Annotated in this window: 50 protein-coding genes, 1 tRNA gene and 5 pseudogenes (2 of these 56 running past the window's edge); 28 read left to right on the top strand and 28 right to left on the bottom strand. The window is 73.2% G+C overall.

Annotated elements, in window-relative coordinates:
• From cbiQ to ACGFZL_RS14160, 3 genes are all read left to right on the top strand, one after another.
• Window positions 1-707, top strand: partial view of a cobalt ECF transporter T component CbiQ gene (gene cbiQ, locus ACGFZL_RS14150; protein WP_355174163.1) — the 3' portion only. The gene continues 55 nt to the left of window position 1, outside the view; 707 of the gene's 762 nt are visible here — the last part of the coding sequence; its start codon lies beyond the left edge, outside the window; it ends in the stop codon at window positions 705-707.
• Window positions 695-1462 (top strand): energy-coupling factor ABC transporter ATP-binding protein, encoded by a 768-nt coding sequence (locus ACGFZL_RS14155; RefSeq protein ID WP_393691486.1) that lies wholly within the window; start codon window positions 695-697, stop codon window positions 1460-1462. Before cbiQ ends, ACGFZL_RS14155 begins: the two co-directional genes overlap by 13 nt.
• A gap of 73 nt (window positions 1463-1535) precedes the next feature.
• The gene (locus tag ACGFZL_RS14160) at window positions 1536-2684 is read left to right on the top strand and encodes a serine hydrolase domain-containing protein (RefSeq protein WP_393691881.1); all 1149 of its coding nucleotides are present in this window, start codon (window positions 1536-1538) and stop codon (window positions 2682-2684) included.
• 12 nt (window positions 2685-2696) lie between these two features.
• Here ACGFZL_RS14160 and ACGFZL_RS14165 read toward each other — a convergent pair whose 3' ends face one another.
• A complete protein-coding gene (locus tag ACGFZL_RS14165; RefSeq protein ID WP_393691488.1) occupies window positions 2697-2972 on the bottom strand; it encodes a DUF1876 domain-containing protein in 276 nt (91 codons plus the stop codon).
• A gap of 118 nt (window positions 2973-3090) precedes the next feature.
• Between ACGFZL_RS14165 and ACGFZL_RS14170 the strand changes: the two genes are divergently transcribed.
• The 3 genes from ACGFZL_RS14170 to ACGFZL_RS14180 are packed head-to-tail and all read left to right on the top strand — an operon-like array spanning window position 3091 to window position 5686.
• The gene (locus ACGFZL_RS14170) at window positions 3091-4371 is read left to right on the top strand and encodes a hypothetical protein (RefSeq protein WP_393691490.1); all 1281 of its coding nucleotides are present in this window, start codon (window positions 3091-3093) and stop codon (window positions 4369-4371) included.
• Entirely contained in the window at window positions 4368-4946 is a 579-nt protein-coding gene (locus tag ACGFZL_RS14175) for a hypothetical protein (protein ID WP_393691492.1), read from the top strand. Before ACGFZL_RS14170 ends, ACGFZL_RS14175 begins: the two co-directional genes overlap by 4 nt.
• A complete protein-coding gene (locus ACGFZL_RS14180) occupies window positions 4943-5686 on the top strand; it encodes an ATP-binding cassette domain-containing protein (protein WP_393691494.1) in 744 nt (247 codons plus the stop codon). The genes ACGFZL_RS14175 and ACGFZL_RS14180 overlap by 4 nt, the downstream gene beginning before the upstream one ends.
• A gap of 16 nt (window positions 5687-5702) precedes the next feature.
• On the opposite strand, the gene ACGFZL_RS14185 is transcribed toward ACGFZL_RS14180, so the two are convergent.
• Both ACGFZL_RS14185 and ACGFZL_RS14190 read right to left on the bottom strand, forming a co-directional pair.
• Window positions 5703-5888 (bottom strand): DUF397 domain-containing protein, encoded by a 186-nt coding sequence (locus tag ACGFZL_RS14185; RefSeq protein WP_393691496.1) that lies wholly within the window; start codon window positions 5886-5888, stop codon window positions 5703-5705.
• Window positions 5885-6535 (bottom strand): annotated as a pseudogene (locus tag ACGFZL_RS14190) (DUF5753 domain-containing protein); the annotation flags it as partial. The pseudogene ACGFZL_RS14190 and the gene ACGFZL_RS14185, both read right to left, overlap by 4 nt.
• Here ACGFZL_RS14190 and ACGFZL_RS14195 point away from each other — a divergent pair.
• Window positions 6474-6638, top strand: a pseudogene (locus tag ACGFZL_RS14195) (transposase); the annotation flags it as partial. The pseudogenes ACGFZL_RS14190 and ACGFZL_RS14195 sit on opposite strands and share 62 nt — an antisense overlap.
• A 150-nt stretch (window positions 6639-6788) precedes the next feature.
• Here ACGFZL_RS14195 and ACGFZL_RS14200 read toward each other — a convergent pair.
• Complete coding sequence (locus ACGFZL_RS14200) at window positions 6789-7208, bottom strand: hypothetical protein (RefSeq protein ID WP_393691914.1); 420 nt, start codon at window positions 7206-7208, stop codon at window positions 6789-6791.
• A 264-nt stretch (window positions 7209-7472) separates the two neighbouring features.
• On the opposite strand from ACGFZL_RS14200, the gene uppS reads away from it, so the two are divergent.
• Together uppS and ACGFZL_RS14210 are read left to right on the top strand one after the other, a co-directional pair.
• Window positions 7473-8267, top strand: coding sequence for a polyprenyl diphosphate synthase (uppS, locus tag ACGFZL_RS14205; RefSeq protein ID WP_393691498.1), 795 nt, complete (start codon window positions 7473-7475; stop codon window positions 8265-8267).
• A 62-nt stretch (window positions 8268-8329) separates the two neighbouring features.
• On the top strand, window positions 8330-9814 hold the full coding sequence (locus ACGFZL_RS14210) for an oxygenase MpaB family protein (RefSeq protein ID WP_393691883.1): 1485 nt from the start codon (window positions 8330-8332) through the stop codon (window positions 9812-9814).
• Between the two features lie 372 nt (window positions 9815-10186).
• On the opposite strand, the pseudogene ACGFZL_RS14215 reads toward ACGFZL_RS14210, so the two are convergent.
• Window positions 10187-11062 (bottom strand): annotated as a pseudogene (locus ACGFZL_RS14215) (IS5 family transposase); the annotation flags it as partial.
• A 51-nt stretch (window positions 11063-11113) separates the two neighbouring features.
• Window positions 11114-11458: pseudogene (locus tag ACGFZL_RS14220) on the bottom strand (transposase); the annotation flags it as partial.
• A 2-nt stretch (window positions 11459-11460) separates the two neighbouring features.
• On the opposite strand from ACGFZL_RS14220, the pseudogene ACGFZL_RS14225 reads away from it, so the two are divergent.
• Window positions 11461-12699 (top strand): annotated as a pseudogene (locus tag ACGFZL_RS14225) (hypothetical protein); the annotation flags it as partial.
• Window positions 12700-12802: 103 nt separating this feature from the next.
• Here ACGFZL_RS14225 and ACGFZL_RS14230 read toward each other — a convergent pair.
• Together ACGFZL_RS14230 and ACGFZL_RS14235 are read right to left on the bottom strand one after the other, a co-directional pair.
• On the bottom strand, window positions 12803-13648 hold the full coding sequence (locus ACGFZL_RS14230) for an EamA family transporter (protein WP_393691500.1): 846 nt from the start codon (window positions 13646-13648) through the stop codon (window positions 12803-12805).
• On the bottom strand, window positions 13645-14151 hold the full coding sequence (locus tag ACGFZL_RS14235) for a YbaK/EbsC family protein (RefSeq protein WP_393691502.1): 507 nt from the start codon (window positions 14149-14151) through the stop codon (window positions 13645-13647). The genes ACGFZL_RS14230 and ACGFZL_RS14235 overlap by 4 nt, the downstream gene beginning before the upstream one ends.
• Window positions 14152-14300: 149 nt before the next feature.
• On the opposite strand from ACGFZL_RS14235, the gene ACGFZL_RS14240 reads away from it, so the two are divergent.
• Together ACGFZL_RS14240 and ACGFZL_RS14245 are read left to right on the top strand one after the other, a co-directional pair.
• A complete protein-coding gene (locus ACGFZL_RS14240; protein ID WP_393691504.1) occupies window positions 14301-14618 on the top strand; it encodes a trypco2 family protein in 318 nt (105 codons plus the stop codon).
• Window positions 14619-14631: 13 nt separating this feature from the next.
• Complete coding sequence (locus tag ACGFZL_RS14245; protein ID WP_393691506.1) at window positions 14632-17748, top strand: tetratricopeptide repeat protein; 3117 nt, start codon at window positions 14632-14634, stop codon at window positions 17746-17748.
• Between the two features lie 67 nt (window positions 17749-17815).
• Here the strand turns inward: ACGFZL_RS14245 and ACGFZL_RS14250 are convergent, their stop codons facing one another.
• Together ACGFZL_RS14250 and ACGFZL_RS14255 are read right to left on the bottom strand one after the other, a co-directional pair.
• Window positions 17816-20029, bottom strand: a complete 2214-nt coding sequence (locus ACGFZL_RS14250; RefSeq protein ID WP_393691508.1) for an MMPL family transporter — start codon at window positions 20027-20029, stop codon at window positions 17816-17818.
• Between the two features lie 113 nt (window positions 20030-20142).
• Complete coding sequence (locus ACGFZL_RS14255; protein ID WP_355174130.1) at window positions 20143-20745, bottom strand: TetR/AcrR family transcriptional regulator; 603 nt, start codon at window positions 20743-20745, stop codon at window positions 20143-20145.
• 216 nt (window positions 20746-20961) lie between these two features.
• Here ACGFZL_RS14255 and ACGFZL_RS14260 point away from each other — a divergent pair, with 216 nt between their 5' ends.
• Window positions 20962-24405 carry a S41 family peptidase gene (locus ACGFZL_RS14260; protein ID WP_393691885.1) on the top strand — a complete coding sequence of 1148 codons (3444 nt, stop codon included), beginning with the start codon at window positions 20962-20964 and terminating at the stop codon, window positions 24403-24405.
• Window positions 24406-24471: 66 nt separating this feature from the next.
• Here the strand turns inward: ACGFZL_RS14260 and ACGFZL_RS14265 are convergent, their stop codons facing one another.
• The 4 genes from ACGFZL_RS14265 to ACGFZL_RS14280 form a co-directional block, all read right to left on the bottom strand.
• Window positions 24472-24675, bottom strand: a complete 204-nt coding sequence (locus ACGFZL_RS14265; protein WP_355174128.1) for a hypothetical protein — start codon at window positions 24673-24675, stop codon at window positions 24472-24474.
• A gap of 87 nt (window positions 24676-24762) precedes the next feature.
• The gene (locus ACGFZL_RS14270; RefSeq protein ID WP_355174126.1) at window positions 24763-25659 is read right to left on the bottom strand and encodes an SDR family oxidoreductase; all 897 of its coding nucleotides are present in this window, start codon (window positions 25657-25659) and stop codon (window positions 24763-24765) included.
• The gene (locus ACGFZL_RS14275) at window positions 25656-26597 is read right to left on the bottom strand and encodes an alpha/beta fold hydrolase (RefSeq protein ID WP_393691511.1); all 942 of its coding nucleotides are present in this window, start codon (window positions 26595-26597) and stop codon (window positions 25656-25658) included. The genes ACGFZL_RS14270 and ACGFZL_RS14275 overlap by 4 nt, the downstream gene beginning before the upstream one ends.
• Entirely contained in the window at window positions 26594-28153 is a 1560-nt protein-coding gene (locus tag ACGFZL_RS14280; RefSeq protein WP_393691513.1) for a flavin-containing monooxygenase, read from the bottom strand. Before ACGFZL_RS14280 ends, ACGFZL_RS14275 begins: the two co-directional genes overlap by 4 nt.
• Window positions 28154-28342: 189 nt before the next feature.
• Here ACGFZL_RS14280 and ACGFZL_RS14285 point away from each other — a divergent pair, with 189 nt between their 5' ends.
• Window positions 28343-28981: a MerR family transcriptional regulator gene (locus ACGFZL_RS14285; RefSeq protein ID WP_393691887.1), complete on the top strand. Its 639-nt coding sequence runs from the start codon at window positions 28343-28345 to the stop codon at window positions 28979-28981.
• On the opposite strand, the gene ACGFZL_RS14290 is transcribed toward ACGFZL_RS14285, so the two are convergent.
• A complete protein-coding gene (locus ACGFZL_RS14290) occupies window positions 28969-29772 on the bottom strand; it encodes an exodeoxyribonuclease III (RefSeq protein ID WP_393691515.1) in 804 nt (267 codons plus the stop codon). The two genes, ACGFZL_RS14285 and ACGFZL_RS14290, sit on opposite strands and share 13 nt — an antisense overlap.
• 70 nt (window positions 29773-29842) lie before the next feature.
• Here ACGFZL_RS14290 and ACGFZL_RS14295 point away from each other — a divergent pair, with 70 nt between their 5' ends.
• Both ACGFZL_RS14295 and ACGFZL_RS14300 read left to right on the top strand, forming a co-directional pair.
• On the top strand, window positions 29843-30334 hold the full coding sequence (locus tag ACGFZL_RS14295; protein WP_393691517.1) for a GNAT family N-acetyltransferase: 492 nt from the start codon (window positions 29843-29845) through the stop codon (window positions 30332-30334).
• A gap of 60 nt (window positions 30335-30394) precedes the next feature.
• Entirely contained in the window at window positions 30395-30952 is a 558-nt protein-coding gene (locus tag ACGFZL_RS14300; RefSeq protein ID WP_393691519.1) for a hypothetical protein, read from the top strand.
• Between the two features lie 115 nt (window positions 30953-31067).
• Here the strand turns inward: ACGFZL_RS14300 and ACGFZL_RS14305 are convergent.
• The 7 genes from ACGFZL_RS14305 to galU all read right to left on the bottom strand — a co-directional run bounded on the left by ACGFZL_RS14305 (window position 31068) and on the right by galU (window position 36462).
• Window positions 31068-31141: transfer RNA gene (locus ACGFZL_RS14305), tRNA-Ala, on the bottom strand.
• 62 nt (window positions 31142-31203) lie between these two features.
• Window positions 31204-32325: a gephyrin-like molybdotransferase receptor GlpR gene (glpR, locus tag ACGFZL_RS14310; protein WP_355174114.1), complete on the bottom strand. Its 1122-nt coding sequence runs from the start codon at window positions 32323-32325 to the stop codon at window positions 31204-31206.
• Window positions 32326-32460: 135 nt separating this feature from the next.
• Window positions 32461-33069: a GNAT family N-acetyltransferase gene (locus tag ACGFZL_RS14315; RefSeq protein WP_393691521.1), complete on the bottom strand. Its 609-nt coding sequence runs from the start codon at window positions 33067-33069 to the stop codon at window positions 32461-32463.
• 17 nt (window positions 33070-33086) lie between these two features.
• Window positions 33087-33605, bottom strand: coding sequence for a molybdenum cofactor biosynthesis protein B (locus tag ACGFZL_RS14320; RefSeq protein WP_393691523.1), 519 nt, complete (start codon window positions 33603-33605; stop codon window positions 33087-33089).
• Window positions 33602-34114 carry a cyclic pyranopterin monophosphate synthase MoaC gene (moaC, locus tag ACGFZL_RS14325; protein WP_393691525.1) on the bottom strand — a complete coding sequence of 171 codons (513 nt, stop codon included), beginning with the start codon at window positions 34112-34114 and terminating at the stop codon, window positions 33602-33604. The genes ACGFZL_RS14320 and moaC overlap by 4 nt, the downstream gene beginning before the upstream one ends.
• 87 nt (window positions 34115-34201) lie before the next feature.
• Window positions 34202-35554 (bottom strand): gephyrin-like molybdotransferase Glp, encoded by a 1353-nt coding sequence (glp, locus tag ACGFZL_RS14330; RefSeq protein ID WP_393691527.1) that lies wholly within the window; start codon window positions 35552-35554, stop codon window positions 34202-34204.
• Window positions 35551-36462 carry a UTP--glucose-1-phosphate uridylyltransferase GalU gene (galU, locus tag ACGFZL_RS14335; RefSeq protein ID WP_393691529.1) on the bottom strand — a complete coding sequence of 304 codons (912 nt, stop codon included), beginning with the start codon at window positions 36460-36462 and terminating at the stop codon, window positions 35551-35553. Before galU ends, glp begins: the two co-directional genes overlap by 4 nt.
• A gap of 124 nt (window positions 36463-36586) precedes the next feature.
• Here galU and ACGFZL_RS14340 point away from each other — a divergent pair, with 124 nt between their 5' ends.
• A complete protein-coding gene (locus tag ACGFZL_RS14340) occupies window positions 36587-37201 on the top strand; it encodes a 5-formyltetrahydrofolate cyclo-ligase (protein WP_393691531.1) in 615 nt (204 codons plus the stop codon).
• On the opposite strand, the gene ACGFZL_RS14345 is transcribed toward ACGFZL_RS14340, so the two are convergent.
• Window positions 37188-39989 carry a penicillin acylase family protein gene (locus tag ACGFZL_RS14345; RefSeq protein WP_393691533.1) on the bottom strand — a complete coding sequence of 934 codons (2802 nt, stop codon included), beginning with the start codon at window positions 39987-39989 and terminating at the stop codon, window positions 37188-37190. The genes ACGFZL_RS14340 and ACGFZL_RS14345 overlap by 14 nt on opposite strands.
• A 235-nt stretch (window positions 39990-40224) precedes the next feature.
• Between ACGFZL_RS14345 and ACGFZL_RS14350 the strand changes: the two genes are divergently transcribed.
• The 6 genes from ACGFZL_RS14350 to mscL all read left to right on the top strand — a co-directional run bounded on the left by ACGFZL_RS14350 (window position 40225) and on the right by mscL (window position 45987).
• Window positions 40225-41724 (top strand): potassium/proton antiporter, encoded by a 1500-nt coding sequence (locus ACGFZL_RS14350; RefSeq protein ID WP_393691889.1) that lies wholly within the window; start codon window positions 40225-40227, stop codon window positions 41722-41724.
• A 263-nt stretch (window positions 41725-41987) separates the two neighbouring features.
• A complete protein-coding gene (locus ACGFZL_RS14355; RefSeq protein ID WP_393691535.1) occupies window positions 41988-43274 on the top strand; it encodes an MFS transporter in 1287 nt (428 codons plus the stop codon).
• Between the two features lie 67 nt (window positions 43275-43341).
• The gene (locus ACGFZL_RS14360; protein WP_355174096.1) at window positions 43342-43665 is read left to right on the top strand and encodes an FmdB family zinc ribbon protein; all 324 of its coding nucleotides are present in this window, start codon (window positions 43342-43344) and stop codon (window positions 43663-43665) included.
• A gap of 98 nt (window positions 43666-43763) precedes the next feature.
• Entirely contained in the window at window positions 43764-44606 is an 843-nt protein-coding gene (locus tag ACGFZL_RS14365) for an S-methyl-5'-thioadenosine phosphorylase (RefSeq protein WP_393691538.1), read from the top strand.
• A 154-nt stretch (window positions 44607-44760) separates the two neighbouring features.
• Window positions 44761-45369, top strand: coding sequence for a hypothetical protein (locus ACGFZL_RS14370; protein ID WP_393691540.1), 609 nt, complete (start codon window positions 44761-44763; stop codon window positions 45367-45369).
• Between the two features lie 126 nt (window positions 45370-45495).
• Window positions 45496-45987 (top strand): large conductance mechanosensitive channel protein MscL, encoded by a 492-nt coding sequence (gene mscL, locus ACGFZL_RS14375; RefSeq protein WP_393691542.1) that lies wholly within the window; start codon window positions 45496-45498, stop codon window positions 45985-45987.
• A 19-nt stretch (window positions 45988-46006) separates the two neighbouring features.
• Here mscL and ACGFZL_RS14380 read toward each other — a convergent pair whose 3' ends face one another.
• Window positions 46007-46189, bottom strand: a complete 183-nt coding sequence (locus ACGFZL_RS14380; RefSeq protein WP_355174089.1) for a hypothetical protein — start codon at window positions 46187-46189, stop codon at window positions 46007-46009.
• A 73-nt stretch (window positions 46190-46262) separates the two neighbouring features.
• Between ACGFZL_RS14380 and ACGFZL_RS14385 the strand changes: the two genes are divergently transcribed.
• The 3 genes from ACGFZL_RS14385 (at window position 46263) to ACGFZL_RS14395 (ending at window position 49608) form a co-directional block, all read left to right on the top strand.
• Window positions 46263-47540: a low temperature requirement protein A gene (locus ACGFZL_RS14385; RefSeq protein WP_393691545.1), complete on the top strand. Its 1278-nt coding sequence runs from the start codon at window positions 46263-46265 to the stop codon at window positions 47538-47540.
• A 92-nt stretch (window positions 47541-47632) separates the two neighbouring features.
• On the top strand, window positions 47633-48658 hold the full coding sequence (locus ACGFZL_RS14390; protein ID WP_393691547.1) for a P1 family peptidase: 1026 nt from the start codon (window positions 47633-47635) through the stop codon (window positions 48656-48658).
• A gap of 197 nt (window positions 48659-48855) precedes the next feature.
• Window positions 48856-49608: a DUF6227 family protein gene (locus ACGFZL_RS14395; RefSeq protein WP_393691549.1), complete on the top strand. Its 753-nt coding sequence runs from the start codon at window positions 48856-48858 to the stop codon at window positions 49606-49608.
• Between the two features lie 33 nt (window positions 49609-49641).
• On the opposite strand, the gene ACGFZL_RS14400 is transcribed toward ACGFZL_RS14395, so the two are convergent.
• Complete coding sequence (locus tag ACGFZL_RS14400; RefSeq protein WP_393691551.1) at window positions 49642-51192, bottom strand: MFS transporter; 1551 nt, start codon at window positions 51190-51192, stop codon at window positions 49642-49644.
• Between the two features lie 63 nt (window positions 51193-51255).
• Here ACGFZL_RS14400 and ACGFZL_RS14405 point away from each other — a divergent pair, with 63 nt between their 5' ends.
• Window positions 51256-52230, top strand: coding sequence for a helix-turn-helix transcriptional regulator (locus ACGFZL_RS14405; RefSeq protein ID WP_393691553.1), 975 nt, complete (start codon window positions 51256-51258; stop codon window positions 52228-52230).
• A gap of 41 nt (window positions 52231-52271) precedes the next feature.
• On the opposite strand, the gene ACGFZL_RS14410 is transcribed toward ACGFZL_RS14405, so the two are convergent.
• From ACGFZL_RS14410 to ACGFZL_RS14420, 3 genes are all read right to left on the bottom strand, one after another.
• On the bottom strand, window positions 52272-53006 hold the full coding sequence (locus tag ACGFZL_RS14410) for a TetR/AcrR family transcriptional regulator (protein WP_393691555.1): 735 nt from the start codon (window positions 53004-53006) through the stop codon (window positions 52272-52274).
• Between the two features lie 241 nt (window positions 53007-53247).
• On the bottom strand, window positions 53248-54246 hold the full coding sequence (locus ACGFZL_RS14415) for a sigma-70 family RNA polymerase sigma factor (protein ID WP_355174075.1): 999 nt from the start codon (window positions 54244-54246) through the stop codon (window positions 53248-53250).
• Between the two features lie 373 nt (window positions 54247-54619).
• The gene (locus tag ACGFZL_RS14420; protein ID WP_393691891.1) at window positions 54620-55381 is read right to left on the bottom strand and encodes a dioxygenase; all 762 of its coding nucleotides are present in this window, start codon (window positions 55379-55381) and stop codon (window positions 54620-54622) included.
• A 137-nt stretch (window positions 55382-55518) separates the two neighbouring features.
• Between ACGFZL_RS14420 and ACGFZL_RS14425 the strand changes: the two genes are divergently transcribed.
• A protein-coding gene (locus ACGFZL_RS14425) for a MarR family winged helix-turn-helix transcriptional regulator (RefSeq protein ID WP_393691557.1) crosses the window boundary here: on the top strand, window positions 55519-55978 show its 5' portion. Its footprint extends 56 nt past the window's final position; 460 of the gene's 516 nt are visible here — the first part of the coding sequence; it begins with the start codon at window positions 55519-55521; its stop codon lies beyond the right edge, outside the window.

A 55978-nucleotide genomic window follows, 5' to 3' on the forward strand; every position in this document is an offset into this window, starting at 1 on the left:
CACTGCCGCCGCACACCAAGCTCGCCGCCGCCTTCGCCTTCGTGGTCGTCGTGGTGTCCACCCCGCGCGAGGCGATGTGGGCCTTCGGGCTCTACGCGCTGCTGCTCGCGGCGGTGGCGTACGCGGCCCGCGTCCCGGCCGGCTTCCTGCTGAAGCGGCTGCTGATCGAGGTGCCGTTCGTGGCGTTCGCCGTGCTGATGCCCTTCGTGGCGGAGGGCGAGCGGGTGGACGTCCTGGGGATGTCGCTGAGCGTCAACGGCCTGTGGGGCGCCTGGAACGTGCTGGCCAAGGGCACGCTGGGCGTCGCCGCCTCGGTGCTGCTGGCCTCCACCACGGAGCTGCGCGAGCTGCTCCTCGGGCTCCAGCGGCTCAAGCTGCCGCCGCTCCTCGTCCAGATCGCCTCCTTCATGATCCGCTACGGCGACGTCATCGGCGACGAGATGCGGCGGATGCGGATCGCCCGGGAGTCGCGCGGCTTCGAGGCGAAGGGCGTGCGGCACTGGGGGGTGCTCGCCAAGTCGGCCGGCGCGCTCTTCATCCGCTCCTACGAGCGCGGCGAGCGCGTCCACCTGGCCATGGTCAGCCGGGGCTACGCCGGGTCGATGCCGGTGATCGACGAGGTCACCGCGGACCGGGCGCAGTGGGCGCACGCGCTGGCCCTCCCCGTCGCCGCGCTCGCGGTGTGTCTGCTGGGATGGACCCTGTGACCCCTGTGCCTGCATCTCTCGACGTCTCCGGCCTCGCCTTCGCCTACCCCGACGGGCACCAGGCCCTCTTCGGCGTCGACTTCTCCGTGGCGCGCGGCGAGCGGGTCGCGCTGCTCGGGCCGAACGGCGCCGGGAAGACGACCCTCGTCCTGCACCTGAACGGCATCCTGGGCGGCGGCACCGGCACGGTCACCGTGGCCGGGCTGCCGGTGGACAAGCGGAACATGGCGGAGATCAGGCGCCGGGTCGGCATCGTCTTCCAGGACCCCGACGACCAGCTCTTCATGCCGACGGTCCGCGAGGACGTGGCCTTCGGCCCGGCGGCGGCTGGGGTGAAGGGCGCGGAGCTGGAGGCCCGGGTGGACCGGGCACTGTCCCTGGTCGGCATGGCGGAGTTCAAGGACCGCCCCCCGCACCACCTCTCCTTCGGCCAGCGGCGCCGGGTGGCCGTCGCCACCGTCCTCGCCATGGAGCCCGAGATCCTCGTCCTGGACGAGCCGTCCTCCAACCTCGACCCGGCCTCCCGCCGCGAGCTGGCCGACATCCTGCGCTCGCTGGACGTGACGGTGCTGATGGTCACCCACGACCTGCCCTACGCCCTGGAGCTGTGCTCCCGCGCCCTCATCCTCAGCGACGGCGTGATCGCGGCGGACGGCCCGACCGGCGCCCTGCTCTCCGACGACGCGCTGATGCGCGCGCACCGCCTGGAACTGCCCTTCGGCTTCGACCCGCGCTCGGTGGCGACGGGCGGCTGAGGAATCGCAGGCGGGGGATGGCTGTTGCACCCACTGTCGTAGGCGGAGGCGAAGGGTGGACGGCGTGGACGGCGTGGACGTGCGGGGCACGGTGGCGGGGGGCTTCGAGCCGGTCAGGGACGCGTTCGTCCGCAACTTCGGCGCGCTGGGCGACCGGGGCGCGGCGGTCGCCGTCTACCGGGACGGCCGCAAGGTCGTGGACCTGTGGGCCGGCACGAAGGACGTCGACGGCACCGAGCCCTGGCAGCGGGGCACCGCGCAGGTCGTCCGCTCGGCGACGAAGGGCGTGGCGGCGGCCGTACCGCTGCTGCTGCACCAGCGCGGGGAGCTGGACCTGGACGCGCCGGTCGGCGAGTACTGGCCGGAGTTCAAGGCGCAGATCTCGGTACGGCACATCCTGAACCACCGGGCCGGCCTCCCGGCCCTGGACCTCCCCCTCACCCCGGCCGAGGCGCTGGACCCTCTGCGCGGCCCGGAGGCGGTCGCCGCGCAGGCCCCCGCCTGGGAGCCGGGCACGGACCACGGCTACCACGCGCTGACGTACGGCTGGCTGGTGGACGGCCTGGTCCGCAGGGTGACGGGGCGCGGCACGGGTGAGTGGCTGGCGGACGAGGTCGCGGACCCCCTGGGCCTGGACCTGTGGCTGGGCCTGCCGCCGTCGGCCGCCGACCGGGCGGGCCGCGTCGGCCCCCTCCCGGAACCGGAGCCCTCCGCGTCCTCCGGCCCGCGACTGCGCCCCAAGCGCGCGGTGACGGCGGCCTACGAGGACCCCGCCTCCCTCACCCGCCGCGCCTTCGCCGCGATCACGCCGTTCCCGGACCAGAACGACCCGGCGTACCGGGCCCTCGCCATGCCGGCCACCAACGGCGTCACCACGGCGGAGGGCCTGGCCCGCTTCTACGCGTCCCTGATCGACCACGTGGACGGCGTACGCCTCTTCACCCCTCGGACGGTGGCCCGCGCCCGCGCCGAGGAGTCCGCGGGGCCCGACCGCGTCTTGGTCGTCGGCACCCGCTTCGGCCTCGGCTACATGCTGCACGGCAGCGCGTCCCCGCTGCTCTCCCCCGCCTCCTTCGGCCACCCGGGCCGGGGCGGCGCGCTGGGCTTCGCCGACCCGGAGGAGGGCGTCGCCTTCGGCTACGTCACGAACGGCTTCCGCAAGACGGTGACGGCGGACCCGAGGGCGCAGGCGCTGATACGGACGGTACGGGCCGCGCTCTGAGCGGGCGCCGGGTCACACGTGGATGGGGTGCGAGGCGCGCCCCGAGTCGGCGTCGATCTCGTCGTGCGCCTTGCTGAGCAACCGCATCGCCAGCTCGTTCAGCGCCCGCGCCCCCGCGACCTCCTCGCCCACCCGGGGCTGCGCGGAGTCGACGTCGTGCCGGCTGGCGTGGCCCTGCGCGCGGATCTCGGTGCCGTCGGGGAGCCGGACCATGGCGGCGGCGCGGGTGTGCCGGTCGTCCTCCATGAATTCCATCTCGACGTGCCATCCCACAGCGGTGTGCATCATGCCGATCACCTCCGGAATACCTTCTTCCAGGGTAGGGCTGCCGATCTCCGGGTGTTATCTTCACACCGCCACCGGAGGTCCCCTGTGAGGTCCCAGGCAGAGCCTCATGGGAGTCGCGATGCGTTTCACCACCGCCCTGCGGAGCAGCAGTGTGCGCTGGGCAGGCCCCCTGGTCCTGCTCATGGCGGCCCTTTACTACGTCACGGGGGAAACCGCCGAGCCCGGCACGTATCACCACTGGGCCCCGTCAATAGTCTCGGCTCCGCTGATGGTCCTCTACGCCCTCGCCTACGCCGCCGCCGCCGCGCTCGGCGTCTGGGAGAGCGGGCGGCTGCGAAAAGCGCGCGTCTGGGAGATCCCGCCTTCCCGCAGCCGCTACCTGGTCGCGGCGAACCTGCTGCTGCCCGTGGTCCTGCTGTGCTGGCTCGTGCTGCTGGTGCCGCCGGCCGTCTCCCTGGCGCGCAGCGGTACGGCGCCCACGCTCGACTCCCTGCGGCTGCCGGCGGCCGGGATGCTGATCGTGGTCGCGCACGCGATCGCCGGGTTCGCCCTCGGCTCGTTCCTGCCCCGGCTGATCGCCACCCCGGTGGTGGCGGTCGCCGACTGGGTCGCGGTCGCCTTCACCCGGACCGTCCAGCCCTACTGGCCGCGCCACGTGTCCGGGCAGTTCTCCGACGTCGGCTACGGCGAGGTGCCGCGGCTGGTGACCGTCGCCGCGCCGGTCCTGCTGGCGGGTGGCGTCGCGGCCGGACTGGCGCTGCTCTGGGCGCCGTTCGGCCCCCGGCTGCTGCGCGCCCCGGTCGCGCTCGCGGTCGCGGCGGCCGGTGTCCTCGGCGCCCAGCACCTCGCGCGGGACTGGTCGCACACGCCGCCCACGGCCACCGGCCGGGCGCCCGTGGACTGCACCGGTGAGCACCCGCGGGTGTGCCTGCCGCGCGTGGCGTCGGGGCGGCTGGACCGGGTCCAGCGCGAGGCCGCCGAGGCGCTGAGCACCCTGCGGGCCGCCGGCGCGCCCGGCGCCGCCCCCGAGAGCATCGTCGACGTGCTGGCCGGGCCCGCCGAGGCGGGCGGCGGCGACGGCCGGGTGTGGCGGCTGAGCCTGATGTCGGCGGACCGGCCGCACGAGGCCGGCTACCAAGTCATGGTGAGGGCTCTGGAGTTCCGCTGCGCGCACGTCCCGACGGCGCGGGCGCACTCCGTCTGGCTGTGGGGCGCCACCCGCACCGGCCAGCTCGACATGTACCGGGAGGGCCGCGAGCGCGAGGGCGCCACCGCCGAGAGCACGCGGCTGGAGAGCCGGGTGAGGGCCGAGATCCGCGACGTCCTCGCCAAGTCGCCCGCTGCTCAGCGGAACTGGCTCCGCAGCACTCTCAACTCCTGTGCCGGGAGCCCGGCGTGAGGTGGTGGCTCGGCGCTCGTCGCACGCGGCTCATGCTGCCCCTGGCGCTGGCCGCCTTCCTGCTCCCGCTGCTCGCGGTGCAGCACACCCGGGTGGTGCTGCCCTCGCTCATCGGCTCGCCGCGGGTCGCGCTGACCCTCTTCGTCCCCGTGCCGTTCGTCGCCTGCCTCATGCACGCCCTGGAGTCCAGGGTCCCCGCGCCGGAGGACTCCGGGGTGCGGCCGGTGGGCCGGTACGACGCCGCCCTGGTCACCGCGGCGGCCACTGCGGCCCTGTGCTGCGCCCTGCTGACCGCCGCCCTGGGCGGCACGCAGGAGGCCGCTGCGGCGGGCCGCAACGTGCTCTTCCTGACCGGCCTGATGCTCCTCGGGCACGCCGCCTTCGGCGCCTCCGCGGTCCTGGTCCCGGTGGCCTGGCTGGTCCTGGTGGTCGGCGTCGGCTTCCGCGGCCCGGTGCCGCGGCCGTGGACGGTCGTACCGCACTCCGCCCACGACCTCCCGGCGGCCCTCGCCGCCCTGCTGGTGTACGCCGCAGGACTCGTCGCCCTGGTCCGCTCCCCCCGGAAGGCCCCGTGACCCTCGTACTCGACCGCTGCACCTACCGCTACCGGCGCGGCCGGACCCCCGTCCTGCGGGACTTCCACTACGCGCTCCCCGACGGGCTCACCGTCCTGTTGGGCCCCAACGGCGCCGGGAAGTCCACCCTGTTGAGGCTCGCGGCCTCGGTGACCCGCCCGCAGCGCGGCAGCGTCCACCTGGACGACGAGCCCGCGGGCAGCCGGGCGTACCGGCAGGACGTGGCGTGGATGCCGCAGGACATCACCCCGATGCCCGGGCTCACGGCCCGCGAGTACGTCGCCTACATCGGCTGGCTGAAGGGCATGACCCGGCCCGACGCCTGGAAGCGGGCCCGCCAGGCGCTCGCCAAGGTCGACCTCGCGGACCGGATGAACGAGCGCAGCGACCGCCTCTCCGGGGGCCAGCTGCGCCGCGTCGGGGTGGCCGGGGCGCTGGTCCACGGCGCCCGCGTACTCCTGCTGGACGAGCCGACCGCGGGCCTCGACCCGTACCAGCGCCGCGTCTTCCGCGACCTGCTCGCGGGGCTCACCGGCGACATCCGGGTACTGCTCTCCACGCACGACGTCGCGGACCTCGCCGAGGAGGCCGACCACGTGTCCGTCCTCTACGACGGCCGCATCCTCCACCACGGCGACACCCGCTCCTTCCTGTCCTTCACCCCGCCCGGCACGCTCGAGGGCCGCGCGGCGGAGGGCGCGTACACGGCACTGCTGCGGGAGAGCGGCGCCCGGGCCTGAAGCGGGCCGGTGCGGATCACGCCGTGACGTGGGTGAGGAAGTCGGCCCAGGTGGCGCGGGTAACCGTGAGGTGCGGAGGCTGGGGGGACTTGGAGTCGCGGATGTGGATGGTGGCAGGGGTGGTGGCGACCTCGACGCAGTCGCCGGGCTCGCTGCTGTCGCTGAAGCTGCTCTTGAACCAGTGGAGTTCGGCGGTGCTCATAGTCTCCCCAGCGCTTGCTCGATGAAGGCTCGCGACTCCCTCGGTGCGAGAGCCCGCGCTCGGATCATCCCATAGCGCAACTCGAGGATGCGGAGATCTTTGGGGTCCGAGACCGGGCGCGCGTTGAAGACGCTGCTGGAACGGGCGATCGCGGTGCCGTCGCCGAATTTGAGCACCTGGATGAGGCCGGAAGCTCCGGCGTTCTCCTGCCGCTCGGTGGGCATGACCTGGAGAGTCACGTGCCTCAGCTCTGAGACTTCCAGCAGGTGTTCGAGCTGCCGACGCAGCACCGCCGTGCTGCCGTAAGGCCGTTCCAGCGTCACCTGCTCCTGCATGAAGCTGAGCGTCGGCGCGGGGTCACGCTCGAAGACCGCCTTCCGCGCCACCCGGGCAGCGGCCTCGCGTTCGACGACGTCCTCACTCAGCGCCGGCTGCCTCATCTCGAACAGAGTTCGCGCGTACTCCGGAGTCTGCAGAAGACCGTGGAGGTTGTGGCTTCCATACAGCAGCATCTCCACCGCCCGCCCCTCCATGTCCGCCAGATCGCGCACCTTCTTCGGATACCGGGCCCTCCGCATGTCCTCCATGAACGCTCGCAGATGCTCATTCGCCCCCGTGACCGCGTCCGCCCTGTCCAGGATCAACGGGATCCTGTTCCGGGTCCGCACGGGCGTCCCGTGGCGGGACCTGCCGGAGCGGTTCGGCAGCTGGAAAACCGTGTACGAGCGCCACCGTCGGTGGTCGGAGGAACGGCTATCCACTGCTCGGCGACGACTCGGGATCCGCGCAGACCGGTCGGACGACCCTCGGTCCGGTCGGCCGCAGCTCCTCCCGCCGCGGTGCGGGAGGCTGTGCCTGGGGCGGAGTACGTGGCGGCTCATGCTGTGGTCGTGGGGCGGCTCAGTTCTGCGCGGCCGAAGAACAGCAGGGCCCCAGCCTTCGGGGAACCGGGAGGCGGGTCGGGCCATGAAGTGGCCGACGACGCTCTGGACTGCGCCGGCTCCCACCCGGCCGTCGCGAAGGTGGTGGCGCCCCGGCGACGTACGTGCGCGTGACCTGCTCCAGCCACCGCATCCTGCTCTCGCGCTGCGCGTCCGTCTTCCCGGTGAGCACGAACGCGAGGGGGACGTAGCCCTCCCAGCCGCCGGTCGGCGGGTAGATCCGCGACCACGGCCGGAAGTCGTGCACCGCCGCTCCCTGCGCCGCCCGCTCCTTGTTCGCGTCGGCCTCCGGCGCCAAGAGCTCGAACCAGTCTTGATAGGGGTGCAGGTCGTCGGCGGGCTCGGTGACGCGGTCGACCTCCAGGAGCATGGCAGGCACACCGGCGTCCGGGGCGCGCATCGTCAGGTCGGCGATTGGGTGTGTCCGTACGGCAGGCGATGGGCGATCTCGGTCCGCCAGGACAGCGGGGTGCCGTACCCGGGTCGGAGCACTCGACGCACGGGATCGAGCCGCCGATCGCGGAAACCGGTGACTTTCGAACTGACGATCCGAGGGTGAACCCATCTGCCGACAGCGGCTCAAGTGGCGAGCCGCTGAAATGCTGTTCGGACTGATCGGAACTGGGCTTCGCAAGGAGAGGGCATGGACATGCAGCAGGTGAGCGGTGGAGGTTCCCCGGCCGCCTCGGCAATTCCGCGCCAGGGGACGGGCGGGGCCCGGCGGGTGCCCGGGCACGTCGCCTGTGTGATGGACGGCAACGGGCGGTGGGCACACTCGCGGGCACAGCCTCGCACCTTCGGCCACAGCGCCGCCGAGGCGGCCGTGATCGATGTCATCGAGGCCGCGCGCTTTGCCGGCGTCGGATGGTTGAGTCTGTACGCGTTCTCCACGGAGAACTGGAGCCGCCCGTCCGAGGAAGTCGACTTCCTGATGAAGTTGGTGAGGCGCGTGGTGCGCAAGCACTCCCTCTTCTTGCACGCGCGTGGCATCCGTTGCCGCTTCCTCGGCGTGTCCGATCCGCGAATCCCGCCCGCGCTCGCGCGGGACTTCGACGATCTGATGACGTTGACCGAAGACAACAAGGGGATGACCCTGACCGTGGCCTTCGACCACGGAGGGCGCAGGGACATCGTCGAGGCTGCGCGCTCGCTGTTGCGTAGCGGCGCCTGCGCCGAGGCCGTCACCGAGGAGACCTTTGCCGACCATCTGCCCTACCCGGACACGCCCGACGTGGACTTGGTGATCCGCACCTCAGGTGAGCAGCGCATCTCCAACTTCATGCTCTGGCAGGTCGCATACGCGGAGTGGGCGTTCCCACCTGTGCTGTGGCCCGACTTCCGCGCCTCTCACTTCGCTGAATGCCTTCACGCCTACCGGCAGCGCGACCGCCGTTTCGGCGGCGTGCTGCCCAACGAGATCGGAGCCCTTCGACCGTGACCCTTCAGGACACACCCCGCCCCGACGGCCACGCGGCCCATCATTCCGGCCGACCGGACGACATCCCTGAACAGGATCCTGGACCGCACGCCGGCGCCCGTGGCGGCCCGTTATCGGATTCGGACTCCCGGTTCGGCTCGTTCTTCGACGACCCCCTGTGGGCGCTGGCCATGGTCCGGGCGACGCTGCTGGAGGCCGCGCATCCGGCGATCGGCGCGGCCCTGGTGGAGAACTCCACCTTTCTCGCCCATCCGTGGCGGCGCCTGCGCAACACCTTCCTCAGTACCAAGCGCATGGTCGGAGCCGACGCCGCGACGCGCGAGCGGGAGGCGGCGAGGCTGAACCGCCTGCACGCCCGGATGAACGGCACGGATCACAAGAACCGCCCGTACGACGCGATGGACCCCGGTGCTCGCGCATGGGTGGTGGCGACCCTCTTCGAGAGTTCCGTCTCCATGTTCCGGTTGAGCGGCCAGCCACTGGAGCAGCAGTTCATGGAGGACCTGTATGCCGAGTTCCACGGCATGCTCGCCACCATGGGTGACACACCCGGTGAACTGCCGCCCACCCTGGCTCAATTCTGGCCGTACTTCGACCGGATGGTCGCCGAGGAACTGGAAAACACGGAGGCGATGCGGGTCATTCTGTACCAGCTCTTCGCCCACCTTCCCGCTCCTCCGCTGCTGAGCAGCGTGCCCGCCCTGTGGGCGACCGGGCGGGCCCTCGTCGCGCCGGTGGTCGGGGTGGTCGCCGTGGCCTCCCTCCCTGAACCCTTCCGCCGCCGGGCCGGCCTTCCCGAGTTTCCCGGGGCGCACACGCTGATGCAGGGCGCTTATCTGGCCATCGGACTGACCCGGTTCCTGCCTGCCGGCTGGGTCGACCCGGAGAACGCCATGAACCTGCTGTCCATGGTCCCGGATGCCGAGAGCGACGACCCGCGGGCCAGGACCGCCGCGGCCCTGAACGCCAAGATGAAGCAGGCCGCGGCCATGATCAGGCTGCTGTCCCCGCTGTCGGACCGGACGGATCCGGGCACGCGGGCTGCCCCACAAGGCGCGTCCGCCCACCGGCAAGAGGCAGACGAGTTCTTCCGGCAGGTGCTCGACCAGACCGGCAACGGCTCACTGGACTGGCCGGATCTTGCCGCCATGGCCCGGGAGCTCGCGAGCCGCCTCGACCTGGACGAACCCGAGGAGACGAGGCTGTACGCGGCCTTCGCCGACTGGTGGCGGGAGCTCCAGGCAGCCCTCGACACCGACGGCGACGGCAGCATCAGCGCCCAGGAGTACGCCGCTGGAACGCCCTCCCTCGCCGGGCCCGCACTCATCAGGGTCGCCGAGGTCCTCTTCGACGTCACCGACAAGGATGGCAGCGGACACATCGACGCCGCCGAGTACCGGGTCCTGTTCCGTACGGCGTTCCACCGCGACACCTCGGGGACCGCTGGAACCACCTACACCCGGAGTGCCTTCGTGAAGGAGTTCCTGGCCTTCATGTCCGGCCGGCAGCGCACCACCCCGTTCGACCCACTGCTTGCCGAGGCCTGACCTGGGCAGCGCAACCGACTGCGGCAGCAGGGTCTCCCGAAGCTCCGATGGGCTCGACACCCAGGAGCTTTCCGGGAGGCCCTGCTTTCATGCCCGCACCAGTGGAAGGTCATCCGGCCGCGTGGCCGCCCTCATACTCACGTCCCCCCAAGATCGATGGAGTACGACCGCTCAGTCGCATGTGACGAGGAGGATGGAGATGACGTTGCAGGTCGCGCTGTCGGAGTCGGTCCGGGAGCACCAGCATGCATTCGTGGCGGGCCGGACCATGGCCGGGACACGAGAGCGACCCCGCTGGCACACGCCCGGGGCCCTTGGGTGGAGCGCGTCCGTCCTGGATCTGCTGTAAGCCTGCCTTGTGCGGCGGGTCAGTCTGAGCCAGAGTCGGATCGATGCGACGGTGACGGTGCTGTGGAAGACGTAGGCGCGCTTGTCGTAGCGCGTCGCGACGGCCCTGGAGTGCTTGAGTCGGTTGATCGTGCGCTCGACCTCGTTCCGGCGCTTGTACATCTCCTTGTCGAAGCTGGCAGGTCGGCCTCCGCGGCTGCCGCGGCGCCGACGGTTGGCCCGTTGGTCCTTCGGCTCCGGGATGGTGTGTTTTATCTGACGTCTACGCAGGTAGCGGCGATTGCGGCGGGAGCTGTACGCCTTGTCGCCGCCGAGATGGTCGGGGCGGGTGCGCGGACGGCCGCCTCCGGGGCGCTTGCCCCTGATGCGTTCCAGGACCGGGATCAGCTGCGGGCTGTCGCCCCACTGGCCGGGCGTGATCAGCATGGCCAGTGGACGGCGGCCGCCTTCCCCGGCAAGGTGGATCTTGGAGGTCAGGCCGCCGCGGGACCGGCCGAGTCCTTCGTCGGGGCGGTGCTGCCGGGGCGTTGATCTCCGCTTCGGGATACGGGGTGGTCTGCGCGGTGCACCGGCAGCGTGCTGGTGGGCCCGGCACGAGGTGGAGTCCACGCTCACCATGCTCCAGTCGATGCGCCCCGGAGAGTCGGCCTCGGCCCGGACGCCCTGGAGGATTCTCTCCCAGGTGCCGTCCTCCGACCACCGACGGTGGCGCTCGTACACGGTTTTCCAGCTGCCGAACCGCTCCGGCAGGTCCCGCCACGGGACGCCCGTGCGGACCCGGAACAGGATCCCGTTGATCACCGTCCGGTGATCAGTCCATCGTCCGCCTCGGCGGCCGGTCTTCGGCAGATGTGGTGCAAGTTGCACCCACTCGTCGTTCGTCAGATCGCCCCGCCCCACGACCAACACAATGGGCCACGCGAGACGATGACATGATCCGCCGGACAGAACCTAGTGACCTGAGTCAGAGATTCGCTGGCAGTAGCTGGCGACTTTGTCGAGGATCTCATCGGCGGTTTTGGTCCAGATGAAGGGGCGTGGGTGGTCGTTCCAGTCTGCGACCCAGGCCCGGATGTCGCGTTCGAGTGCTTGGACGGAACGGTGGATGCCGCGCTTGAGCTTCTTTTGCGTGAGCTCGGCGAACCATCGCTCCACCAGGTTCAGCCAGGACGAGCTGGTGGGTGTGAAGTGCAGGTGGAATCGAGGGTGGGCCAGCAGCCACTTCTTGACCGCCGGTGTCTTGTGGGTCGCGTAGTTGTCGAGGATCAGGTGCACCTCGAGACCGGCCGGTACTTCCTTACAACAAGGGCGCCGCGAGCGTCGACGTGTCCGGCTGGGTGCTCAAGGACGACGACGACGGGCACGCGTACAAGATCCCGTCCGGCACCGCCATCGCCCCGCACGCCGCCCGCGCCTTCGACGTCGCCGGCTCCTACGGCCTCGGGTCCGCCGACAAGGCCCGGCTGTACCTGGCCGACGGCAAGACGCTGGTCGACAGCTTCTCCTGGTCGCAGCACTCGGCGCCGTCCTGGTCGCGCTGCGCCGACGGCACGGGGACCTTCACGCAGGCCGCGCTCACACTCGGCGCCGTCAACGCCTGTGGCGGCGGTGGGGGCGGTACGACGGCCTGGCCCGGTGGCGGCGCCGTCGCCGACGCCGACGCCGCCAACGTCTTCGGCTCCGACCTCAGCGGCCTCCAGCAGGAGGGCGGCGTCCTGTGGGGCGCCCAGAACAGCGGCAAGCTGTGGCGCCTGGTCCGCGACGGCAACGGCGGCTGGAAGCCGGACACCGCGAACGGCTGGTCGAAGGGCAAGACCCTGCGCTACCCGGGCGGCTCCGGCAGCCCCGACGCCGAGGGCGTCACCGTCACCGGCTCCGGCTCGGCCGCGGGCGTCTTCGCCGCCACCGAGCGCGACGGCGACAAGGACGGCACCAGCCGCCTGTCGGTGCTGAAGTACACCGTGAGCGGCACCGGCAGCACCCTCACCGCCGCCAAGGAGTGGAACCTGACCGGCGACCTGCCCGCGACCGGGGCCAATGCCGGTCTGGAGGCTGTCACTTGGGTGCCGGACACCTCCCTCACCACCGCCGGTTTCAAGGACTCCGCCACCGGCGCCGCCTACGACCCCGCCCGCTACGGTGCCCACAGCGGCGGCGTGTTCTTCGTCGGGGTGGAGGGGACGGGCGCCGTCCACGGGTACGTCCTCCAGGACTCCGGCGCCTTCACCCGCGTCGCCTCCTTCGCCAGCGGCATGACCGGTGTGATGGAGTTGCAGTGGGAGCCGCAGGCCGGCCGCCTGTGGGCCGTCTGCGACGACACCTGCCACGGCCGGCACCGCACCCTGAAGGTCGACGCGTCCGGCGCCTTCGCGACGGCCGCCGTCTACGACCGCCCCACCGGCATGCCCGACTACAACAACGAGGGTTTCACCCTCTCCGGCGACGACGAGTGCGTGTCCGGCAGCAAGCCGGTCTACTGGTCCGACGACGCCAACGACGGCGGCCACGCCCTGCGCCGGGGCACCGTCTCCTGCTAGTCCGGCAGGGCGGCGCCGGGCACGTGCGCCAGGTCGGCCCGGCCGGCCGCGGCCGGGGTGGCAACTGGTCGAGCTGGAGGGCACCGCCGTGGCCTGACGGACGTCACGACGCGTGCAGCATCAGCCCGATGCCCACCACCAGCAGCCCCGCCGCCGCGATGCGCGGGGCGCCGAAGCGCTCCTTGAAGAGGATCGCCCCCATCGCCGCACCGACCAGGATCGAGGACTCGCGCAGCGCGGCGACGGGGGCGAGCGGGGCGCGGGTCTGGGCCCACAGGACGAGGGCGTAGGCGAGGACGGAGAGGGCGGCGCCGAGCAGTCCGAGCCCGGCCGGCGGGCGGACCAGCGCCCAGGACGCGGACCGGTGCCGGTGGAGGAACCAGAGCGGGACGACCGCGCCCTGGAGCGCCATCAGCCAGGCGATGTACCCGACCGGCGACCCGGAGGCCCGCACGCCCAGGCCGTCGACCACCGTGTACGCCGCGATGGTCGCGCCGGTGGCGAGGGCCGCGCCGACGGCCGCCCAGTCGGGCCGGCGTCCGCGCAGCCCCCACAGGGCGACGCCGGTCAGGCCGGTGCAGGAGGCCAGGACGCCGAGGGCGGCCCAGCCGTCGGGGACCTCGTGGGCGAGGAGGGCGGCGAGGACGGTGACGAGGAGCGGGGCGCTGCCGCGGGCGATGGGGTAGGCCTGGCCGAAGTCGCCGAGCCGGAAGGAGCGCATCAGCAGGGCGTAGTAGGCGATGTGGATCGCGGCGGAGAGGAGGAGGTACGGCCACGCGCCGGCCGCCGGGAGGGCGGCGAACGGCGTGAGCGCGAGCCCGATGAGGAGACCGCCCCCGGAGATGAGGGCGAACCCGGTGAGCTTGTCGGGGATGCGGTGCGCGATGGCGTTCCAGCAGGCGTGCGTCACCGCCGCGAGCAGCACGGCGGCGACGACCAGCGGTGTCACGCGCCGCCGGTCTCGCGCACGTCCACCAGCTCCGCCCCCGCGACGGCCACCAGCTCGGCCGGTGCCATGGGGAAGACGGTGTGCGGGGTGCCGGCGGCGGCCCACACGGTGTCGTGCGCGAGCAGGGACCGGTCGGCGAGCACCCGGGTCCGCTCGCGGTGCCCGAAGGGCGGCACGGCCCCGATGGCGTACCCGGTGGTCTCCCGCACGACGTCCGCCTTGGCCCGGGTCACCTTCCCGGCGCCCAGCTCCGCGCGGACCTTCTCCACGTCGACCCGCGACGCCCCGTCCATGAGGACCAGCACGGGCACCCCGTCCGCCGCGAAGATCAGCGACTTGCAGATCTGGCTCAGCTCGCACCCGACGGCCGCGGCGGCCTCCACCGCCGTCCTGGCCCCCTCCGGAAACCGCCGCACCCGCCCGGCCACCTCCCCGAGCCCCCGTTCGAGGAGGGCGGCGGCGAAGCGGGGGTGGACGGGGGAGGTGTCGTCGACGGTGTTCATGAGGGGCACGGTAGCGGTGCGTGTATGGCACACGCGACCGGGTTGTCCCGTCGGCACGGGCTTCCCCCGGCCGGCACCCCCGGGTGAGCCGCTAGCCTGCCTCCTGACATTGCTTCAGGAGATTTCAGGAGACCAGGGGGTCGGGGCCGATGCCGCAGGAACCGTGGGCGGGGCTGTCCGAGGCCATCAGCGCGATCCGGGCCGAGCTGGAGGCGGCCGTGGCCGACGGGGCCGGTCACGCGATCCAGTTCCGCACGGGCGCGGTGGAGATGGAGTTCGCCGTCGACGTGCGGAAGGACGGCCAGGCGGGGGCCAAGGTGTCCATCCTGCCGTGGAGCGCGAGCGCCGAGGCCAAGGCCGGGTACGCGGCGGGCACGACCTCCCGCCTGAAGATCACCCTGCAGCCGGTCGACCAGCAGGGCGCCGACCAGAAGATCGGCTCCGAGAGCCGTGAGCGCCCCCGGTAGGGGCTGAGCGCACGTGGACGTACGACGCGTGGTGGAGGTCTGGGACCCGGGGGCCGGGATCGCCGGAACCGGCTACCTCGTCACCGACCGGCTGGTCCTGACCGCCTTCCACAACGTGCGGGGGCCCGCGCGGGCGGTCGAGGTGCGCCGGCTCGCCCCGCACGGGCAGCGGCAGGACGGGTGGGCGGCGGCCGAGGTGCTGTGGCCCGAGCGCGCGCCCGACCTCGCGGCGGACCCGCACACGGACGCGGCCCTGCTCCTCGTCACCGACACCGCCTGGCAGCCCCCCGACCCGCCGCTCCCGGCCGTGCGCTGGGGTCGCCTGCCGCCGCCCGCCGACGGCATGGTGGACACCCGGGTGCCGTGCGTCGCGGTGGGCTTCCCGGAGGCCGAGCAGCGGGACGGGCGCCGGGACACGAAGCAGATCAGCGGCCACATCGAGACGCTGAGCGGCCTGAAGTCGGGCTTGCTGACGGCCCACGTCGACCGGGTCGCGACGCCCGGCGCGGGCACCGGATCGTCGCCCTGGTCCGGCGCGTCGGGGGCGGCGCTGTTCTGCGGGGAACTGCTGACCGGGGTCCTGACGACCGACCGGGCGGGAGCGTACTCCGGCGACCAGCTCGTCGCCGTCCCCCTGGCCACGCTCGCCGCGCGACCCGGCTTCACGACGACGCTCAAGGCCGCGGGCAACGCGGTGGCGCTGGAGGTCATCTCCCCGCGCGCCGAAAGAACCGGCCCGTACGACGTCGACGTACCGGCGGGGCTCCACAACCTTCCGAGCCTCCCCACCCAGGTCTTCGTCGGCCGCGACGAGGCCCTGACCACGCTCGCCACCGCGCTGGAGCAGGGCTCCCAGGCCGTCACGCAGACCGTGCAGGGCCTGGGCGGGGTCGGCAAGACGACGCTGGCGCTGCACTACGCGCACGCGTACCGGGACGCGTACCACCTGGTGTGGTGGGTCGGCGCCGAGACGCCGGAGCAGCTCACCACGGACCTCGCCGCCCTGACGACCCGCGTCAACGGGGGCCCCACCGGCCGCACCACCACCGAGGACGCGGCCTGGGCCGTCGGCTGGCTCCAGACCCACCCGGGCTGGCTCCTGGTCTTGGACAACGCCGAACGCCCCGACACCGTCGCCCACCTGACGGGCCAACTCCACCACGCCGGACGCCACCTGATCACCACCCGCTTCGCCCACGGCTGGCCCACCACGCCCCTGGCCCTCCCCCTCCTGACCGCCGACGCCTCCCTGGACCTGCTCACCCGCCTCACCGGCCTGACCGACGCCGACGACCAACACCACGCCCGCCTCCTGGCCGACGAACTCGGCCACCTGCCCCTGGCCCTGGAACAGGCCGGCGCGTTCATCGCCGAGAGCCACCTCGCGGTCGGCGCCTACCTCGACCTGCTGCACCGGCACCCCGCCGAGACGACGAACACGGGCCCCGCCGGCACGGACCCCCAGCGCACGATGGCCCGCATCTGGCGCATCACCCTCGACGCCCTCCACCGCGACACCCCCCTCGCCGTGGACATCCTCCGCACGGTCGCCTGGTTCGCCCCGGACGCCATCCCCCGGGACCTGCTGCTCCCGATGGCCGACACCCCGGTCGAGTACGCCCGGGCGCTGGGCCGGCTCGCGTCGTACGGCATGATCAGCCTCGACTCCGGCACCTTCAGCGTGCACCGGCTCGTCCAGAGGGTCGCCCGCACACCCGACGTCGGCACGGCGGAGGACACCGACCCCCACCGCGCCGCGCACGTCATCGCCACCGCCCGTCACCGGGCCACGGTGCTCCTCGCCTCCGCGCTGCCGGACGATCCGCACGCGAACGTGGCCGGCTGGCCCACCTGGCGTGCCCTGCTCCCCCACACCCAGGCCCTCCTCGCGGGCACCGCTCCCGAAGACGACAGTGAGGCCACTCACAGCCTGCTGAGCATCACGGTGGTCTATCTGGACGGCCAAGGACAGATCACCGAGGCCATCGGCTACAGTCGGCGCTCATTGACCGCTTCCAGCCGCCTCCATGGCCCGGACGATCCCAGGACGCTCACGGCCCGCAACAACCTGGCCTGCGTCTACCAGGCAGGGGCCAACCTGAACGACGCCATCGCCCTGCACGAGCAGAACCTCGCCGACCGCACGCGCGTCCTGGGCGAGGACCACCCGCACACCCTCACCTCCCGCGACAACCTGGCCCGCGCCTACGCGGAAGCAGGCGATCTGCCCCGGGCGGTCACCCTGTCCGAGCGGAGTCGCGCGGACTTCGAGCGCCTTCTGGGCGGGGACCATCCCGATACCCTCACCTCCCGCAACAACCTCGCCCACGTCTACCAGGCGGCGGGCGACCCCGACCGGGCCATCGCCCTGTATGAATGGAGCCTCGCCGACCGCACACGCGTCCTCGGCACAGACCACCCGAGCACCCTGATCACCCGCAACAACCTGGCGTGCGCCTACCTGGCGGCAGGCGATCCGCTCCGCGCCATCGCCGCGCACGAGCAGAACCTCGCCGACCGCACGCGCATCATGGGCGAGGACCACCCGGACACCCTGATCTCCCGCAACAACCTGGGCTTCTCCTGCCAGGCGGCGGGCGATCTGGACCGGGCCATCAGCCTGTACGAACAGAGCCTCACCGGTCGGACGCGCGTCCTGGGCGAGAGCCACCCCGACACCCTCGTCTCCCGCCGCGACCTCGCAAGCGCCCACCGGGCGGCCGGCCACCTCGACCGTGCCACCACCCTGTACGCACAGGCCCTCACCGGCGCGGAGCGGTTCCTCCAAGCCGACCACTCGTTCACCCTCGACCTCCGCAACGACCTCGCCGACGCCCACCGGGCTGCGGGCAACCCGAGCGACGCCATCGCCCTGCACGAGCAGAACCTCAGCGCTCGCACGCGCGTCCTGGGCGAGGACCACCCCGACACCCTCACCTCCCGCAACAACCTCGCCTACGCCTACCAGTCGGCCGGCGACCTCGACCGTGCCACCGCCCTGTACGAGCTGAACCTGGCCGTCGCCGAGCGGGCCCTCCGGGCAGACCACCCGCACACCCGCGTCTTCCGCGCCAACCTCGCTCACGCACGACAGGCCGGTGAGCCCCCGCCGAACGCGAACGGCCGGTGAGACCCCCCGCTCTGATCGCGGAGACCTCACCGGCCGGTGGCGCGCGCCCCTCAGGGCACCGCGGACGTCAGACCCGGACCAACTCCCGGTCCTCGTCCCGCCCGTCGTCCATGCGGCGCAGCCCCTCGCCCTCGACGTCGACGTTCGGCAGGACGCGGTCCAGCCACCTCGGCAGCCACCACGCCCGCTTGCCCAGCAGGGCGAGCACCGCCGGGACGATCGCCATGCGGACGATGAACGCGTCGAAGAAGACCGCGATCGCCAGGCCGAAGCCGATCATTTTGACCATGGACTCGCTGGAGCCGATGAAGCCGGAGAAGACGGCCATCATGATGACCGCGGCGGCGGTCACGACGCGGGCGCCGTGCTTGAAGCCGGTCACCACGGCCTGGGCCGGCTTCTCGCCGTGGACGTACGCCTCGCGCATGCGGGTGACGAGGAAGACCTCGTAGTCCATCGCCAGGCCGAAGACCACGCCGACCATGAAGATCGGCATCATCGACATGACCGGGCCGGTCTCCTCGACGCCCATCAGGCCGGCCAGCCAGCCCCACTGGAAGACCGCGACGACCGCGCCCAGCGCCGCCATGACGGAGAGCAGGAAGCCGAGGGCCGCCTTCAGCGGGACCAGGATCGAGCGGAAGACCACGATCAGGAGGAGGAAGGCCAGGCCGACCACCAGGACCAGGTACGGGATCAGCGCGTCGTTGAGCTTCTGGCTGACGTCGATGTTCATCGCCGTGGAGCCGGTGACCAGGGTCTCCGCGCCGGTGTCCGCCTTGATGCCGGCGCCCGCGTCGCGGATCGCGTGGACCAGGTTCTCGGTCTCGACGGAGGACGGCTTGTAGTCCGGGATGACGGAGATCGTGGCCGTGTCGCCGGCCTTGTTGGGCGCGGGCGGGGTGACCGCCTTGACGCCGTCCAGGCCCTTGATCTCGTCGGAGACCTTCGTGAAGGCCGACTTGTCGGACCCCTTCGCGTCGACCACGACAAGGAGGGGGCCGTTGAAGCCGGGGCCGAAGCCGTCGGAGAGGAGGTCGTAGGCGCGGCGCTGCGTCGTGGAGGTCGGCTGGGAGCCGTCGTCGGGCAGGCCCAGCTCCAGGGAGGCGGCCGGGATCGCCGCCGCGCCCAGGCCGATCACGCCGAGCAGCAGCACCGCCAGCGGGCGGCGGACGACGAAGCTCGCCCAGCGGGTGCCCATGTTGGCCTTGGCGGGCCTGCCCTCGGTGGACGCCTTGGCCCGGCCCCCGCCGAGGAGGCGGCTCTTCTGGCCGGCCGGGCGGACCTTGCGGCCCGCGTAGCCGAGCAGTGCGGGGATCATGGTCAGGGCGATCAGGACCGCGATGGCCACCGTGCCGGCCGCCGCGACGCCCATCTTCGTCAGCATCGGGATGTTGACGACCGCCAGGCCCACCAGCGCGATGACCACGGTGAGGCCCGCGAAGACCACGGCGGAGCCGGCCGTGCCGACCGCCCGCCCGGCCGCGTCCTCGCGCTCGCGGCCCTCGGCCAGTTCGGCGCGGTAGCGGGAGACGATGAACAGGGCGTAGTCGATGCCGACCGCGAGGCCGATCATCATCGCCAGCGTGGACGTGGTCGAGCCGAGGTCCATCACGCTGGCCAGCGCGGTGATCGAGGAGACCCCGATGCCGACGCCGATCAGCGCGGTCAGCAGCGGCAGCCCGGCCGCGATCAGCGAGCCGAAGGTGATGACGAGGACGACGGCCGCGATGGCGATGCCGATGACCTCGGTGGCGCCCGTCTCCGGTATCGCCTGGAGCGCGTCACCGCCGATCTCGACGGTCAGCCCGGAGTCGCGCGCCTGCTGGGCGGCGTCCTTCAGGGCGTCCTTGCTGGACTCCTCCAGCTCCATGCCGGAGACGTCGTAGCGGACGGAGGCGTACGCGATCGTGCCGTCCTTGCTGACGGCGTTCCCCTTGTACGGGTCGGCGACCGAGGCGACCTCGGAGCCGTCGGACAGCTCGCGCACGGTCTTCTGGACGGCCGCCTTGTTGCCGCCGTCCGTCATCTTCTCGCCGGACGGCGCCTTGAAGACGACGCGCGCGGTCGCCCCGTCGGCGCTCTGCCCGGGGAAGCGCTGTTCCAGCAGGTCGAAGGCCTTCTGGGCCTCCGTACCGGGGATCGAGAAGGAGGTGGAGCCGGCGGGCGGCGCGCTGGCCGCGCCGACGCCGGCCAGGGTCAGCAGCGCCACCCAGAGCAGGGCGACGAAGTGGCGCCGCCGGAAGGCGAGCCGGCCGAGTTTGTAGAGGAACGTGGCCACGAGGGCGTACTCCCGGTCAGGTCGTGTGGTCTTCAGGGCAGGGATGATCAGCCCGACGACGTGAGCGGTGGCGTCAGGTGGTGGGCTTGCCGGGGACGGGGATCAGCCGGTGATCAGGGTCGGACTGGGACGCCGAGGGCGGGGAGGACCACGGCGTCGAGATACGAGACGAGGAACGCCTGGGTGGGCGGCTGGTCGTCGAGCAGCGCCTTCGTGGCGAAGCCGCCGACCATCATGTGCAGCATGAAGGCGAGCGCCGGGCAGTCGGGGCGGATCTCGCCCCGGTCGACCGCGCGCCGGACCACCTGGTCCCAGCCGGACATCTCCGGCTCCACCAGCTGGCCGCGGAACGCCTCCCGCAGATCGGGGTTGTTGTGCATCGCCATCGCGATGCCCCGCATCAGCGCGGAGTTGGCCTCGATCGTGCAGTCGTCCTCCTGCATCACCAGCGCGTGCAGGTCGCCCCGCAGCGAGCCGGTGTCGATGCCGTCGAACTTGTCCGGCTTGCCGTGCCGCAGCGCCCGGACGACCAGTTCGGCCTTGCCGCCCCACTGGCGGTAGAGCGTGGCCTTGCTGGATCTGGTGCGGGTGGCGACGGCGTCCATCGTCAGGGCGTCGTAGCCGACCTCACGGAGCAGGTCGAGCACGGCCGCGTACAGCTCCGCCTCGCGCTCGGGAGTGATCCGGCTGCGGCGCGCCGTGGCGACCTCGGTCATCTCGCTCCCCCTCCTTCGTGCTGTCGGTACGGCACCGTTCCGTACCCCGCCAGCGTACGCCGGGGAACGAGCGAAACGAAACGGTTTCGTTCGTGTTCTGGGTCACGGTCGTCGGCTCCGTGTAAAGGAGCCTGCCGAAGTGAAGGAGCCTGCCGAGGAACCGCGGACCACGAGTTGCCGGTACCCCGCCCCCGGCAAAGCATGGGACGGGTGAGCATGAGCTACCTGCGCTTCCCCCACCTCCGCGGCGACCGGCTGTGCTTCGTGGCAGAGGACGACCTCTGGCTCGCGCCCCTCGACGGCTCCGGCCACGCCCGGCGCCTGACCGTCGACCGCGCCAAGGCCGACGGCCCCCGCTTCTCCCCCGACGGCCGCCACATCGCCTACACCAGCTGGCGCACCCTCGCGCCCGAGGTGCACCTGGTGCCGGTGGAGGGCGGGCCCGCGCGCCGGCTCACCCACTGGGGCAGCTCCGACACCCGCGTCCGCGGCTGGACGCCCGCCGGACCCGACGGCAGCGCGTGCGTCCTCGCCGTCACCTCGCACGGCGAGCCCTTCTCGTATCTGACCTGGGGCTACAAGATCGCCCTGGACGGCGAACCGGGCCGCAAGCTGCCGTGGGGCCCGGTCACCGACCTCCAGGCCGCCGACCTCGACGGGGAGCGCCGGACCCTGCTCCTGACCGGTACGCCGCCGCACGAGCCGGCGTCCTGGAAGCGCTACCGGGGCGGTGCGACCGGCCGCCTCTGGCTGCACGGCGCCCGCCTCCTTCCCGACCTGGACGGGCACCTCCAGTCCCCCGTGTTCGTCGGCGGCCGGATCGCCTTCCTCTCCGACCACGAGGGCGTCGGCAACCTCTACTCCTGCGCGCACGACGGCACCGGCCTGCGCCGCCACACCGACCACGACGCCTTCTACGCCCGCAACGCGGCGAGCGACGGCGAGCGGGTGGTCTACCAGTGCGCGGGCGAGCTGTGGCTGGTGGAGGACCTCGCGCCGGGCGCCCGGCCGCGCCGCCTCGACGTCCGCCTCAGCGGGCCCCGGGCGGGGCGGCGCACGTACCAGGTGCCGGCCGCGCAGCACGTGGACGGCGTCTCCGTGGACGAGACGGGCCGCGCCAGCGCCGTGGTGGTGCGCGGGAGCCTGTACTGGCTCACCCACCGCGACGGCCCGGCGCGCACCCTCGCCGACACCCCCGGTGTCCGGGCCCGCCTGCCGGAGATGCTCGGCTCGGGCGGCCGGGTCGCCTACGTCACCGACGCGGAGGACGAGGACGCGGTCGAGGTCGCCTACCTCCCCCGCGCCACCGGAGGCCGCCCACCCCACCGCCTCGCCACGGGCCTCCTGGGCCGCGTCCTGGAACTGGTCGCCGACCCGTCGGGCGACCGCCTGGCCGTCGCCACCCACGACGGCCGCCTGCTCCTGCTGGACGTACCGGAGGCCGGGGCGGTGGGGGCGGACGACGCGGGTGTCTCGACAGCCGGAGACACCGACGCGGCCGGTACGGACGGCGCCGGCGGGGTCTCGGAGGCCGAAGGGGGCACGGAAGGCAGGGTCTCGGAGGCCGAAGCGGATGCGGAAGGCGGGGCCGGCGGCACCCCCGCGGCCACCGGCCCAGCCAGCGCTGCGAACCCCGCCGACCCCGTAGGACCCGGCGTCACCGAGCTGATCCAGTCCGTCAACGGCCCCGTCCAGGACCTCGCCTTCTCCCCGGACGGGGCCTGGCTCACCTGGTCCCACCCCGGCATCGGCCGCTCCCTGCGCCAGATCAAGCTCGCCCGGATCAGCGACCGGCTCGTCGTGGACGTCACCGACGGGCGGTTCGAGGACGAGAACCCGGTGTTCACCCGCGACGGCCGCTACCTCGCCTTCCTCTCCTGGCGCGGCTTCGACCCGGTCTACGACGTGCACACCGGCGACCTGTCCTTCCCCCTCGGCTGCCGCCCCTACCTCGTACCGCTCTCCTCCGCGACCCCCTCCCCCTTCGCCCTGAACCCCGAGGGCCGCCCCGCCGCCGGCGGCCTGGACCCGCTGGAGGACGAGCCCGGGGAGGGCGGCGCGGTGACCGTCGAGGTGGAGGGTCTGGCGAACCGGGTGACGCCCTTCCCGGTCGCCGCCTCCAAGTACTCCGCCCTGCACCCGGTCGCCGGCGGCGGCCTGGTCTGGCTGCGCTGGCCGATCTCGGGGGCGCTCGGCGAGACCTTCGCCAACCCGGACGACCCCTCCGAGCGCCCCACCCTGGAGCACTTCGGCCTCGCCAAGGCCAAGCGCTCCGAACTCGCCCGGCACCTCGACACGTTCCGGGTCAGCGGGGACGGCACCCGGCTCGTCCTGCTCGACGAGGGCGACCTGCGCGCGGTGCCCGCCACCGAGCCGGGCGACGCCGACTCCACCACCTGGATCGACCTGCGCCGCATCCTGCACCAGGTCGACCCGCCCACCGAGTGGCGCCAGGCGTACGCCGAGGCGGGCCGGCTGATCCGGGCGTACTTCTGGGACCCGGGCATGTGCGGCATCGACTGGGACGCGGTCCTCGACCAGTACCGCCCGCTGCTCGAACGGGTCGCCTCCCCCGACGAGTTCGCCGACCTGCTCCGGGAAGTGCTGGGCGAGCTGGGCACGTCCCACGCCTACGTCACCCCCGCCCGCCGCAACGAGGGCCCCCCGCACTACCAGCGCCGCCAGGGCCTGCTGGGCGCCAACTTCGCCTGCCGCGAAGGCCGCTGGACGCTCAAGCGGATCCTGCCCGGCGACTCCTCCGACTCCCGCGCCCGCTCCCCGCTGGCCGGCACCGGCATCCGCGAGGGCGCCGTCCTCACCCACGTCGACGGCCGCCCGGTCGACCCGGTGACCGGCCCGTACCCGCTGCTCGCCGGCGCCGGCGGCACCACCGTCGAGCTGACCTTCGCCCCGGCCGAGGGCGCGGGCCCGGCCCGCCGGGTCGCCGTCGTCCCGCTGGTGGACGAGCGCCCGCTGCGCTACCAGGACTGGGTCACCAAACGCCGCGAGGTGGTACGGGAGTTGAGCGCCGGCCGCTGCGGCTACCTGCACATCCCCGACATGGGCGGCTCCGGCTGGGCCCAGTTCAACCGCGACCTGCGCCGCGAGGTGTCCCGGCCCGCCCTGATCGTGGACGTGCGCGGCAACGCGGGCGGCCACATCAGCGAGCTGGTGATCGAGAAGCTGACCCGCACCATCATGGGCTGGGACCTCACCCGCGACGCCCAGCCCGTCTCGTACGCCTCCGACGCGCCGCGCGGCCCGGTGGTGGCCGTCGCCGACGAGGCGACCTCCTCCGACGGCGACATGATCACGGCCGCGTTCCGGCTGCTGCGGCTCGGCCCGGTGGTCGGGCAGCGCACCTGGGGCGGCGTGGTCGGCATGACCGGGCGGCACCGCCTGGGCGACGGCACGGTGATCACGGTGCCGATGAACGCGGCCTGGTTCGACGTCTACGGCTGGTCCGTGGAGAACCACGGCGTCGCCCCGGACGTCGAAGCGCTGCGCACGCCCCTGGACTGGGCCGAGGGCCGCTACCCGGTCCTTGACGAGGCGGTGCGCATCGCCCTGGAGCTGCTGGAGACCGAGCCGCCGGCCGCGCCGCCCGGCTACGACGACGTACCCGACCGGTCCCGGCCGCCGCTGCCGCCCCGGCGGTAGCCGCAGAAGGGCGCCCCCGCCTCGGCGGGAACGCCCTTCTCACGTCACGTCAGCGGCTGCGACGCGTCAGGCGTCGAAGCTCTCCTCGAGGCGGTCCTCACGACCACCCTCGTGGCGCTCCTCGCCGTGGCGACGGGCCGGCTGGTCCATCTCGTCCTCGTCGCGGCGGCGGTCACGGTTCTGGAACTGCTCGCGACCCTGCTCCGCGCGCTGCTTGCCCTGCTCCTGCATGCGCTCGGCCTTGTCCTGGAACTGGTCCTTGATACCCATGTGGGTTCAACTCCTGTGGTCTACCGGTCCGGCCGGTTCGGCCGGGCTCGATCAGATTCACACGGGCCGTGACCCTGCGCATGTCGATCACTCACGGACGGTAGCCGACGCGCTCCGGTGCTGTTCGTCGGCGGCCCCGCCGGCCCCCACCAGGCCGATCCGCATGCCTTCCAGGCGCCCCGCGAAGCGCCGCATCTCGCGCTGCCCGACGGTGCCGATGACGGCCGGCAGATAGCCGCGCATGCCCTGCATGCCCCGCAGCCACCACTGCCCGTAGACGTGCGCGGAGCGGCGCTCGATGCCCTCCACGAACCGGTCGACGGCCGGGCCCAGCGGGTAGGTCTTGTTGGACGGCCAGGGCAGCCGCTGGCGCAGCTCGCGCATCACGTCGTCCTGGTCGGCGCCGCGCACCATGTCGGTGTCGGTCCAGGACAGGTAGCCCACGCCCACCTTCACGCCCCGGTGCCCGACCTCCGCGCGCAGGCAGTGCGCGTACGCCTCCACACCGGACTTGGAGGCGCAGTAGGCCGTCATCATCGGCGCGGGCGTGATGGCGGCGAGGGACGCGACCTGGAGCAGGTAGCCGCGGCTCTCCACCAGGAGCGGCAGGAAGGCGCGGGCGGTCACCGCGGAGCCGATCAGGTTGACCTCGATCACCCGCCGCCACGCCTCGGGGTCGGAGTCGGTGAACGGACCGCCGCTGGCCACACCGGCGTTGGCGACCACGATGTCCACCTTGCCGAACCGCTCCCGCACCTCCGCCGCGACCCGGGTCATCTGCTCCTGGTCGGTGACGTCGGCGTGCCAGTGCTCGCTCTCGCTGTGCAGCCGCGCCGAGACCTGCTTGAGCGCGTCCGGCTCCAGGCCGACGAGCGCCACCTTCACCCCCCGCGCGCTCAACTTGCGGGCCAGCAGCTCCCCGACGCCCCGCGCGGCCCCCGTGACGACGGCGACGCGCCCCTCCAGGCTCACCCTGCTGCTCATGCGCTCTCCTCCACGTGTGCGGCGGTGTCGGTGATGAGGTACGTGGCGGCGAGGTCGCGGATCTTGCCGGTCACGACCTCCGGCGCCTCGATCGGCGTCATGTGGCCCACCCCCGGCAGCTCGGTCAGACCGACGCAGTGGGGCAGCGTCGCGGCCAGGGCGCGGGCGTGCACGGGCGGGGTGAGCCGGTCGGCGGTGCCGGCGACCACCTCGACCGGCATCCGCAACTCCCGTACGCCGTGGTCGAGGTCGAGCAGGTCGAGCACCTCCGACCAGGCGTGCCGCACCCCGCGCGGGCAGGCGTGCACGATGTGGGCGCACGCCTCGACCATGCCGGACGCCGAACCGGGGCCCATCGTGCCGTACTTGAGGATCCGGCGGGCCAGCGGCGTGACCGGCCCGAGCGGGGCGCGGGAGCCGAGGACGCGCCGGGTCAGCCAGGTGCGGACCCGGCCCTCCCGCAGCGGCACCACGGTGGAGGACGCCACCAGCCGCGAACTGCCCGTGCTGCACAGCAGGACGGCGGCGACGTGCTCGCGCACCTTCGGCCGGGCGGCGGCGGCCATCACCGTCATGCCGCCCATGGAGTGCCCGGCGACGACGGCCCGTTCGCCCGGCGCCAGCACGGCCTCCAGTACGGCTTCGAGGTCGTCGGCGAGGGCCTCGGTGCCGCACGCCGGGTTGGCCGGGCTGCGTCCGTGGCCGCGCTGGTCGTAGGCGACGACCCGGTGGTCGGCGGAGAGGGCGCGGATCTGCGCCGCCCAGAAGGCGGTGGAGCAGGTCCAGCCGTGGGAGAGGACGACGATGGGCGCGGCCGGGTCGTCGGGGCCGTGCACCTCGACGTGGACGCGGGCGCCGTCGGCGGAGGTGGCGGTGAGCACCCGGGTGGGCGCGGGCGGGGCGTACGGCCCCGAGGCCAGGTGCGCCAGGCGGCTCACGCGGTCACCTCCGCGGCGTCCTCGGTGACGGCCTCCGTGCGGCGGGCCGCCGGGGCCCGCAGCACCTCGTACTCCGCGAGGTCGACCCGGCGCGTGGCGCGGCGGAACTCGGCGGTGGTGCCGGGCCAGACGGTGGTGTTGCGGCCACTGGCGTCCAGGTACCAGCTGGTGCAGCCGCCGGTGTTCCACACGGTGCGCTTCATGCGCTCCTGCACCCGGTGGTTCCAGCCCCGCACGGCGGCGGGCCGGGCGTCGAGGGCGGCCCGGCCGCCGAGGACGTCCAACTGCCGCAGGTAGTCGGCCATGTAGTTCAGCTGCGACTCGATCATCAGGATCATGGAGGAGTTCCCGAGCCCGGTGTTGGGCCCGATGATCGTCATCCAGTTGGGGAAGCCGGCCGCCGAGGCGCCGCGCAGCGCCTCCATGCCGCCCTTCCAGGTCTCGGCGAGCGTCCGCCCGTCCGCGCCCACCACGCGCTCGGCGATGGGCATGTCGGTGACGTGGAAGCCGGTGCCGAAGACGATCGCGTCGACCTCGGCCTCGGTGCCGTCGGCGGCGACGAGGGTGGAGCCGCGGATCTCGGCGAGGCCGCTGGCGACGACGTCCACATTGGGGCGGGCGAGCGCCGGGTAGTACTCGCTGGAGAGCAGGATCCGCTTGCAGCCGATGCGGTAGTCCGGGGTGAGCTTGGCGCGCAGCGCCGGGTCCTTGATGGCGGCGCCCATGTTGCGCTTGGCGATCCGCTCGACGAAGCCCAGTTCTTCGGGCCGCTTGGTGAACGCCTGCACCTGGAGCTCCCGGATGCCCCAGAGCAGTCCGCGGCGCAGCCGGGCGGTGGCGGGCAGCGCCCTGTGCAGGGCGCGCTCGGCGCCGCTGATCGCCCGGTCCATGCGGGGCATCACCCAGGCCGGGGTCCGCTGGAAGAGGGTGAGGCGGCCGACCTTCGGCTGGATCGCCGGCACGATCTGGATCGCGGAGGCGCCGGTGCCGATCATGGCGACGCGCTTGCCGGTGAGGTCGTAGCCGTGGTCCCAGCGGGCGGAGTGGAAGACCTCACCGGGAAAGGAGTCGAGCCCCTTGATGTCCGGCACCTTAGGGTCGGACAGCGGCCCGGTGGCGGAGACGACGACGTCCGCGGTGAGCGTCCCCCGGGCCGTCTCGATCTCCCACCGCAGCTCGTGCGGGTCCCAGACCGTGCGCACGACCTCCGCGCCGAAGCGCAGGTGGGGGCGGAGGCCGAAGGTGTCGGCGACGTGCTCCAGGTAGGCGCGGATGTGCCGCTGCCCGGAGAAAGTGCGGGGCCAGTCGGGGTTGGGCGCGAAGGAGAACGAGTAGAGATGCGACGGCACGTCGCACGCGCAGCCGGGATAGCTGTTGTCCCGCCAGGTGCCCCCGACGCTGTCGGAGCGCTCCAGGACGACGAAGTCGGTGATCCCCTCCCGCCGCAGCCGCACGGCGGCCCCGATCCCGCCGAAGCCGGACCCGATCACGGCGACGCGCACATGCCCGCCGACCGGCTCGTAGCCCTGCTTGTCCCCTTGCTCGTGCTCGGCCATCCCGAAGCCTCCACGCGTCGCCGCCGGCGTCTCCGCCAGAACCCTGCCAGTGAACACTGGCGCAATGGGACTGTAGAACAGGACCGTACTCATGGGTAGGGGGCGGGCCGAGGAAAGTTACCGGGGGTACGACATAGGGTCGAAGGCGTGACCGAAGAGCGCGAGCACCGCGAACACCGCGAGTACCGCATGGAGGAGCTGGCCCGGCTGGCCGGCATCACGGTGCGCACCCTGCGCTTCTACCGCGAGCGCAAGCTGATCCCGCCGCCCCGCCGCGAGGGCCGCATCGCCTGGTACGACGACCACCACCTGGCCCGCCTGCGCACCGTCGCGGCGCTGCTGGAACGCGGCCACACCCTGAACGGCATCGCGGAACTCGCCGACGCCTTCGACCACGGACGCGACGTCGGCGACCTCCTCGGCCTCGGCGAGCCCACCGAGGAGACCCCGGTCCGGCTGACCCCCGAGGAACTCGCCGCCCGCTTCGAGGGCGAGGTCACCCCGGAGAACCTGGCCGCCGCGATGGACCTCGGCTACCTCGGCACCGACGGCGACGAACTCGTCCACATCAGCCACCGCCTGCTCGACGTCTCCAGCGCCCTGGTCCGCGAGGGCATCCCGCTCGCCGAGGTCCTCGACGCCGGCAAGCGCGTCCGCGACCACGCCGAGGCCCTGGCCGACCTCTTCGCCGACCTGGTCCTGCGCCACGCCCCCGACCAGGACCTCCAGCGCCTGCGCCCGCTGGCCCGCAGCGTGGTGGAGGCGGAGCTGTCACTGGCCCTGGACCGCCGCGTCCACGCCCAGTCGGAGCGCGCTCAGCGCTCGTAGACGACGGTCACCGGCGCGTGGTCCGACCACCGCTCACCGTGCGAGGCGGCCCGCTCGACGAACCCCTTGACGGCACGGGCGGCGAGCCCGGGCGTGCACATCTGGTAGTCGATGCGCCAACCGCTGTCATTGTCGAAGGCCCGCCCCCGGTACGACCACCAGCTGTACGGCCCCTCGACATCGGGATGCAACTCCCGCACCACGTCCACGAAGCCGCCCTCCCCCGCGTCGAGCACCCGCCCGAGCCACTCCCGCTCCTCGGGCAGGAACCCGGAGTTCTTCTTGTTGGCCCGCCAGTTCTTCAGGTCGGCCTCGCGGTGGGCGATGTTCCAGTCCCCGCAGACGACGACCTCGCGCCCGTCGGCGGCGGCCCGCTCACGCAGCTCCTTCAGGTAGGGCAGGAACTCCCCGAGGAACCGCATCTTCTCCTCCTGCCGCTCGGTCCCGACCTCCCCCGACGGCAGATACAGCGAGGCGAAGGTCACCCCCGGCAGATCGGCCTCCACGTACCGCCCCGACCCGTCGAACTCGGCCGACCCGAACCCGACCCGCACCCGGTCCGGCTCCCGCCGGCTGCACAGCGACACCCCGGCCCGCCCCTTGGCGGCGGCCGGCGCGTGCACGACGTGCCAGCCCTCGGGCGCCCGCACCGCCTCGGGCAGCTGCCCGGGCTCGGCGCGCACCTCCTGGAGGCACACCACATCGGCGGAGGTCGCGGCCAGCCACTCCACGAAGCCCTTCTTCGCGGCGGCACGCAGCCCGTTCACGTTCACGGAGGTCACGGTGAGCATTCCGGCACGATACCGGCACACTGGAGGACGCCGGTCCTCCGGCCACCAGCATCGATTTACGGTAGGAAGCATGAACATACGCCGGGTCCCGTTCGACCACCCCGACGCCGTCAAGCTCAACGACGAGGTCCAGGCCGAGTACGACGTCCGCTACGGCGACGGCGGCGACGCCACCGAACTGGCCGCCGCGGACTTCGCCCCGCCGAACGGGCTCTACCTGGTCGCCTACGACGAGGCCGACGTCCCCATCGCCTCCGGCGGCTGGCGCCGGCAGGACGCCAACGAGGAGGGCAACCTCGACGGCGACGCCGAGCTGAAGCGCATGTTCGTCACCGAGCCGGCCCGCGGCCGGGGCCTGGCCCGCCGCATCCTGGCCGCCCTGGAGGAGGACGCCCGCGCGGCGGGACGCGTCCGCATGGTCCTGGAGACCGGCACCAAGCAGCCGGAGGCCGTCGCCCTCTACCGCTCCAGCGGCTACGACCCCTGCGACAAGTTCGGCTACTACCGCTTCCACGCCGAGAGCCTGTGCTTCGCGAAGGACCTCCGGAGCCCGCGCGACTGAGGGCGCCGCTGTCAGTGGCCGGCCCTACTGTGCGGGCAACGGTCCTGGAGAGGAGCAACGGTGGGGTTCTCGGGTGAACTGGTCTTCGGCCGAAGCGAGCGTCCGCTGACGGCGGCGCCGGTCTTCGGCGGCCTGCGGGCGGACGACGAGGGCAGCGTCGGCTCGTGGTGGCCGCGGCCCGGCGGATGGCAGACGTGGCAGTTCCACCGGACCGCCTTCCCCGGCCGGCCCGTGGACGTTCTGGGGGCCGTGGTCGACTGGACCGGGTCCCCGGCGTGCGTGGCGACCGTGCACGACAGCGACGTGGCCCGGGTGCACGGTCTGGCACCCGGCGGCAACAGCTGGAGCGCGTGGCTGCACCTGGAGACCGCGTCAGACATCCTGGACCGTCCGCTGTCCGAGTTGGACGCCGGCGTACCCGCCGACGCCCGCGCCGCCCTGGCCTGGGCCCGTTCCGCGGGAGCGGGCGCCGACGCGTCCCCGGCCACGATCGAGCGGACCCTCCGGTCCCACGAGACCTTCGTCGAGGACCTCTTCGCCACCGTCCTGGACCACTTGGGCTTCCCCGAGGCAGTCGACCCCGGGACCACCCATCGTGCTGCGGCACCGCCCACGTAGACCGGCCGAAGCCCGCACAGGAAAAGATCCGGAAACGCCGAGATCCCGCCCGATCAATCAGATCGGGCGGGATCTCGTGGACTCTTCCTGAGCGAGCTCAAGAACATTCGATGCGTGGACCTGTGGGGATTTGAACCCCAGACCCCCTCGATGCGAACGAGGTGCGCTACCAGACTGCGCCACAGGCCCTTGCAACGAGTGAAACTCTAGCATCCCCGCGGGTGTGCTCGAAAACCGCTTCCCGGCGGGGGCTACTCGTTGGCCGCGCGCGGCCGGTCGCCCTCTTCGTACTGGTCGAAGAGGGGCGTGCGGCCCCGCTCGCGGGCCCGGCGGGCGGACGCGGCGCGGCGGGCGTCGGTGCGGGCCGGGGGCTCCGCGCGGTCGGCGGGGTCGGCGGCCTCGGGGGCCTCCGGGGCGGGGGGCGCGTCCTCCTGGCCGAGGGCCGCCGCGCTGGAGCGGGCCGCGCTCCAGGCGTCCGGTCCGGCGAGGTCGACGTCCGGGGTGGCCCGGGGGGCGACCGGCGCGGTGACGTAGGTGGGCAGCGGGACCGGGACCGGGTCCCAGCTGTCGCCGCCCTGGGGGCGCCGCTGGCGCTCGCGCTGCTGGTCGACCCATTCGGCGTGGTCGGTCTGCTCGACCAGGGCCCGGCGGCCGGCGGCGAGGGCGGAGAGGCCCGGGTCGGGCGCGGTGGCCTCGGGGCCCTCGTCCGGTTCGTCGGCGTCCGTGTCACCGGCGTCGGCCGGGGTGCGCCGACGGGGCTGGCGGTCGCGGTCGCGCAGCCGGGCCGCGGCGGCCTCGGCCTGCCGGCGGTCCATCTGGAAGGCGTACCGGCGCCGCTCCTGCGTGCGCAGGTAGGCGATGTAGACGCTGAGCAGCACGGCCGGCCCGGCCGGCGCCCACAGGAAGGCGAGGCCGCCGACCGCCGCGACGATCGAGCCGAGCGTGAAGAGGAGGAAGAGCAGCGCGATGGTGCGCCGGCGCCGGGCCAGCACCTTGTTGCGCCGGGCGCGCGCCGCGGCCTCCGGCGAGACGGGTGCGCGCCGGGCGGCCGGCACCCGGGCCCGCGCCGGCTCCGGCGGCGGGGCCTGCCGTTTGGTGCGGGACACCGCGAAGGCCCGGACGTCCACCGAACCGGTGGCGCCGTCCGGGGACGGGGCGTCGGCGTCGGGCTCCGCCTCCCCGGCCGGGTGCGGCCGGTCCTTGGCGTACCGGCGCTCCATCCCCGCCCGTCCGGACAGCAGCCGGATGGCGGTGCTGAAGCGTTCCGTCGGACGGGCCTCGTTCAGCTCGTCCTGCCTACGGAGCCACATCGGCACCAAGTAGGCGGCCCAGGCCCCGACGATGACTGCGTAGATGAGGCCGCTGCTGCTCACGCCTCACACGGTAGAGGGGTTTGCGTGAGGCCATCCGCCAATTGAGCCGGTGTGTCGCACGATCTGGCTGATATTTCGAACTTTTCTTGTGATCGATGCGATCAGACAGCCAATATTTCCGATCAATTTCGAACGTCAATTCGATTTAGTCGGGCTGCTCCGGCGCCGGTGCCAGCGGCGCAGCAGCCCGTCCGGCACCTCCTCCGCGGTCAGCGCGTAGACGAGATGGTCGCGCCAGCCGCCGTCGATGTGGAGATATCGGGGCCGCAGCCCCTCCTCGCGGAATCCGAGTTTCTCCACCACCCGCCGGCTCGGCGCGTTCTCGGGGCGAATGCAGATCTCGACGCGGTGCAGTCCGACGGCGCGGAAACAGTGGTCCACCGCCATCGCCACCGACGTCGGCATCACACCGCGGCCCGCCACCGCCTGGTCCACCCAGTAGCCGACGTGCCCGGAGCACATCGAGCCCCAGGTGATCCCGGCCACCGTCAACTGCCCCACCAGGCGCCCCTGGTACTCGATGACGAACGGCAGCATCCGGCCCGCCCGCGCCTCGGAGCGCAGGTAGCGGACCATCTGACGGTACGTCGGCCGCTTCGCGAGCGGGCCGCCGGGCCCGGGCGGCGGGACGGTGGCCTCCCAGGGCCGCAGCCAGTCCCGGTTGCGCCGGTTGACCTCGCGCCAGGCCCGCTGGTCGCGCGGCCGTATCGGCCGGAGGACGACGTCGCCGTCCACCAGCTCCACGGGCCAGGCTCCGCTCTTCAGCTCGCACCCCCGCCGCCGGGTCTGCGGTGGTCCCCGCCGCGGATCTGGTCCACGGCGTGCCGCAGCAGCGGCTCCAGGACCGCCAGACCGTCCCGCACCCCGCCGGTCGACCCAGGCAGGTTGACGATCAGGGTGCCCCCGGCCACCCCGGCCAGGCCCCGGGACAGCGCCGCGGTGGGCACCTTGTCCCGGCCGTACGCCCGGATCGCCTCCGCGATGCCCGGGACCTCGTACGCGATCACCGCGCGGGTCGCCTCGGGCGTGCGGTCGGTGGGTGAGATTCCGGTGCCGCCGGTCGTCACGATCACGTCGTAGCCCGCCTCGACGCCGGCCCGCAGGGCGGCCTCGACCGGGTCGCCGTCCGGGACGACCTGGGGGCCGTCCACAGCGAAGCCGTACTCCCTGAGCCCCTCGGCGATCAGCGGGCCGCCCCGGTCCGCGTAGACGCCGGCGGCGGCGCGGTTGGAGGCGGTCACCACGAGGGCGCGGTAGCCGGCGGGCGCCCCCTCGCTCATGACCGGCTCCAGTCGCCCGACTTGCCGCCCGTCTTCTCCTCGACCCGCACGTCCGTGATCACCGCTCCCTTGTCGACCGCCTTGACCATGTCGACCACGGTGAGCGCGGCGACGGAGACCGCGGTGAGCGCCTCCATCTCGACGCCCGTGCGGTCCGTCGTGCGCACCGTGGCGGCGATCTCCACGGCGTCGTCCGCGACCGACAGGTCCAGTCTCACACCGGAGAGCGCCAGCGGGTGGCAGAGCGGGACCAGGTCGGGGGTGCGCTTGGCGCCCATGATGCCCGCGATCCGCGCGGTGGCCAGCGCGTCGCCCTTGGGCATCCCCTCGCCGCGCAGCAGCTCGACCACGCGCGGCGAGACGAGGACGCGGCCGGTGGCGCGGGCGGTGCGCGCGGTGACGTCCTTGCCGGACACGTCGACCATCCGGGCGGCGCCCGCCTCGTCGAGGTGGGTGAGGTGGTCCTGTGCGCCCCGCGGGTCTCGCGCGGCTGCGTCCTGCGTGCTCATGCTCGTACGGTGCTCCCGGTCCTGGCCCGCCGCGGTGCGGCGCCGCGGGCCTGCTGTGCGCGACACGGTACCGCCAACGGGGGGCCGTCAGCCGAGCAGGACCACCTCGACCTCGGCGCCGGGCGCGACCGACTCGGTGTCCTCGGGGACGACGATCAGCGCGTTCGCCCGCGCCAGGGCCGCCACCAGGTGCGAGCCGGCGCCGCCGACCGGGCGGACCGAGCCGTCGGCGTGCCACCCGCGCAGGAACTGCCGGCGCCCCTTGGGCGAGGTCAGCGCCTCGTCGGCGGCGAGGGTGGCGGTGGCCGTCGGCCGCTGCGGATCCGGCAGGCCCATCAGGGCGCGGATCGCGGGGCGCACGAACAGCTCGAAGGAGACGTACGAGGAGACCGGGTTGCCGGGCAGCGCGAGCAGCGGGGTGTGGTCGGGGCCGATGGAGCCGAAGCCCTGCGGCTTGCCCGGCTGCATGGCGAGCTTGCGGAACTCCACGCCGCTGCCCGGCTCTTCGGCGTCGGCGACGTGCTCCAACGCCTCCTTCACCACGTCGTACGCGCCCACGCTGACCCCGCCGGTGGTGACCATGAGGTCGGCGCGCACCAGCTGGTCCTCGATGGTGGAGCGCAGTGTCTCGGCGTCGTCGGCGACCGCGCCGACCCGGTAGGCGATGGCGCCGGCGTCGCGGGCGGCGGCGGTGAGGGAGAAGCTGTTGGAGTCGAAGATCTGGCCGTGGGCCAGCTGCTCGTCGGGCTGGACCAGTTCGCTGCCGGTGGAGAGCACCACCACGCGCGGGCGCGGGCGCACGCGTGCCCTGCCCCGCCCGATGGCGGCGAGGAGCGCGATCTGCGGCGGCCCGAGGACCGTGCCGGCCTCCAGGACCCGCTCGCCGGCCCGCACGTCGCTGCCCTCGGCGCGCACGTGCGCCCGGGCCTCGGCGGGCCGGTACACCAGCACCTCGCCCTCGGCACCCTCGGGCGCCAGGCTGCGGGCGCGCATCCCGGTGACCGGGCCCTCGCCGAGGCCGCCGTCGGTCCACTCCACGGGGACGACCGTCTCGGCGCCGGGCGGCAGCGGGGCGCCGGTCATGATGCGGGCGGCCTGCCCGGGCCCGACGGTGAGCGGGTCCCGCCGACCGGCGGCGACGTCGCCGACGACCTCCAGGGCGGCCGGGAACTCCTCGCTCGCGCCGGCGACATCGGCGACCCGCACCGCGTACCCGTCCATCGAGCTGTTGTCGAAGGGCGGCAGGGACACCGCGGCCGTGACGTCGTCGACCAGGACGCAGCCCTGGGCGTCGAGCAGTTGCAGCTCGATGGGCTCCAGGGGGTGCACGGCGGCGAGGACGTCCGCCAGGTGCTCCCCCACCGTCCACAGCCGGTCGGGGTCCGGTCCCTGCGCGGCGTTCTCGTGGCCGGCGTCGTCACGGTGCGCGGTGCTGCTCAACGGCCCTGCATCTCCTCGGCTACGTAGCTGCGAAGCCAGGCCCGGAAGTCCGGGCCCAGGTCCTCACGTTCGCACGCGAGTCTGACAATGGCCCGCAGGAAGTCGCCGCGGTCGCCGGTGTCATAGCGGCGGCCCTTGAAGACGACGCCGTGCACCGGGCCGCCGAGGTTCTCGTCCGCGGCGAGCTGCTGGAGGGCGTCGGTCAGCTGGATCTCGCCGCCGCGGCCCGGCTCGGTCTTGCGCAGCACGTCGAAGATGTTGGCGTCCAGGACGTACCGGCCGATGATCGCGTAATGGGACGGCGCGTCGGCCGCGTCCGGCTTCTCCACCAGACCGGTCACCTGGACGACGTCGGCCTCCCCGGTGCTCTCCACGGCGGCGCAGCCGTACAGGTGGATCTGCTCGGGCGCGACCTCCATGAGGGCGACGACGCTGCCGCCGCGCTGCTCCTGGACGTCGATCATGCGCTGGAGCAGGGGGTCGCGGGGGTCGATCAGGTCGTCGCCGAGGAGCACCGCGAAGGGCTCGGCGCCCACGTGCGGGGCGGCGCAGAGCACGGCGTGGCCGAGGCCGCGGGGGTCGCCCTGGCGGACGTAGTGGATCATCGCGAGGTCGCTGGACTCCTGGACCCTGGCCAGCCTGCCCGCGTCGCCCTTGCGCTGGAGGGCGGACTCCAGCTCGTAGTTGCGGTCGAAGTGGTCCTCCAGGGGGCGCTTGTTGCGCCCGGTGACCATGAGGACGTCTTCGAGGCCCGCGGCGACGGCCTCCTCGACCACGTACTGGATGGCGGGCTTGTCGACGACCGGAAGCATCTCCTTGGGAGTCGCCTTGGTGGCCGGCAGGAACCGGGTGCCGAGGCCGGCCGCGGGGATGACGGCCTTCCGGATCTTGGGGTGGGACTGGCTCATGCGCGCCACCATAGCGGCTGCGTATGTACGAACCCCCCGACTCTCCACAGCATTGCTCATATGAGCATTTGAGTATCACGCGAGACGGAACCATGAGAGGAAGAACCTGTGAGGAACCTGTCCCATGGGCACTGAGGACGAGCCCGGCAAGCGGGCCCTGCGGCGGCGGCTGCTGGCCGCGCGGTTCGACCTGACCGCCGCCGAGGTGGACGCCGCCGGCGAGGCGCTGGCCGCCCGGGCGCTCGGGCTCCCCGAGGTCGCGAGGGCGCGCACGGTGGCGGCGTACGTCTCCATGGGCGACGAGCCGGGCACCCTCGCGCTCCTGGACGCGCTGCGCGCGCGGGGCGTGCGGGTGCTGCTGCCCGCCCTGCTGCCCGACAACGACCTCGACTGGGGCGCGTACGAGGGGCCCGGCTCCCTCGCGCGCGTGCGGCACGGCGGCGGGCGCATGGAACTGTCCGAGCCCGCCGGGCAGCGGCTCGGCCCGGACGCGGTCACGGCGGCCGACGTGGTGCTGCTGCCGGGCCTCGCGGTCGACGGCCGCGGCCTGCGGCTGGGCCGCGGCGGCGGCTCCTACGACCGGGTGCTCGCCCGCCTGGAGCGGTCGGGCGCGCGGCCCGCGCTGCTGGTGCTGCTGTACGACACCGAGGTCCTCGCGCGCGTGCCCGCCGAGGCGCACGACCGGCCGGTGGACGCGGTCGTGACGCCGTCGGGGGCGCGGCGGTTCACCGGGGCTTGAGCACCAGGCTGTCGCTGGTGCTGCCGTCGACCGCCCCCTCGGTGAACGACCAGGGCAGCAGCTCGCCGGCCGCCCACTTGTCCGTCTGGTCGGTGTAGTGGGCGCTGTAGGCGTGCCCGGAGGCGCCGGTCAGGTTGATCCAGCGCGACTTGTCCAGGTCGCCGAGGTTGACCACCATCCGCATCGACGGCACCCAGACCACCCCGTAGCCGCCGGCCGCGTTCCAGCCGGTGGCGTTGACGGCCGCCTCGCCGCCGCTGAGCTTCCAGGGGCCGCGGTTGAGCGCGTACTTCAAGAAGCCGGGGCCCTCGGTGCCGAGCGTCTGGTTCTTCAGGAACAGCCGGTGCAGCCGGCCCCAGCTCCAGGTGTCGATGTCCTTGCCCATCTTGGCGGTCAGCTCCCAGCGGGCGTCCACCATGGCGCGCTTGAACAGGTCGTCCCGGTTGTGGTCGGCGCCCTTGCGGTTGTTGTAGTCGGGCGTCGTCCACCAGTCGCTCTTGGGGTCGTCCAGCAGGCCGCGGACCACCTCGAACCAGCGGTCGCCGCCGTCCGGCTGCGCCTGGCCCGCGTCGCGCTGGCCGCACTCGTTGACCTTGTTCGACTTGTCCGCCGGACCCGTGGTGTCCACCGGGTCCACCCACAGGCACTGGCCCTTGACCCGCAGCTCCTTGGGCAGCTTGTTGCCGAACGCCAGCTTGAGGATGTTGCGCCAGACCGAGTTGAAGTACGCCGCGGCGGCCGAGTCGGCGTCCTGGGTGTAGTCCCAGCCCTCCAGGAGCTTCTGCGCCTCGCGCACGGACTTGTCGTCCACGTCGATCTTCAGCAGCTGGGGCACGAGCAGCTTGGCGATCTCGCTGCTGTTGTCGAGCTGCATCTGGCGCATGTCGTCGGTGGAGACCTTGCCGCCGTCCTTGATCTTCTGCTCGATCAGGGAGGTGATGCGCTGGCTGCGGGTGCCGTAGCCCCAGTCCGTGGTGAGGGTGTACGGGTAGTCGTCCTTGTCGACGACGGCCTGGTTGGCGGTGACGATGTAGCCGCGCTTGGGGTTGTACTCGTACGGCAGCGCGTCCTGGTCGATGTACTGGCCGGTCCAGCGGTAGTCGGGGTCCCAGCCGGGGGCCGGGATCGAGCCGTCGTGCTTCTTGTCGCGGATCGGGATCCGGCCCGGCAGGGTGTAGCCGATGTTGCCCGCGGTGTCGGCGTAGACCAGGTTCTGCGAGGGCACCTCGAACTGCTCGGCGGCCTCCCGGAAGCCCTGCCAGTCCTTGGCGCGGTCGATCGCGAAGACGGAGTCCATGGTGGTGCCCGCGTCCTCGGCGGTCCAACGCAGCGCGACGCCGTAGCCGTCGCCGCGGTCGGGGGCGGCGGCGTCGACGGTGGCCTTGCGGCCGACCTTGACCAGGTCGTCGTCGCGGTCGGAGAGCAGGGGGCCGTTGTTCGTCTCCCGTACGACGATCTTCTTGTCGCTGCCGCCGGCGACCTTGATGGTCTCCTCGCGCGTGCGGAACGGCACGACCTTGCCGTCGTACTGGTAGCCCTCGCCGGTGATCTTCTCCAGGTAGAGGTCGGTGACGTCCACCCCGGAGTTGGTCAGGCCCCAGGCGATGCTCTGGTTGTGGCCGATGACGACGCCGGGCATGCCCGCGAAGGTGTAGCCGGAGACGTCGTACTGGCACTTGGCGGAGATCGCGCGGCAGTGCAGGCCCATCTGGTACCAGACCGAGGGCAGCGCCGGCGACAGGTGCGGGTCGTTGGCGAGGAGCGGCTTGCCGGTGATGGTGTGCTGCCCGGAGACGACCCAGGAGTTGGAGCCGATGCCGTTGCCGTTGACGCCGACGGCGGTGGGCAGGTCGTCCAGGACGTCCTGGAGACCGGAGAGCTGGCTCTCCAGGGCGCTGCCGGTGCCCGAGCCGGTGCCGGTGCCCGTTCCGGTGCCGGACCCGTTCGATCCGCTGCCGCCCGTGCCACCTGTTCCGCCCGTGCCCGGGTCGCCGCCGTCGAAGGTGCCGGTCAGTTCGTCGTACTGGCCCTCCTGGACGATCGCCCGGTTCCGGCTGTAGGGGTAGGCCGGGTACAGGTCGGCGATCTGCTTCGGGCCCAGGCGGCTGGTCATCAGCGCCCGGTCGATCTCGTCCTGCATGTTGCCGCGCAGGTCCCAGGCCATCGCCTTCAGCCAGGCCACCGAGTCGACCGGCGTCCAGGTCTGCGGCTTGTAGTCGTTGGTGAAGCCCAGGGCGGCGTACTCCAGGGAGATGTCCTTGCCGTCCTTGCCCTTCAGGTAGGCGTTGACCCCCTTGGCGTACGCCTGGAGGTAGCCCTTGGTGGCGGCCGACAGCTTCTCGTCGTACTCCTTCTTCGCCACCCGGTCCCAGCCCAGCGTGCGCAGGAACTCGTCGTTGTCGACCTGCCCCTCGCCGAACATCTCCGACAGGCGCCCGGAGGTCATGTGCCGGCGCACGTCCATCTCGTAGAACCGGTCCTGCGCCTGGACGTAGCCCTGCGCCATGAACAGGTCCTGCTCGGAGGAGGCGTAGACCTGCGGGATGCCGTAGCCGTCGCGCTTGACGTCGACCGGGCCCGCGAGGCCGTCCAGGGTGATCGAGCCCTTGGTCTGCGGGAAGGACGCGCGGACGGTGCTGATCGTCCAGTACGCCCCGAAGGCGAGGCCGCCGACGACGGCCAGGACCAGCACCAGGACGAGCAGGCGTGCCTTGCGCCCCTTCTTCCGACCGGACTTGCCGGACTGCCGGCCCTGCTGACCGGTAGAGGCGGTGGTGTTCGGGGGCATCGCTGTCCTTGCTGTCCTAACACGAGCGGCAGGGGCGGGCTGTGCTTTGTACTACAACGCAGGAGCAACCATAGGCGCAGGGCCGGGCCCGCCTTGACGCGGAGTCGGGTACCGCCGCGCACGGGCGTTCGATCCCACCGAGCCGGACGTCAAGAAATCGTCAAGAGTTAGGTAAGGTAACGAAGTAGTTGGAGTTTCAGAATCGTCCTGCTGTGCGCCAGGGAAGGAACGGCCGCTGACTGTCCACCACCTCAACCAGCTCCTGCTCGTCTGCTCGGTCGTCCTGCTGATCGCCGTGGCGGCGGTCCGCCTCTCCTCGCGCAGCGGGCTCCCCAGCCTGCTCGTCTACCTGGCCATCGGCGTCGCCATGGGCCAGGACGGCGTCGGCGACATCAAGTTCGACAACGCCGAGCTGACCCAGGTCATCGGCTACGCGGCGCTGGTCGTGATCCTCGCCGAGGGCGGCCTGGGGACCAAGTGGAAAGAGGTGAGACCGGCTCTGCCGGCCGCCTCCGCGCTGGCGACCGCCGGCGTCGCGGTGAGCGTCGGGGTGACGGCGGCGGGCGCGCACTACCTCACCGGCCTGGAGTGGCGGCAGGCGCTGATCGTCGGGGCGGTGGTGTCCTCGACGGACGCGGCGGCCGTGTTCTCCGTGCTGCGCCGCATCCCGCTGCCCGCGCGCATAGCGGGCACCCTGGAGGCCGAGTCCGGGTTCAACGACGCCCCGGTCGTCATCCTGGTGGTCGCCTTCTCCACCGCCGGGCCCATCGAGCACTGGTACCTGCTGCTCGGCGAGATCGCCCTGGAGCTGGCCATCGGCGCGGCCATCGGGCTCGCGGTGGGCTGGCTCGGCGCGTGGGGGCTGCGCCATGTGGCGCTGCCCGCCTCCGGCCTCTACCCGATCGCCGTCCTGGCCATCGCCGTCACCGCCTACGCGGCCGGCGCCATGGCCCACGGCAGCGGCTTCCTCGCCGTCTACCTCGCCTCCATGGTGATGGGCAACGCCCGGCTGCCGCACTGGCCCGCCACCCGCGGCTTCGCCGACGGCCTCGGCTGGCTGGCCCAGATCGGCATGTTCGTGCTGCTCGGGCTGCTGGTCACCCCGCACGAACTGGGCGACGACATCCTGCCCGCCCTGCTGATCGGCCTGGTGCTGACCATGGTCGCCCGCCCGCTGAGCGTGGTGCTGTGCCTGACGCCCTTCCGGGTGCCCTGGCAGGAGCAGGCGCTGATGTCCTGGGCGGGGCTGCGCGGCGCCGTGCCCGTCATCCTGGCGACCATCCCGATGGTGGAGGGCGTCGGGGACAGCCGCCGGATCTTCAACATCGTCTTCGTGCTGGTCGTCGTCTACACCCTGGTGCAGGGGCCGACCCTGCCCTGGCTGGCCGGGCGGCTCGGGCTCGGCAAGGGCGACGAGGCCGCCGACCTCGGCATCGAGTCGGCGCCCCTGGAGCGGCTGCGCGGGCACCTGCTGTCCGTCTCCATCCCGCCGGGCTCCAGGATGCACGGCGTGGAGATCCACGAGCTGCGGCTGCCGGCCGGCTCGGCGGTCACCCTGGTGGTCCGCGACGGCACGTCCTTCGTGCCGCTGCCGACGACGGGGCTGCGGCGCGGGGACGAACTCCTGGTCGTCGCGACGGACCCGGTACGGGACGCGGCCGAGGCCCGACTGCGGGCCGTGGGGCACGGGGGCAAGCTGGCGGGGTGGCTGCACACGGGGGGCGGGGCGGGGTAGCGCCTCCGCTCGGGGGGCGTACGGCGCGATGGTGCTCGCTTTCACAGGTGCCGCGGCCCTTGATCCCTGTACGATGAAGGCGGCACCTGATCGAACCAACTCTGCCTGACGCAGAGCTGGCGCGACCGTATGGCGGCCGGAACGCCCCGCACCGCACCGGGCTCCGGTATCTACCGCAGTCCGCGCAAGAGGACAGCTCTCGGCGCACCCCACGTGAGGATCCACGACGGGCCCGCGCTACCAGGCGGCAGAAAGGCACGGCCGTGGCGTCCACGGTCACCCCGTCGACCTCCTCCCCCCGCCGCCCGGGCTACGGGCAGCTGCTGCGCACCCGCGGCGCCTGGACGTTCCTGCTCCCCGGCTTCGCCGCCCGCCAGCCGTTCGCCATGCTGACGATCTCCATCGTGCTGCTCGTCCAGCACACCAGCGGCTCCTACGGCGTCGCGGGCGCCGTCGCCGCCGCCACCGGCGTCTCCATGGCGCTGTTCGCCCCCTACAGCGGCCGGCTCGCCGACCGCCACGGGCAGCGCGCCGTCCTGCTCCCCGGGGTGCTGGCGCACTCCGCGGCCGGCCTCACCCTGACCGCCCTCGCGCTCTCGGACGCGCCCCTGTGGGCGCTGTTCGCGGCGGCCGTGCCCACCGGGGCCTCGGTGCCGCAGATCGGGCCGATGGTGCGGGCCCGCTGGGGCGTCAAGCTGGGCGGCTCCCCGCTGATGAGCACGGCGGCGGCCTTCGAGTCCGTCACCGACGAGCTGACCTTCGTCCTCGGCCCCCTGGTCGCCACCGCCCTGTGCACGGCCGTCGACCCGGCTGCCGGGCTGGTCACCGAGGCCGCGCTCACCCTGGTGGGCGGTCTGCTGTTCGCCGCGCGGAAGAGCACGCAGCCGCGGGTCGGCGCCGTCGACGGCGACCTCGCGCGCGTGGAGCACGTCTCCGCGCTGCGCGTCCCCGGGGTGCGGGTGCTGATCGTGGCCTTCCTGGGCATCGGTTCCGTCTTCGGCGGCATGCAGGTGTCGCTGGCCGCCTTCACGGAGTCGATCGGCGAGCCCGGCCTGAACGGCGTCCTCTATGGCGTCTTCGCCGCCGGGAACATGCTCTCCGGGCTCGTCTGCGGAGCCGTCGCCTGGAAGGTGGCCCCGCAGCGGCGCCTGCTCGTCGGCTACGGCGCCCTGGCGCTGACCGCGTCCGGGCTGTGGGCCGCGCACTCCGTCCTGGTCCTGGCCGGCCTCGGCCTGCTGGTCGGCATGTGCGTCGCGCCCGCCCTGGTCACCGGCTACACCCTGGTCGACAGCCTGGTCCCGGCCGGCGCCCGCACCGAGGCGTTCACCTGGCTGACCGGCGCCGTCGCGCTCGGCCAGGCGGCGGCCGTGACCGTCGCCGGGCAGCTGGAGGACGGGCTCGGCGACGGGGCCGGGTTCCTGGTGCCGATGGGCGGCACGGTGCTCGCGCTGGCGACGCTGGTGACCCTGCGGTCGCGGCTGTCCGCCCGCGCGCCGGGGCGGACGGTGGCACGTGGCGTCGGTCACCGCGTGCCCGCCACAGTGGACTGATCCTCCGGAATACGTCACTATGGAGCGTCGTTAGCACTCATCGAGTGAGAGTGCCAGGAGGAACACAGTGCCGACGTACCAGTACCAGTGCACCGAGTGCGGCGAGGGCCTCGAGGCGGTGCAGAAGTTCACCGACGACGCCCTGACGGAGTGCCCGAACTGCAAGGGCCGCCTGAAGAAGGTGTTCTCGGCGGTCGGCATCGTCTTCAAGGGCTCCGGCTTCTACCGCAACGACAGCCGGGGCAGCTCGTCGAGCAGCTCGCCGGCGTCCTCCTCGGCGGCCAAGTCGTCTTCCTCCTCGTCGGAGTCGAAGTCGTCGTCCTCCTCGGACTCGAAGTCGTCCTCCAGCAGCGCCGGCTCCAGCTCTTCGAGCAGCAGCACGGCCGCTTAGCTCTCCGTCTTCCGGGACCCTGTCGTCGCCCGACGGCAGGGTCCTCGGCGTGTCCGGGGGCGTGTTCCGGGCGTGGGCCGCACGGCTAGGGTGCGGGCATGGCGAACCTTGCGAATGCCGAGATCGGCGTGATCGGCGGCTCCGGTTTCTACTCGTTCCTCGACGACGTGACCGAGGTCGCGGTGGACACCCCCTACGGGCCGCCCAGCGACTCCCTCTTCCTCGGCGAGGTCGCCGGCCGGCGGGTCGCCTTCCTCCCCCGGCACGGCCGCGGCCACCATCTGCCGCCGCACCGGATCAACTACCGGGCCAACCTGTGGGCGCTGCGCTCGGTCGGCGCGCGCCAGGTCCTCGGCCCGTGCGCGGTGGGCGGGCTCCAGCCGGAGTACGGTCCTGGCACGCTGCTGGTGCCCGACCAGTTCGTGGACCGCACGAAGTCCCGCCCGTCGAGCTACTACGACGGGACGCCGCTGGCCGACGGCACCGTGCCGAACGTCGTGCACGTGTCGCTGGCCGACCCCTACTGCCCGGCCGGCCGCGCCGCCGCGCTGAAGGCGGCCCGGGGGCGGGACTGGGAGCCGGTGGACGGCGGCACGCTGGTCGTGGTCGAGGGGCCGAGGTTCTCCACCCGCGCCGAGTCGCTGTGGCACCGGGCGCAGGGCTGGGCGGTGGTGGGCATGACCGGCCACCCCGAGGCGGCCCTCGCCCGCGAGCTGGAGCTGTGCTACACCTCGCTGACCCTCGTCACCGACCTCGACGCCGGCGCCGAGAGCGGCGAGGGCGTCTCCCACGAGGAGGTGCTGCGGGTGTTCGCGGCCAACGTGGACCGGCTGCGGGGCGTGCTGTTCGACGCGGTGGCGGCGCTGCCGGCGGCCGGGGAGCGGGACTGCGGGTGCGGGGCGTCGCTGGGCGGGATGGATCCGGGGATCGCGCTGCCGTAGCCGGGCCGGGGGTTGCGGGTAGGGGTGGAACGTCTCGTTCGGGTGGTGGAGTTGTCCACAACCCGGTGGGGCATCCACAGGCGCCGACGGGCGGCGGCGATCCGGGCCATCGTGGACGGGCAAGCGATTCCCTCCGAGCCACCGGGTGGTCACCGTGTTCCGTCCTCTCGCTCCCGCTCCCCTTCCCCCTGCCCTGTCCGTCTCCGGCCCCGTCCCGCCCCCGCTCGGCACCGACGCGCCGCCCACCTGCGAGGTCCCGCACTTCGCGCCGGTGCGGGTGCGCGGCGGGCGGCACGGGCTGTCCCGGCTGGCGCGGCACCGGCGCCGTGCCGTGGCCGTCGGACTCGCGGTCACCGCGGCGGCGCTGGTGGCCGCGGGGCCCCAGCCGGGGGGTGGCGCGCGGGACGGCCAAGGGGCCCGCGGGCATCCGGTGACCGGCGAGGCGGTGCGGGAGCGGCGCGCGGCGGGGCAGCGGACGGCACCGTCGGCGGCGCTCGTCGCGGCGCCCGTGCGGATCGCCGACGCGGAGACGGTGCGGCTGCTGCGGCCGGGCGACCGGGTTGACGTCGTGGCGTCCGAGGGCGACGGCGTGGACGGGGACGCGTTGGTGATCGCGCGGGGTGCGCGGGTGCGGGAGGTGCCGGAGCCGGCTCGGGACGGGGCGGTGGACGGGGCGCTGGTGGTGCTCTCGGTCCCGCGTGCCACCGCCCACCGGCTGGTCGGCGCCGCGGCCCGCGCACGGCTGGCGGTGACGCTGTGCTGAGCACGTGCCCGACCGCATGCGCGAGGCCCCCGCTCGAGGGGCCGGACTGGACAGGACGGGCCCGCGCTGGCGTAGGTTGCGGAGGATTTCGGTCCCCCACCTGTGCACGCGAGGAGATCACCCGAGGTGAGCGAGAAGAAGGAGCCGAGCGTCTGGCAGGGCTTCAAGGCCTTCCTGATGCGCGGGAACGTCATCGACCTGGCGGTGGCGGTGGTCATCGGCGCCGCCTTCACCAACATCGTCAACTCCGTGGTGAAGGGGGTCATCAACCCGCTGGTCGGAGCCATCGGCACACAGAGCCTGGACAGCTACAGCTCATGCCTGAAGGCCCCGTGTCGGGGCTCCGGCGACGACGCGGAGGGCGTCAAGATCCTGTGGGGCTCGGTGCTCGGCGCCACCCTGACGTTCGTGATCACCGCGGCCGTCGTCTACTTCCTCATGGTGCTGCCCATGTCGAAGTACCTGGCCCGGATGGAGGCCCGCCGCAAGGCCCGCGAAGGCACGAAGGAGATCCTCGAGGTGACGGAGCTGGAGGTGCTGAAGGAGATCCGCGACGCGCTGGTCGCGCAGCGCGGCTCGGGGCCGGCGGAGCCCCCGGCGGGGCCCGGCCGCTTCTGACGCCGGGGGACGGGCCGCCTCACACGTGGTGGGGCGGCACCTCGTCCAGGAAGCGCTTCAGGTCGGCCGCGCTGTCCGCGGCGCTCTCGGCCCGCTCGCCCCAGCCCCGGTCGGTGTCGTCCGAGGACTGCTGGTCCAGCGGGTCGTCGAAGACCAGCGCCGGCCTGGGGGCGCGCGGCTCGGGCTCGGGGGCGGTACTCATGCCTCCAGGGTACGGCCCGGCGGAATCCGGAGTCGCCGGGCGGCCCCGCGCCCGGTCTGGTGTGCTGGTACGCATGACGTCCAGTCCGACTCCGCCGACGCCCCCGCCCCCGACTCCGTCGACCGGGCCGCCCGCCGGCCACCGCCCGCTGCGCCGGCTCACCTCACGCGGCAAACACGAGGCGCACCGCGTCGCCTCGCCGCTGGAGCTGCTCTTCGACCTGTGCTTCGTGGTGGCCGTCGCCCAGGCCGGCGCCCAGCTGGTGCACGCCGTGGCCGAGGGGCACGCCGGCGAGGGCATCCTGAACTACGCGATGGTGTTCTTCGCCATCTGGTGGGCCTGGATGAACTTCACCTGGTTCGCCTCGGCGTACGACAACGACGACGTGCTCTACCGGGTCGTCACCCTGGTGCAGATCGCCGGTGTGCTGGTGCTCGCGGCCGGGATCTCCCGCGCCTTCGAGGACCACGACTTCCTGGCCGTCTGGCTCGGGTACGCCATCATGCGGCTCGCCATGACCGCACAGTGGCTGCGGGCGGCGCGCTCGGCCGGGCCGCGCGAGCGGGGCATGGCCGTGCGGTACGCGGCCGGGGTGCTGCTCTGCCAGGTCGGCTGGCTGGGGCTGCTGTTCCTGCCCGAGGCCGGCCGGCCCTGGCTGTTCCTGGGGATGGCGGTCCTGGAGATGTGCGTGCCGGCGTTCGCGGAGCGGCACCATCCCTCGTCCTGGCATCCGCATCACATCGCCGAACGGTACGGGCTGTTCACCATCATCGTGCTGGGCGAGACCGTGGCGGCGGCCACCGTCGCGGTGAAGTCGGGGGTGCAGGAGAACGAGGCGCTGCGCGAGGTGCTGCCGATCGCGGCGGGCGGGCTGCTGATCGTCTTCGCCGCCTGGTGGATCTACTTCGTGGTGCCCGCCCACGGCCATCTGCGCTCCAGCAGACAGGCGTTCGTGTGGGGTTACGGGCACTACCTGGTCTTCGCCTCGGCGGCGGCGATCGGCGCGGGCCTGGAGGTGGCGGTGGAACAGGCGGCCGGCGCGGCGCACGTCTCCCGCCTCGCGGCCACCGCCGCGGTGACCCTGCCGACGGCGCTGTACCTGGTCACGGTGTGGCTGCTGCACGCCCGCCACTTCAAGGCCGGTATCGCCGAGCAGCTGGTGCTGCCGACGGCGGCGCTGCTGGTGATCTGCTGCACGTTCCTCGGCGACTGGGGGGTGCTCACGGCGGGCGTCGTGCTGGCGCTGGCGGTGGCGACGGGGGTGACGCTGACCGCCCGCCACGGGGCGCCGGACGGCGGGGCGAGAGGCGGTGGGGCGAGAGGCGGTGAGGCGAGGACCCCGGCCGCGTGACGTCGGGCGCGCGAAGCGGGTCGCGTGACGTGGGCCGCCTGACGTCCGCCGCGTGACGGCGCCCGCCCTGGCCGCTGTCCGACACTGGCGGCATGACAGTTGACGCATTGACGGACGTCGCCGGTCTGCGGGTGGGCCACGCGACCCGCGCCGGCGGCGGGTGGCTCACCGGCACCACCGTGGTGCTGGCGCCCGAGGGCGGCGCGGTGGCCGCGGTGGACGTGCGCGGAGGCGGCCCCGGCACCAAGGAGACCGACGCGCTCGACCCGCGCAACCTGGTGCAGAAGGTCGAGGCGCTGGTGCTCACCGGCGGCAGCGCCTACGGGCTCGACGCGGCGTCCGGGGTGATGGGCTGGCTGGAGGAGCGGGGCCGCGGGGTGCGGGTCGGCCCGGAGGCCGCTCACGTGGTGCCGGTGGTCCCGGCGGCCTGCGTCTTCGACCTGGGGCGCGGCGGCGACTTCCGGGCCCGTCCGGACGCGGCCCTCGGACGGGCGGCCGTCGAGGCGGCGCACGCGAGCGCGCCGGGCGCGCCGGTGGCCGAGGGCGGCGTCGGCGCGGGCACGGGCGCGGTGGCCGGGCAGCTGAAGGGCGGCGTCGGCACGGCGAGCAGGCGGCTGGAGTCGGGCGTCACGGTGGCGGCGCTGGTGGTGGCGAACGCGGCGGGGTCGGCGATGGATCCGGAGACGGGGGTGCTGTACGGGGAGCTGTTCGCGGGCCGGCGGGTGGCGTACCCGGCGCCGGAGCGGCACGAGGCGGCGCGGCGGCGCCTGGCGGAGTCGGCGGCGGTGAACGCGCCGCCCCCGCTCAACACCACGCTCGTCGTGGTCGCCACCGACGCGGACCTGACCCGGGCGCAGGCGCAGAAGCTGGCCGGCACGGCGCACGACGGCATCGCGCGCGCCGTCCGGCCGGTGCACGGACTGGACGACGGCGACACGGTCTTCGCGCTGGCGACCGGCGACCGCGCCCTCGGCCCCGGGCCGCTCGCCCTGAACCCGGTCCTGGCGGCGGGCGCGGACCTGGTCACCCGGGCGATCGTGCGCGCGGTGCGGGCGGCCACCGGGGTGCGCGGCCCCGGTGGGACCTGGCCGTCGTACGGGGAGTTGTACGGCGACTGACCCCCGCATCGGCCCCCGCACCGGCGCAACACGCCCTTGATCAGGGGATTTTGCCGCCCAGCCGGGCCGTGCGGGAACTTCTCGCGCGCCCGGCGCGTAATTCGTGCGGAGGTTTTCGCGGTTCCCGGACATGATGTCCGGCGGAGGAGCTACGGTATGCACCCACCAGGTGACATGCAGCAACGCCGGGAGAGACCTTGAGCGTTCCGTACGAGACGGCAGCGTACGAGTCGGCCGAGTCGCCCGAGTCTCCGGAGGAGCATCTCGCGCGGCTGCTCGGCCGCGCCCTGAACTCGTTCGAGCTGCCCGACGAGACGCTGCGCCGCCTCGACTGCGCGCTGGCGCACGACAGCGCGCTGCACTCGGCGCACCACAGCGCGGGCCTGCACCGCAGGGTGTACCGGCACACGTGGCTGCTCGCCGACGGCTCGGCGCTCACGCTGTGGGAGCTGGTCCACAACACCGTGCCCGGCGGGGAGCAGCACCACGAGGTGTATCTGGACGAGGAGGAGCTGCGCGCGCTCGGCCCGTGCTCCGGCCTCGGGCCGCAGCCCGACGGACCCGAGCTGGAGCTGGTGGTGCCGGCGGAGCCGGTGGAGCTGTCCTGCCTCCCCGCACCGCGCCATGTGTACGTCCCGGACGGTTCGGCGGACCACGCCCGCCGCCTGCTGCGCCGCGCGGAGAACGCGGACCGACCCGGCACCGAGCTGGCCGCGCGGCTGGCGTCGGCGTCGGCGCACGAGATCACCCAGGCGTTCGGCGGCCCGGGCCGCTCCCGCCTCGGCTTCTCGCTGTACGAGCACGCCTTCCTGCTGGCCGACGGCGCGGAGCTGTCGGTGTGGGAGGTGGAGCACACGGCCACGCCCGACGGCCGGCACATGTGCGAGGTGTACGCCAGTGAGGACGCGGCCCGCCGGGCCATGGAGCGGCGGGCCGCCCAGGTCTCCTGAGCGGCCCGCCGCGGCCCCCGCACGCCCTCACCGTCAGACCAGCGCGGGCTCCCGCTCCGTCCCCGCCGCGGACGAGCCCCCGGCCCCGTCGGCTCCGTCGGTCCCGTCGGCGCCCTCCAGGTGCTGTGCCGGGCGCTTGGGCAGCGCGAACATCAGCAGGAAGATGGCGCCCATCACGCCGGCCACCCAGAGCAGCGCGTGCTGGAAGGCGTCCACGTAGGCGGGGCCGATCGAGGCCGGGGTGAGGCGGTCGCTCATCGTCCCGAAGAAGACCACCGACACCAGGGCGAGCCCCAGCGCGTTGCCCATCTGCTGCACGGTGTTGATCAGCCCGGACGCCGCCCCGGCGTGCTCGCGCGGCACTTGGGAGAGCACCGCGTCGGTGAGCGGGGCGACGATCAGGCCCATGCCGGCGCCCATGACCACCAGCGGCAGCGCCATCTGCCAGGAGGCGATGCCGAGCCCGTACCGCTCGGCCTCCCAGACGTAGAGCAGCACCCCGGCCACCATGGTCAGCGCGCCGGCCTGGAGCACCTTGCGCCCGAAGCGCGGGACCAGCGTCTGCACCGAGAGGCCGGCCGCCGTGGACACGGCGAGGGAGAACGGTACGCCGGTCAGCCCGGCCCGCAGCGGGCTCCACCCGAGGCCGACCTGCATGTACAGCGTCCAGACCAGGAAGAACACGCCGAGGGCGACGCCGAAGACCGTCTGCACCGCGATGCCGCCGGCGAAGCTCTTCACCTTGAACAGCGACAGCTCGACCAGCGGCGAGCCGTCCCGCGCGCTCTTGCGCCGCTCGTACGCCACCAGCAGCGCGAGGACCACGACCGACCCGGCCATCGACACGTACCCCCACACCGGCCAGCCCAGCTCGCGGCCCCGGGTCAGCGGGTAGACCAGCATCAGCAGGCCGATGGTGACCAGGGCGACGCCGACCAGGTCGAGGCGCAGGGCGCGCGGTGCCTTGGACTCGGTGATGAAGCGGCTGCCGAGGAGGAGTCCGGCGATGCCGACCGGCAGGTTGATGAGGAAGATGGGCCGCCACTCCAGTCCGAACAGGTTGCCCTCGGTGAGCAGCGCGCCGAGCAGCGGTCCGGACACCGCGCCGAGGCCGACGATCGCGCCGAACAGGCCGAAGACCTTGCCGCGTTCGTGCGCGGGGAAGGTGGCGTGCACGATGGACAGCACCTGCGGCACCATCAGCGCCGCCATGCCGCCCTGCAGGACCCGCGAGGCCACCAGCATCTCGGGGTTGGCGGCGAGGCCGCACAGCGCGGAGGCGAGGGTGAAGCCGCCGATGCCGATGAGGAACACGCGCTTGCGGCCGTGGATGTCGCCGAGCCGCCCGCCGGTGATCAGGCCGGCGGCGAAGGCGAGCGCGTAGCCGGCGGTGATCCACTGGATCTGGCTGAAGGTGGCGCCCTCGTCGTGCTGGATCGACGGGATGGCGATGTTGACGATCGTGACGTCGACGAGGTCCATGAACGCCGCCGTCATCACGATCGCGAGGGCGAACCAGCGACGGCGGTCACCGGGATCCGCAGGCCTGATGTCCGGGGTCTCCGAGGTCTTCGAGAAGCTCATGGGAGCAACGCTATGGCCCCAGTAGGTCAGATCATGACCTAGATCTGCGGCATCCTCGATCCCATGACGACGGACACCCCGGCACGACTCCTGACGCTGCTGTCCCTCCTCCAGACGCCCCGCGAGTGGCCCGGCGGCGAACTCGCCGAGCGGCTCGGCGTCTCCCGCCGCACGGTCCGGCGGGACGTCGACCGGCTGCGCGAACTGGGCTACCCGGTGCAGGCGTCCATGGGCGCCGACGGCGGCTACCGGCTGGCCGCCGGCAAGGCGATGCCGCCGCTGGTCCTGGACGACGAGGAGGCGGTGGCCATCGCGGTCGGGCTGCGCGCCGGGGCGGGCCACGCGGTGGCCGGCGTGGACGAGGCGTCCGTGCGGGCGCTGGCCAAGCTGGAGCAGGTCCTGCCCTCCCGGCTGCGCCACCGCGTCGCCACCCTCCAGGCCGCGACGACCCCGCTGACCAGCGGGGACGGCTCCAGCATCGCCCCCGAGACGCTGACCGTCATGGCCTCCACGGTCGCCGGCCACGAGAAGCTGCGGTTCGCCTACCGCGCCAAGGACGGCACCGGCTCACGGCGCCTGACGGAGCCGTACCGGCTGGTCTCGACGGGACAGCGCTGGTACCTGGTCGCCTACGACCTCGACCGGCAGGACTGGCGCACCTTCCGCGTCGACCGGGTGAGCGACCCCTTCGCGACCGGCGCCCGCTTCACCCCGCGCGACCTGCCGACCGGCAGCGCGGCGGAGTACCTGCGGCGCTCGATGTGGCAGCAGGGCGACTCCTACACCCTGGAGGTCGCCTTCGCCGCCCCCGCCGAGACGGTCGCCCCCCGCCTCCCCCACTGGCTGGGCTCCCCGACCCCGTCCGCGGACGGCGCCACCTGCACCCTCCGCACGACACTCGCGGGACCGGCTGAGTCCCTGGTGCTGCGGCTGGCGACGCTGGGCGTGGAGTTCCGGGTGCAGGGGCCGCCGGAAGTGGTGGCGGCGGCGCGGGAGATGGGGGCGCGGCTGGGGCGGGCGGCGGGCCCGGCGCCGTGAGGGTCCAGCCCGGCGGCCCGCGCCGGCCCCCCCGCACGGGGTCACGCCTCGGGGGCGTCCGCCTCGGCGGCGTCCTCCCACCGGAAGTCGCGGAGGACGGCCAGATTGCGCAGTGCCTGGTCCAGGGGGCTCTTCGGGTCGACGGCCGAGGGCGTCGCCGTGGCCCAGTGCTCCACGGCCGCGCGGACCGCCGTGCCGGCGACGGCGGCGCCGAAGCGCAGGTGGGGTGAGGCGGCGAGGCGGGCGGCAACGTTGTCGTCGCCGTCGGCCAGGCGGGCGGAGAGGACGTCGGCGAGGGTGCCCTCCGTGGTGTGGCAGACCTCGGCCCACACCCGGCGCAGCGCGGGGCTCGTCTCGGCGAGGCGGACGAGGACGCGCGCCCACTCCCAGGAGGCCGCCGAGACCCCGGCGCCGGGCGTCAGGGTGTGCCGTACGGCGTGTTCCAGGGCCGGGGTGGGGGCGAGGCCGGCCGGGGCGTCGCGCACCGCCTCCGCCCAGCGGTCGGCGCCCAGGGCGTAGAGGGGGGCGACGGCCTCCTCCTTCGTGGCGAAGTAGCGGTAGAAGGTGCGCGGGGCGATGCCGGCGGCGCGGGCGATGTCCTCGGCCCGGGTGGCTCGCAGTCCCTGGCCCACGAAGAGGCGGGCGGCGGACCGGGCGATCTGGTGGCGGGTCTCCGTCCTGCGCCGCTCGGTCAGCGAGACGGGGGCCGGGGCGGGGCCCGGGGTGCGGGCCGGCGCGGGGTCGCCGCCGCTGGTGGGAGGGGTGGTGCTGCTCACGTCGGCAGGCTATGCCGCTGTGGCAGAATCTGCCATCCGGCGGGGCACCCCGGGGTTCAGGTACGGGGTGCCCCGCCTTCCAGCGGACGTCGGCGAACGCAGGAGGAGCCGGGCACGGCACCTCGGGGGGAGAGGCGCCGGCCCGGCTCGGGAAAGTCCCGGCACCGGGGGGAGTGCGTCGGGACGTGGTCGTGGTGCGGTGAGGCGGCCCGGGGGGATCTGATGCCCGGGCCCTCACCTGCTAGGCCGCCGCCTCGAAGCCGGTGTCGCGGGCCAGCTTCTTCAGCTCCAGCAGCGCGTGCTTCTCTATCTGGCGGATCCGCTCACGCGTGAGCCCGTGCTCCTTGCCGACCTCGGTCAGCGTGCGCTCGCGGCCGTCGTCGATGCCGTACCGCATCTTGATGATGGAGGCCGTGCGCGGGTCGAGGCGGCCGATCAGGTCGTCCAGCTCCTCGCTGCGCAGCAGCGTCAGCACCGACTGCTCGGGCGAGACGGCGGAGGTGTCCTCGAGGAGGTCGCCGAACTGGGTCTCGCCCTCGTCGTCCACCGACATGTTCAGCGAGACCGGGTCGCGGGCCCAGTCGAGCACGTCGGTGACGCGCTCCGGCGTGGAGCCCAGCTCGGCGGCGATCTCGGCGGGCTCCGGCTCGCGGCCGTGCTCGCGGTTGAACTCGCGCTGCACGCGGCGGATGCGGCCCAGCTCCTCCACCAGGTGGACGGGCAGCCGGATGGTGCGCGACTGGTCCGCTATGGAGCGGGTGATGGCCTGGCGGATCCACCACGTGGCGTACGTGGAGAACTTGAAGCCCTTGCGGTAGTCGAACTTCTCGACCGCGCGGACCAGGCCGGCGTTGCCCTCCTGGATCAGGTCGAGGAGCGGCAGGCCGCTGCGCGGATACCGGCGGGCGACGGCGACGACCAGGCGGAGGTTGGAGCGGATGAAGACGTCCTTGGCGCGCTCGCTCGCCTCGACGAGCGCCTCCAGCTCCTCCCGGGTGGCGTCCGCGCCCGTCTCCTCATAGCCTTCGAGGACCTGCCGGGCGAACACGCCCGCCTCGATGGTCTGGGAGAGCTCGACCTCCTTGGCGGCGTCGAGCAGCGGGGTCCGCGCGATCTCGTCGAGGTACATGCCGACCAGATCGCGGTCGGCGAGCTCGCCGCCGTTGGCGCGGACGCTGGTTGCCGCGCCGGAGGTCTCGCCGGTGGCGGACTTACGACGGGCGACGGCACGGGTTGCCATGCGTGCTCCCTTGCGATGGTGGTTCAGCGGGCGGTCCTGCGGATGTCTGAGGCACCGTTGCCTGGCTGGGTCTGTTGTGCGGACTCTCCTCGGGTGCCCGGCATCCGTGGGAAACAACGACTGGAAACCGGACAGAATTCCCCCCGCCGCCCCCGATTCGGGTGATCATGCAGTACCCTGCCGAGCCGCACGGGGGGTGCGGGCCGCGCCGCCGGGCCGGAGGTCCAGGTCAGGGCGGTGTCCGGGACGCCCGGGCCGAGCGCCCCGGCCGGGTGGATGAGATCCCCGTCACGCACCGTTCCTCCCACCATTCCTCACCCCCTCAGCCATAAGGACGGCCGACGCCCGCCGGGGGTTGTCAGGGGCGGCGCCGTCAGCCGAACTGCACCGACCGCTTGGCAAGACCCATCCAGAAGCCGTCGATCACCGACCTCCGGGTGCCCAGCTCACCGGCCGCGTCCGCCGCGCCCATGGTCACGAAGAGCGGGGCGAAGTGCTCGGTGCGCGGGTGGGCCAGCGCGCCGGCCGGCGACTTGCGGGTGAAGTCGAGCAGCGCGTCCACGTCCCCCGCCTCCAGCGCCCGCCGGCCCCAGTCGTCGAACTCCGCCGACCAGGCGGGCACGCCGGCCTGGCGCAGCGCGGCCAGGTTGTGGGTGAAGAAGCCGGAGCCGATGATCAGCACGCCCTCGTCGCGCAGCGGCGCGAGCCGGCGCCCGGTCTCCATCAGCCGCACCGGGTCCAGGGTCGGCATGGAGACCTGGAGGACCGGGATGTCCGCGCCGGGGTACATCTCGACCAGCGGCACGTAGGCGCCGTGGTCGAGCCCCCGGTCCGGGACGTCCTGCACGGGCGTGCCGGGGGCGCGCAGCAGCTTGCGTACGGAGTCGGCGAGCGCCGGGGCGCCGGGGGCGGCGTAGCGCACCTGGTAGTAGTGCTCGGGGAAGCCCCAGAAGTCGTACTCGAGCGGCACCGTGCGGGTGGCGCCGAGGGCGAGCGGGGCCTCCTCCCAGTGCGCGGAGACGATGAGGACCGCCTTGGGGCGGGGCAGCGCGGCGGACCAGGCGGCCAGCTCGCCGGGCCACACCGGGTCGTCGGCGAGGGGCGGGGCGCCGTGGCTGAGGTAGAGGGCGGGCATGCGGTCCGCGGGCATACGGTCCTCGGCGGTGGCGGTCACGGCGGGACACCTCCAGTACTTGAACTCTCAAACGGTTGCCTTACGACGGTACGCCGCTGCTGTTTAAGATTCAATTACCAGGTCCGTACAGTGGACGCATGAACACGGCACCTGTCCCCGCCCCCACCGGGCCGCCCCGCTGGCTCACCGCCGAGGAGCAGCGCGTCTGGCGCTCCTACATCGAGGCCGCCACCCTCCTCGAGGACCACCTCGACCGCCAGCTCCAGCGGGACGCGGGCATGCCGCACGTCTACTACGGCCTGCTGGTCAAGCTCGCCGAGTCGCCCCGGCGCCGGATGCGCATGACGGAGCTGGCGAGGTCCGCGAAGATCACCCGCTCCCGCCTCTCGCACGCGATCGCGCGGCTGGAGAAGAACGCGTGGGTGCGGCGCGAGGACTGCCCCTCCGACAAGCGGGGCCAGTTCGCGGTGCTGACGGAGGAGGGGTACGCGGTGCTGCGGCGGACCGCGCCCGGCCACGTGGACGCGGTGCGCCAGGCCGTCTTCGACCGGCTCACCCCGGAACAGCAGAAGTCCCTCGGCGAGATCATGCGGATCG

This window comes from Streptomyces sp. NPDC048182 (genome assembly GCF_043202555.1).
In the GTDB taxonomy this organism is placed as follows: domain Bacteria; phylum Actinomycetota; class Actinomycetes; order Streptomycetales; family Streptomycetaceae; genus Streptomyces.

Coding starts and splice junctions, on each gene's coding strand:
- ACGFZL_RS14155 (WP_393691486.1), top strand. CDS start 695: ATGGACCCTGTGACCCCTGTGCCTGCATCTCTCGACGTCTCCGGCCTC.
- ACGFZL_RS14165 (WP_393691488.1), bottom strand. CDS start 2,972: ATGATGCACACCGCTGTGGGATGGCACGTCGAGATGGAATTCATGGAG.
- ACGFZL_RS14170 (WP_393691490.1), top strand. CDS start 3,091: ATGCGTTTCACCACCGCCCTGCGGAGCAGCAGTGTGCGCTGGGCAGGC.
- ACGFZL_RS14185 (WP_393691496.1), bottom strand. CDS start 5,888: ATGAGCACCGCCGAACTCCACTGGTTCAAGAGCAGCTTCAGCGACAGC.
- uppS (WP_393691498.1), top strand. CDS start 7,473: ATGGACATGCAGCAGGTGAGCGGTGGAGGTTCCCCGGCCGCCTCGGCA.
- ACGFZL_RS14235 (WP_393691502.1), bottom strand. CDS start 14,151: ATGAACACCGTCGACGACACCTCCCCCGTCCACCCCCGCTTCGCCGCC.
- ACGFZL_RS14240 (WP_393691504.1), top strand. CDS start 14,301: ATGCCGCAGGAACCGTGGGCGGGGCTGTCCGAGGCCATCAGCGCGATC.
- ACGFZL_RS14255 (WP_355174130.1), bottom strand. CDS start 20,745: ATGACCGAGGTCGCCACGGCGCGCCGCAGCCGGATCACTCCCGAGCGC.
- ACGFZL_RS14260 (WP_393691885.1), top strand. CDS start 20,962: ATGAGCTACCTGCGCTTCCCCCACCTCCGCGGCGACCGGCTGTGCTTC.
- ACGFZL_RS14265 (WP_355174128.1), bottom strand. CDS start 24,675: ATGGGTATCAAGGACCAGTTCCAGGACAAGGCCGAGCGCATGCAGGAG.
- ACGFZL_RS14270 (WP_355174126.1), bottom strand. CDS start 25,659: ATGAGCAGCAGGGTGAGCCTGGAGGGGCGCGTCGCCGTCGTCACGGGG.
- ACGFZL_RS14280 (WP_393691513.1), bottom strand. CDS start 28,153: ATGGCCGAGCACGAGCAAGGGGACAAGCAGGGCTACGAGCCGGTCGGC.
- ACGFZL_RS14285 (WP_393691887.1), top strand. CDS start 28,343: ATGGAGGAGCTGGCCCGGCTGGCCGGCATCACGGTGCGCACCCTGCGC.
- ACGFZL_RS14290 (WP_393691515.1), bottom strand. CDS start 29,772: ATGCTCACCGTGACCTCCGTGAACGTGAACGGGCTGCGTGCCGCCGCG.
- ACGFZL_RS14295 (WP_393691517.1), top strand. CDS start 29,843: ATGAACATACGCCGGGTCCCGTTCGACCACCCCGACGCCGTCAAGCTC.
- ACGFZL_RS14320 (WP_393691523.1), bottom strand. CDS start 33,605: ATGAGCGAGGGGGCGCCCGCCGGCTACCGCGCCCTCGTGGTGACCGCC.
- moaC (WP_393691525.1), bottom strand. CDS start 34,114: ATGAGCACGCAGGACGCAGCCGCGCGAGACCCGCGGGGCGCACAGGAC.
- galU (WP_393691529.1), bottom strand. CDS start 36,462: ATGAGCCAGTCCCACCCCAAGATCCGGAAGGCCGTCATCCCCGCGGCC.
- ACGFZL_RS14340 (WP_393691531.1), top strand. CDS start 36,587: ATGGGCACTGAGGACGAGCCCGGCAAGCGGGCCCTGCGGCGGCGGCTG.
- ACGFZL_RS14345 (WP_393691533.1), bottom strand. CDS start 39,989: ATGCCCCCGAACACCACCGCCTCTACCGGTCAGCAGGGCCGGCAGTCC.
- ACGFZL_RS14365 (WP_393691538.1), top strand. CDS start 43,764: ATGGCGAACCTTGCGAATGCCGAGATCGGCGTGATCGGCGGCTCCGGT.
- ACGFZL_RS14380 (WP_355174089.1), bottom strand. CDS start 46,189: ATGAGTACCGCCCCCGAGCCCGAGCCGCGCGCCCCCAGGCCGGCGCTG.
- ACGFZL_RS14385 (WP_393691545.1), top strand. CDS start 46,263: ATGACGTCCAGTCCGACTCCGCCGACGCCCCCGCCCCCGACTCCGTCG.
- ACGFZL_RS14390 (WP_393691547.1), top strand. CDS start 47,633: ATGACAGTTGACGCATTGACGGACGTCGCCGGTCTGCGGGTGGGCCAC.
- ACGFZL_RS14400 (WP_393691551.1), bottom strand. CDS start 51,192: ATGAGCTTCTCGAAGACCTCGGAGACCCCGGACATCAGGCCTGCGGAT.
- ACGFZL_RS14405 (WP_393691553.1), top strand. CDS start 51,256: ATGACGACGGACACCCCGGCACGACTCCTGACGCTGCTGTCCCTCCTC.
- ACGFZL_RS14415 (WP_355174075.1), bottom strand. CDS start 54,246: ATGGCAACCCGTGCCGTCGCCCGTCGTAAGTCCGCCACCGGCGAGACC.
- ACGFZL_RS14420 (WP_393691891.1), bottom strand. CDS start 55,381: ATGCCCGCCCTCTACCTCAGCCACGGCGCCCCGCCCCTCGCCGACGAC.